At 64.7% G+C, this 57,671-nt stretch carries 45 protein-coding genes and 1 tRNA gene (2 of these 46 running past the window's edge); 4 read left to right on the top strand and 42 right to left on the bottom strand.

Annotated elements, in window-relative coordinates:
- The 3 genes in view from AC07X6_RS07230 to gspG are tightly spaced (at most 35 nt apart) and all read right to left on the bottom strand, a layout consistent with a single transcriptional unit that may run on beyond the window.
- Positions 1-154: the beginning of a GspE/PulE family protein gene (locus AC07X6_RS07230; RefSeq protein ID WP_494790512.1), read on the bottom strand. 1,544 nt of this gene lie to the left of the window's left edge; the window shows 154 of its 1,698 coding nt (coding positions 1-154); the start codon lies at positions 152-154; its stop codon lies beyond the left edge, outside the window.
- A complete protein-coding gene (locus AC07X6_RS07225) occupies positions 151-1,356 on the bottom strand; it encodes a type II secretion system F family protein (RefSeq protein ID WP_494790511.1) in 1,206 nt (401 codons plus the stop codon). Before AC07X6_RS07225 ends, AC07X6_RS07230 begins: the two co-directional genes overlap by 4 nt.
- Before the next feature lie 35 nt (positions 1,357-1,391).
- Positions 1,392-1,835: a type II secretion system major pseudopilin GspG gene (gspG, locus tag AC07X6_RS07220; RefSeq protein ID WP_034782166.1), complete on the bottom strand. Its 444-nt coding sequence runs from the start codon at positions 1,833-1,835 to the stop codon at positions 1,392-1,394.
- A 315-nt stretch (positions 1,836-2,150) separates the two neighbouring features.
- Here gspG and AC07X6_RS07215 point away from each other — a divergent pair, with 315 nt between their 5' ends.
- Positions 2,151-2,504 carry a protease inhibitor I9 family protein gene (locus AC07X6_RS07215; protein WP_474295437.1) on the top strand — a complete coding sequence of 118 codons (354 nt, stop codon included), beginning with the start codon at positions 2,151-2,153 and terminating at the stop codon, positions 2,502-2,504.
- Between the two features lie 40 nt (positions 2,505-2,544).
- Here the strand turns inward: AC07X6_RS07215 and AC07X6_RS07210 are convergent, their stop codons facing one another.
- Complete coding sequence (locus AC07X6_RS07210; RefSeq protein WP_494790510.1) at positions 2,545-3,174, bottom strand: NF038129 family PEP-CTERM protein; 630 nt, start codon at positions 3,172-3,174, stop codon at positions 2,545-2,547.
- 10 nt (positions 3,175-3,184) lie between these two features.
- On the bottom strand, positions 3,185-6,199 hold the full coding sequence (locus AC07X6_RS07205; RefSeq protein ID WP_494790509.1) for an ExeM/NucH family extracellular endonuclease: 3,015 nt from the start codon (positions 6,197-6,199) through the stop codon (positions 3,185-3,187).
- A gap of 417 nt (positions 6,200-6,616) precedes the next feature.
- Here AC07X6_RS07205 and AC07X6_RS07200 point away from each other — a divergent pair, with 417 nt between their 5' ends.
- Positions 6,617-7,342, top strand: a complete 726-nt coding sequence (locus AC07X6_RS07200; protein ID WP_230538405.1) for a PEP-CTERM sorting domain-containing protein — start codon at positions 6,617-6,619, stop codon at positions 7,340-7,342.
- A gap of 59 nt (positions 7,343-7,401) precedes the next feature.
- Here AC07X6_RS07200 and AC07X6_RS07195 read toward each other — a convergent pair whose 3' ends face one another.
- The 23 genes from AC07X6_RS07195 to AC07X6_RS07085 form a co-directional block, all read right to left on the bottom strand.
- Complete coding sequence (locus AC07X6_RS07195) at positions 7,402-8,430, bottom strand: TIGR03790 family protein (protein ID WP_230538406.1); 1,029 nt, start codon at positions 8,428-8,430, stop codon at positions 7,402-7,404.
- Between the two features lie 74 nt (positions 8,431-8,504).
- The gene (locus AC07X6_RS07190; protein WP_494790508.1) at positions 8,505-9,959 is read right to left on the bottom strand and encodes a mannose-1-phosphate guanylyltransferase/mannose-6-phosphate isomerase; all 1,455 of its coding nucleotides are present in this window, start codon (positions 9,957-9,959) and stop codon (positions 8,505-8,507) included.
- 20 nt (positions 9,960-9,979) lie between these two features.
- Positions 9,980-11,134 carry a nucleotidyltransferase family protein gene (locus tag AC07X6_RS07185; RefSeq protein WP_494790507.1) on the bottom strand — a complete coding sequence of 385 codons (1,155 nt, stop codon included), beginning with the start codon at positions 11,132-11,134 and terminating at the stop codon, positions 9,980-9,982.
- 33 nt (positions 11,135-11,167) lie between these two features.
- Entirely contained in the window at positions 11,168-12,430 is a 1,263-nt protein-coding gene (locus tag AC07X6_RS07180; protein WP_230538409.1) for a glycosyltransferase family 4 protein, read from the bottom strand.
- A complete protein-coding gene (locus tag AC07X6_RS07175; protein ID WP_494790506.1) occupies positions 12,411-13,721 on the bottom strand; it encodes a nucleotide sugar dehydrogenase in 1,311 nt (436 codons plus the stop codon). Before AC07X6_RS07175 ends, AC07X6_RS07180 begins: the two co-directional genes overlap by 20 nt.
- Positions 13,718-15,733, bottom strand: coding sequence for a heparinase II/III family protein (locus AC07X6_RS07170; protein WP_494790505.1), 2,016 nt, complete (start codon positions 15,731-15,733; stop codon positions 13,718-13,720). The genes AC07X6_RS07175 and AC07X6_RS07170 overlap by 4 nt, the downstream gene beginning before the upstream one ends.
- 7 nt (positions 15,734-15,740) lie before the next feature.
- Positions 15,741-17,609 carry an asparagine synthase (glutamine-hydrolyzing) gene (gene asnB, locus AC07X6_RS07165; RefSeq protein WP_494790504.1) on the bottom strand — a complete coding sequence of 623 codons (1,869 nt, stop codon included), beginning with the start codon at positions 17,607-17,609 and terminating at the stop codon, positions 15,741-15,743.
- A 26-nt stretch (positions 17,610-17,635) separates the two neighbouring features.
- The gene (locus tag AC07X6_RS07160; RefSeq protein ID WP_474295418.1) at positions 17,636-18,715 is read right to left on the bottom strand and encodes a glycosyltransferase family 4 protein; all 1,080 of its coding nucleotides are present in this window, start codon (positions 18,713-18,715) and stop codon (positions 17,636-17,638) included.
- Between the two features lie 172 nt (positions 18,716-18,887).
- Entirely contained in the window at positions 18,888-20,156 is a 1,269-nt protein-coding gene (locus tag AC07X6_RS07155; RefSeq protein ID WP_230538414.1) for a glycosyltransferase, read from the bottom strand.
- Between the two features lie 135 nt (positions 20,157-20,291).
- Positions 20,292-22,547: a DUF4962 domain-containing protein gene (locus AC07X6_RS07150; RefSeq protein ID WP_230538415.1), complete on the bottom strand. Its 2,256-nt coding sequence runs from the start codon at positions 22,545-22,547 to the stop codon at positions 20,292-20,294.
- Between the two features lie 193 nt (positions 22,548-22,740).
- On the bottom strand, positions 22,741-23,685 hold the full coding sequence (locus AC07X6_RS07145) for a glycosyltransferase family 2 protein (RefSeq protein WP_230538416.1): 945 nt from the start codon (positions 23,683-23,685) through the stop codon (positions 22,741-22,743).
- Positions 23,685-25,100 (bottom strand): O-antigen ligase family protein, encoded by a 1,416-nt coding sequence (locus AC07X6_RS07140; protein ID WP_494790503.1) that lies wholly within the window; start codon positions 25,098-25,100, stop codon positions 23,685-23,687. The genes AC07X6_RS07145 and AC07X6_RS07140 overlap by 1 nt, the downstream gene beginning before the upstream one ends.
- 81 nt (positions 25,101-25,181) lie before the next feature.
- A complete protein-coding gene (locus AC07X6_RS07135; RefSeq protein ID WP_474295408.1) occupies positions 25,182-26,684 on the bottom strand; it encodes a lipopolysaccharide biosynthesis protein in 1,503 nt (500 codons plus the stop codon).
- Between the two features lie 65 nt (positions 26,685-26,749).
- Positions 26,750-27,436, bottom strand: a complete 687-nt coding sequence (epsI, locus tag AC07X6_RS07130) for an exosortase-associated protein EpsI, B-type (RefSeq protein WP_230538419.1) — start codon at positions 27,434-27,436, stop codon at positions 26,750-26,752.
- Positions 27,433-28,341, bottom strand: coding sequence for an exosortase B (gene xrtB / locus AC07X6_RS07125; protein ID WP_494790502.1), 909 nt, complete (start codon positions 28,339-28,341; stop codon positions 27,433-27,435). Before xrtB ends, epsI begins: the two co-directional genes overlap by 4 nt.
- Entirely contained in the window at positions 28,341-29,219 is an 879-nt protein-coding gene (gene epsG, locus AC07X6_RS07120; RefSeq protein WP_230538421.1) for a chain length determinant protein tyrosine kinase EpsG, read from the bottom strand. Before epsG ends, xrtB begins: the two co-directional genes overlap by 1 nt.
- 13 nt (positions 29,220-29,232) lie before the next feature.
- Complete coding sequence (epsF, locus tag AC07X6_RS07115) at positions 29,233-30,630, bottom strand: chain length determinant protein EpsF (protein ID WP_230538422.1); 1,398 nt, start codon at positions 30,628-30,630, stop codon at positions 29,233-29,235.
- A 41-nt stretch (positions 30,631-30,671) separates the two neighbouring features.
- Positions 30,672-31,460, bottom strand: coding sequence for a polysaccharide export protein EpsE (gene epsE, locus AC07X6_RS07110; RefSeq protein ID WP_230538423.1), 789 nt, complete (start codon positions 31,458-31,460; stop codon positions 30,672-30,674).
- Between the two features lie 56 nt (positions 31,461-31,516).
- On the bottom strand, positions 31,517-32,479 hold the full coding sequence (locus AC07X6_RS07105) for an EpsD family peptidyl-prolyl cis-trans isomerase (protein ID WP_494790501.1): 963 nt from the start codon (positions 32,477-32,479) through the stop codon (positions 31,517-31,519).
- Positions 32,480-33,010: 531 nt separating this feature from the next.
- Positions 33,011-34,393: an undecaprenyl-phosphate glucose phosphotransferase gene (locus AC07X6_RS07100; protein WP_230538425.1), complete on the bottom strand. Its 1,383-nt coding sequence runs from the start codon at positions 34,391-34,393 to the stop codon at positions 33,011-33,013.
- Positions 34,394-34,401: 8 nt separating this feature from the next.
- Positions 34,402-35,640, bottom strand: a complete 1,239-nt coding sequence (gene epsL / locus AC07X6_RS07095; protein WP_230538426.1) for an XrtB/PEP-CTERM-associated polysaccharide biosynthesis outer membrane protein EpsL — start codon at positions 35,638-35,640, stop codon at positions 34,402-34,404.
- Between the two features lie 40 nt (positions 35,641-35,680).
- The gene (locus AC07X6_RS07090) at positions 35,681-36,370 is read right to left on the bottom strand and encodes a CAAX prenyl protease-related protein (RefSeq protein WP_494790500.1); all 690 of its coding nucleotides are present in this window, start codon (positions 36,368-36,370) and stop codon (positions 35,681-35,683) included.
- Between the two features lie 149 nt (positions 36,371-36,519).
- Positions 36,520-38,412 carry an ATP-binding cassette domain-containing protein gene (locus AC07X6_RS07085; RefSeq protein WP_230538427.1) on the bottom strand — a complete coding sequence of 631 codons (1,893 nt, stop codon included), beginning with the start codon at positions 38,410-38,412 and terminating at the stop codon, positions 36,520-36,522.
- A gap of 220 nt (positions 38,413-38,632) precedes the next feature.
- Between AC07X6_RS07085 and AC07X6_RS07080 the strand changes: the two genes are divergently transcribed.
- Positions 38,633-38,707: transfer RNA gene (locus tag AC07X6_RS07080), tRNA-Arg, on the top strand.
- 72 nt (positions 38,708-38,779) lie between these two features.
- On the opposite strand, the gene AC07X6_RS07075 is transcribed toward AC07X6_RS07080, so the two are convergent.
- The 14 genes from AC07X6_RS07075 to AC07X6_RS07010 all read right to left on the bottom strand — a co-directional run bounded on the left by AC07X6_RS07075 (position 38,780) and on the right by AC07X6_RS07010 (position 57,031).
- Positions 38,780-39,520, bottom strand: coding sequence for a PEP_CTERM-anchored TLD domain-containing protein (locus AC07X6_RS07075; RefSeq protein ID WP_494790499.1), 741 nt, complete (start codon positions 39,518-39,520; stop codon positions 38,780-38,782).
- 118 nt (positions 39,521-39,638) lie between these two features.
- On the bottom strand, positions 39,639-40,031 hold the full coding sequence (locus tag AC07X6_RS07070) for a RidA family protein (RefSeq protein ID WP_494790516.1): 393 nt from the start codon (positions 40,029-40,031) through the stop codon (positions 39,639-39,641).
- A 26-nt stretch (positions 40,032-40,057) separates the two neighbouring features.
- A complete protein-coding gene (locus tag AC07X6_RS07065; RefSeq protein ID WP_494790498.1) occupies positions 40,058-41,218 on the bottom strand; it encodes an acyl-CoA dehydrogenase family protein in 1,161 nt (386 codons plus the stop codon).
- A gap of 1 nt (position 41,219) precedes the next feature.
- Positions 41,220-42,074 (bottom strand): enoyl-CoA hydratase family protein, encoded by an 855-nt coding sequence (locus tag AC07X6_RS07060; protein WP_494790497.1) that lies wholly within the window; start codon positions 42,072-42,074, stop codon positions 41,220-41,222.
- A 2-nt stretch (positions 42,075-42,076) separates the two neighbouring features.
- Positions 42,077-42,589: a MarR family winged helix-turn-helix transcriptional regulator gene (locus tag AC07X6_RS07055; RefSeq protein ID WP_474295397.1), complete on the bottom strand. Its 513-nt coding sequence runs from the start codon at positions 42,587-42,589 to the stop codon at positions 42,077-42,079.
- A gap of 13 nt (positions 42,590-42,602) precedes the next feature.
- Positions 42,603-43,403: an SDR family NAD(P)-dependent oxidoreductase gene (locus AC07X6_RS07050; RefSeq protein WP_230538432.1), complete on the bottom strand. Its 801-nt coding sequence runs from the start codon at positions 43,401-43,403 to the stop codon at positions 42,603-42,605.
- 1 nt (position 43,404) lies between these two features.
- Entirely contained in the window at positions 43,405-45,795 is a 2,391-nt protein-coding gene (locus AC07X6_RS07045; protein WP_494790496.1) for a bifunctional salicylyl-CoA 5-hydroxylase/oxidoreductase, read from the bottom strand.
- Positions 45,792-47,411, bottom strand: a complete 1,620-nt coding sequence (locus AC07X6_RS07040; protein ID WP_494790495.1) for an AMP-binding protein — start codon at positions 47,409-47,411, stop codon at positions 45,792-45,794. The genes AC07X6_RS07045 and AC07X6_RS07040 overlap by 4 nt, the downstream gene beginning before the upstream one ends.
- A gap of 93 nt (positions 47,412-47,504) precedes the next feature.
- Positions 47,505-48,215: a response regulator gene (locus AC07X6_RS07035; RefSeq protein WP_494790494.1), complete on the bottom strand. Its 711-nt coding sequence runs from the start codon at positions 48,213-48,215 to the stop codon at positions 47,505-47,507.
- An 85-nt stretch (positions 48,216-48,300) separates the two neighbouring features.
- Positions 48,301-52,530 (bottom strand): hybrid sensor histidine kinase/response regulator, encoded by a 4,230-nt coding sequence (locus AC07X6_RS07030; RefSeq protein WP_494790493.1) that lies wholly within the window; start codon positions 52,528-52,530, stop codon positions 48,301-48,303.
- Between the two features lie 54 nt (positions 52,531-52,584).
- Complete coding sequence (locus AC07X6_RS07025) at positions 52,585-53,754, bottom strand: patatin-like phospholipase family protein (protein ID WP_092715093.1); 1,170 nt, start codon at positions 53,752-53,754, stop codon at positions 52,585-52,587.
- A 40-nt stretch (positions 53,755-53,794) separates the two neighbouring features.
- Positions 53,795-55,570: a gamma-glutamyltransferase gene (gene ggt / locus AC07X6_RS07020; protein WP_494790492.1), complete on the bottom strand. Its 1,776-nt coding sequence runs from the start codon at positions 55,568-55,570 to the stop codon at positions 53,795-53,797.
- 84 nt (positions 55,571-55,654) lie between these two features.
- The gene (locus tag AC07X6_RS07015; RefSeq protein WP_035825778.1) at positions 55,655-56,413 is read right to left on the bottom strand and encodes a 3-hydroxyacyl-CoA dehydrogenase; all 759 of its coding nucleotides are present in this window, start codon (positions 56,411-56,413) and stop codon (positions 55,655-55,657) included.
- Positions 56,414-56,590: 177 nt separating this feature from the next.
- Positions 56,591-57,031 (bottom strand): hypothetical protein, encoded by a 441-nt coding sequence (locus AC07X6_RS07010; RefSeq protein WP_494790491.1) that lies wholly within the window; start codon positions 57,029-57,031, stop codon positions 56,591-56,593.
- A 242-nt stretch (positions 57,032-57,273) separates the two neighbouring features.
- Here AC07X6_RS07010 and AC07X6_RS07005 point away from each other — a divergent pair, with 242 nt between their 5' ends.
- Positions 57,274-57,671 carry the 5' portion of a TonB-dependent receptor domain-containing protein gene (locus AC07X6_RS07005; protein ID WP_494790490.1) on the top strand. Its footprint extends 1,663 nt past the window's final position, so the window shows 398 of its 2,061 coding nt (coding positions 1-398); its start codon is at positions 57,274-57,276; its stop codon lies off the right edge, out of view.

Raw genomic sequence — 57,671 nt, 5'->3', positions numbered from 1 at the left:
GCGCCAGTGCGCGCACCACGGCGCGCGCGTCGATGCCGCTCAATTGCTGTAATTGCTCGACCAGGCTGCGCTTCGATTGCCGGCTCAGGAGCCGCGCGCGCTGCAGCAGCGCAGGGTCGATGGCCACGGTGGATTCGGCTGCGCTCTGCATCATGAAATGTCGCCGGCCAGGTCGAAGATGGGCATGTACAGCAGGATCACGATGGCGCCCACGACCAGGCCGATGGCGGCCATCAGCAAGGGTTCGAAGGTGCGCGTAAAACGGTCGATCCAGCGGCTGATTTCGCCATCATAAAAGGCTGCCGACTGCGTCAGCATGGGGCCCATGTCACCCGTGCGCTCGCCCACGCGCAGCATGCGCAGCGAGATCGGCGTGGTCAGCTGATATTGCTCAAACGCGGATGACAGGGGCTGGCCCGCCTCGATGGCGCCGCGCGCGCCCTGCAGGGAAGCCTGCATGCCCGGCGAGACCATCGCCTGCACCGTGGAAATGGCTTGCACGATGGTGATGCCCCCTTCGGCCAGCATGCCCAGGGTCAGGTACAAACGCGACAGTTCATAGATGCGCACGCGCTCGCCGATGCCGGGCAACTTCGCCAGCAGGTGCGCCACGCCGCCATGGCGCAGCACGCGCCGCACGGCAGTGAACACGACGCTGCCGGTGATCAGCAGCCCCAGCAACAGCAGCACGCCATGCTGCGTAACGAACTGGCCCCAGCTGAGCATCACTTGCGACATCCACGGCAGATCGCGCCCGGCGCCCTGGTAGACCTCGGCAAAACGGGGCACCACATAGCTGATCAGGAAGGCGCTGACGCCGCCGCCCACGGCCAGCAAAATAGTGGGATAGATGGCGGCGCTGACGATTTTACTGCGCACCGTATCGATGCGCTGCTGGTAGTCGATATAGCGCGACAAGGCACGCGGCAAGTCGCTCGTGCCTTCGGCCGCCTTGACGATGCCGATGTACAAGGGCGGGAACAGTTCGGCTTGCTCTGCCAGCACGGCGGAAAAGCGCTTGCCTTCGCGCAAGCCTTCCAGCAGGCGCGTGAGCACGCTGCGCGTGGCTGGCGACGCTTCCTTTTCCAGCAAGGCTTCCAGCGCCTCGACGATGCTCAGGCCCGCTTGCAGCAGCGCCAGCAATTCCTGGCTGAACAGCAGCAGGGGCAGGGCCCGCGCGCGCTGGCGCCCGGCCGCGCTGAACGGCGTGGCCCGCAAGGGACGGATGGCGCTGACGAACAAGCCGCGCGCCTCGGCCTGGCGGCGCGCGTCGGCCTCGTCGCGGCCGTCGATCACGCACGTGTGCAAGGTAGCGATGGCCTGGTCCGTGGAAAGCGCGCGCACTTCAAACTGCATGATGGCGTGTCCGTGAGGGAGGCGTGGCGCTGGCCCTATTGCGAGCTGATGTCGGCATTCTCGCCGCTGCCGCCCGGCTGGCCATCCTTGCCCATCGAGACGATGTCATACTCGCCCTTGCTGCCCGGGGCGCGGTATTGATAGGCATGGCCCCACGGGTCGAGAGGCACGGCTTTTTTCAGGTAGGGGCCATTCCAGCGCGTGCCGGCGGCGGGCGGCGCGGCCAGCAGCGCGGCCAGGCCTTCTTCCGTGGTCGGATAGCGGCCCACGTCGAGGCGGTAGGTGTCGAGCGATTTTTCAAACGCCTCGATCTGCGCCTTGGCCACCGTCACTTCCGATTTGCCCAGCTGGGCGAAGTATTTGGGACCGACATAGGCCGCCAGCAAGCCGATGATCACGATGACGACCAGCAATTCGAGCAAGGTAAAGCCGCGCGCATGGCGCGTTGCCGCAAGGTTCTGCCTGTGTGCTGCATGCATCCGGTAACTCCTTCTTGCCTACCTTCAATACATTGCCGCCATGTGCGCCGCTGGTGGCTGCGCACAGGCGGCGCGCGCCTGCCTGATGCCTAAGTAAGCCCCAATAAATTATTGTGATTTCCTGAGGATTGCTTAGCAGGCTACCATGCCGCTTATGCTTAATACAATCTTTTATTTGTACTGAAAACAACAAAATACCAAGGGAAACCATCACGTTTGCACTAGCGCAAATTGCGCACCGCCTGCCCCGCCCCGTGGCGCGGGTACAATCGGCGCGTGGGCGGCCGTGCCGCCACCACGCACCGAGGAGCCTCCATGCCAGCCTTCCGCCTGAGCGTTGCCATCCTGGCCAGCGCCTGTATCCTGCCGGCCGCACCGGCCGCGCCCCCGCGCCAGGCCTACATTGTGCAATTGACAGCCGCACCGCAGGCGGATGGCGATGCGGCCCGGCGCGCAGAGCGGCGGCGCGCCGTACTGGCGCTGGTGCCTGACGCCACAGTGCAATACCGCTACACGAACGCGCTGGACGGCTTTGCCGCCCTGCTCACCCCGGCCGAGGTCAAGCGCCTGCGCGCCAGCCCCCTCGTCGCGCGCGTCTCGCCCGATAGCGAAGAGCATGTCAACGACGGCGGCACGCACCGCGGCACCGGAACCGCCCCGCAATCTTAAGCCCGCGCAACACGCACCGGCGCGCGCCGCGCCGAAAGGCTCACACGCTCTGGCGGCGGCGCAGGGCCAGACCGATCAGCGCCAGGCCGCCCGTCAGCATCATCCATTCCGACGCTTCCGGCACTGCCGAGATCGTCGCGATGCTGGCGTAGCTGCTGCCGGTAATGCTGCCGGGCAAGCTGCCATTGAACGGCGTCAATTCAAATTGCAGCAGGTTGCCATTCGCATTGCCCAGGTAAGCCATGCCGGTATAGTCGAGCAAGCCCACGCCAAACGTCGTGCCCGCGTTGCCGGGCGTGGTCAGGAAGTCGCCGCCGAAGACGACGTTGAAACCGAACTTGCCGCCCAGGGTCACGTTGTGAAACCAGTCGTTGTAGGCACCGCTATTGCCGAAGGTCAAGGTGCCGGGCACGCTGCCGCTGACATTACCTTCCTGCGACGCCAGCGCGCCGAACGCGCCCGAGAAATTGCTGAGCACGGCGCTGGCGCCCGGCGCGGGGCTGTTGCCGGCGATAAAGGCGAAGTCGAGGAAACCGGCGCCCGAGAACTGGCTCGTGTCGATTTCCACGCGGTAGGCTAGCGGGTCCGCCAGCGCCACGCTGGAACTGGCGGCCAGCACGGCGGCCAGCACGGCGCGGCGCAGGGTGAGATTGAATTTTGCTGTCAGCATGATGGTGTCCTCAGAAGTTGCCGGCGTAGATGCTGGCGGAATAATGGATCGTCGCTTTCGACGGATTGGTGAAGCTGACGGCGAACGAGGCCGTCGCACCGGGCGCCAGGCTGGCCCCGTTGACGGTGACATAGGCGGCGCCCGCATGGCTGCCCGTGGCGTTGCTCAGGCTGACGCCGGCCGGCAAGCCGCCAAACACCACCTGGAACGGGCCGCTCAATGCGCTGCTGCCCGTGTTGGTGAACGAGAACGTGCCCGTGTATTGTTGCGTCGCGCGGTTGAACGTCAGGCCCGAACTGGCTTGCGCCACGCCGGCCGTGATGTCGCGGTAGGCGGGCTGCAAGTCCAGGCTGATGACGACGGGGTCGTGGTCCGAGGCGCGGTAGGGCAAGGCGTTGTACAGGTCTTGCGGCTTGGCCGCATCGATGTTGTAGTCGATCACTTCCGGCTCGTCCGCATTCACATGCCATTCGGCAACACCGGCCACTTGCGGGCTCAACGAGGCGCTGGCCAGGGCATGGTCGAGGTAGCCGCTCTGGCCGCCGAATACGTAGGAGTACGGCATGCCGGACGGCCGCACGAAGCGCTCGAGCTCATTGACGAAGCCGGCGCCCGTGATGAGCTGGATCGGGTCTTCCGCGCCATACGAATTGAGGTCGCCGATGACCAGCACGTCCGCGTCGCCGGCGGCGGCCGCCACTTGCGGCACGAAGCTGCCCACCAGGCGCTGGGCTTGCTGCACGCGGGTGGCGTTCCAGCAGCTCTGGCTATCGTTGTTGTCCGCATCCGGCCCGCTTGCGGGGCAGCTGCCCTTCGATTTCAGGTGGTTGACGATCAGCGAGAATTTCTCGCCATTGCCTGCAAGAAAAGTTTGCGCCATGGGCGGACGGTTGTTGATGGCGTTGGCATCCGACAAGGCGCCGCCCACCAGGCCCAGTTTGCCTGGCTTGTAGATCATGGCCACGCGGATGGCGTCCGTGCCCGTGGCGGCCGGCTTCGGCACGACGGCATAGGTGACGCCGCCGATGGCCGCGTTCAGCTGCTCGACCAGATAGGTGACGGCCGTTTCGCCATTGTTCTGGATTTCCATCAAACCCACCACGTCCGCATCGATGGCTTTCAGTTCGGCCACGATCTTGTCGCGCTGGCGCTCGAACTCGGCCAGGTTGTCGGCGCCGCGGCAATTGCTCTTGCTGGTCGATGACCCCACGGTGCAGCCCTGCCCCGTCTGGCCAAACACGTTATTGCCATTGGTAAAGGTCGTAAAGAAATTCAGCACGTTGGCGCTGGCCACCTTGACGTTGCCTGATGGCAGTTCCGGGCTGCCCGTGCGCGGGTTGTCGCGCGAGAATTGCGGCGTCTGCGTCGGCTGCAATTTGTAGGCGGCGCAGCCACCGCCGATGGCACCGAAGTCCACCACGCCCGTCAGGTCGGCCACCGTGTCGCCGCTGCGCACGGTGTTGTCCTGGCCGATATACGGTATCGTCGGCGGTGTGACGAATATGCCATCATCGAGCACGATCAGGTTGTTCGCATTGGCCGCGATCAAACTTTGTGCCTCGTTCGATCCCGCCGGATAGCGGTTGGTCGGCACCTCGCGCCGGCCCGCCGACAGGGTCAGTTCGCCGCGCGCGCCCAGGTAGGCGTTTTGCGACACGGTCAACGGTTGCGTGAAGCGCACCAGCATGCCTTCCACGGCGGCCAGCTTGTCGTTCGGCAACATCACATTCGCCGGCACGATGCCGTGGCCCGCGCTTTGCGTGAGGATGGCCGTCACATCCTTCAATTCCGTATAGGAATTCTTCGCGCCCGTGGGCGTGTATTCGAACACCGTGCCCGTCACGCGCACCAGCTCGCCCGGCTGCGCGGTGGTGGCCGTGCTGCCCGTGTAGACAAAAATGCCGTCCGACGTCGACGGGTCGCCATCGCCGGCCGCGTCCTGCATGAAGAAGCCCGTGCCCACTTTCAACGTCACCACGCCCTCGGTCGTCTGCACGGCATTGGCGTAGGGGCTGGCCGCGCCGCTGCCCTGGATTTGCGGGATCGTGTGGCTGACGGCGGCCAGGCCTTGCACGGCGACGTCGACCTTGCAGCTGGCGCTTTGCTGCTGGTCGTTGCTGAAATTCACGATGACGGGATAATTGCCCACAGGCACGCCAGCGGCCACCAGCAGGCTCACCGTGGCGCTGTCGCCCGCCACGCCGGCCGCGCTGAAATGGGCCAGGCTGATGCCGGCCACGGCCGGCGACGCCAGGCTGGCCGCATTCACGACGCCATCCACGTCGGACGCGCGCAGCACGGCGCTGCCGCCATTGCCCACGGCCAAGGCCAGGCTGGCGGGACAGCTGGCAATGATCTGGTGCACGACGGGGCCGCCGCACGCATGCAGCGGCGAAGCCGTATTGCGCGGCGTCACGCTTCCGGTGGCAAAATCCGCGCTGTTGTCATCCGTGTCGCCGCAGCCGCCATTCGCGCGCGCAATCGACAGGGTATTCGATGGCGCGGGCGCCGCGGCGCCTTCAAAGCCGTTGGCCGTGCCGAAGCCGACGAGGTCGATGACGGCCGCGCCCGTGGGGCTGGTGCCCGTTTGCGCCGTCTTGCTATTACTCAACAGCACCTTGCCCGCCGTGCCCGACATGGCCAGGCTGCCCGTGGCGTCCGGTGCGGGCAAGTCCTGCGTGCCGCCCGCGCCCCTGGCTTGCTGGACCAGCAAATACTGGCCAGCTTGCAAATCGATAGCCGGCAAGGCCGTCACGGCCCAGCTCGTACCGGCGGCGGACGCGTATTGCACGCTCCAGTTGCCCAGGTTGACGGGACTGGCGCCACGGTTGAACAGCTCGATGAAATCGTTGCGGTACACGGCCCCCGTGTTGCCGCCGCCTCCATACACCTGGCTGATGACGACGTCGGAGGCGGCCAGGGCGGGCAGGGACAGGCTGGCCAGCACGGCGGCCATGACCGTCAGGCGCAACGGTTTACGCAGGGACAAGGGCGAGAAGGACACGGCGGCAAGGTGGGAAGTCATGGTTTTCCTGGTCAGTAAAATGACAACGAACTTATGATTTGCATACGAATTTGCATACTAAACCGGGCGCATGACGATTTGATGACATTTCATTAAGTTGAACGGAGTCATGCCTGACAGCGATCCAGGCTGGCGACCGCATGCCGGCAGTATCCTTTCAGCAACGCCATGCTTTACAAAGCAAGCTTGATGCGTACTCGGCTGCACAATATGATATAATTCAAACAAATAAGTTTAATTCCTGATAAGAAATTGAACGGCAACACCAGACCCAGTAGTGCAGGCCCCATCCATGCCTGACCTTGAAACGCACTCCCCACCTTGCTCGCAACGGTAGCCTGGACGGGAGCGGCAACATTCGCATGTGGATACACGCGTCGAACGGCGCACCCTTCCATGCTTTTTGAGAGATCGATCATGCCAACACCAATCTTCACGCCAGCCTCTTCCCGTCCCTTGCTGCTGGCCGCAGCACTGATGCTGTTCGGTGCCAGCGTACAGGCGCAAACGGCCGCGCCTGCGCAAAAAAATGAAAAGAATTGCCAGGCCAGCACGCAGTCGGCGAACGGCAATACGAAAGATGCCAACCTGGACGGCACCTACAGCGCCTGCAGCCTGTCCAACGGCTTCATCGGCGCCGGCACACGCACCAACGACGGCACGAACAAGACGCCGGAATTTGACGGCGGCGTGTCCGATCAGGAATTCCGCAACGCGTCATCGGCCGAGAATAATCACCGCCTGGCCACGCGCCAGTTGCCTGCCGATGCCAGCACCGGCGAACCGCGCAAGGCGCTCGTCAGCAACGACCGCGACTTCCGTTTTGCCACGCGCGACTTCGTCGCCTCCGAAGCAAACCGTCCCTTCGACGACGCAGCCGGATACCGCGGCCCGGGCCGTTCGTATAATCAGGGCCGCAGCGGCGACACCCAGGCGCCACTGATCGTTTCGTCGTCGCTGGGCGAAGGCTTGCCTACAGGCAGTAACGGTGTCGGCGGCGGCGGCTCGGGTGGCGGCTTCACGGGCGGCAGCATCATCCCCGTGACGCCGGACATTCCCGCCGTGCCGGAACCGGAAACCTATGCCATGCTGCTGGCCGGACTGGGCCTCGTCGCCCTGGCGCGCCGCCGCAAGAGCAAATAACGCCGCAGCATGAGAAAAGGCCCGCAAGGGCCTTTTTTATTGCCTGAAAGAATCAGGCCTCAACGCCGCAAGCCCGCATAAGGGGCCGCCAGCGGGTCGCCGAGGAACAGGCCCTGGGCCGGCCACAATACGCTGCCCCAGTACGCTTCGAGCGCCGTGCTGCCGGACAGGTAGCGGCGCAGCAGCACGGTCGGATTGGGAAACTTCTGCCAATAACTGCACGGTTCGCTGACGGTGCCATAGCTGGCCGTCGCGCCCGCCTCCAGCCAGCGCTGGCTGCTCATCTGGCTACTGCCCTGCAAGTCGCCGCCAAACGAGGTCAGGTGGTCGGCCAGGGCGCCGGGCAGGAAGTGCAGGGTCTCCAGCTTGGCCACCTTGGCCAGCCCCGTCTGGTACACCATGATGTCTTGCGCCCCTTCCAGGCTGTCCGCCTTGAGGTGCCTGATGGTCAGCTTGCGCTGGCGCACCACGCCGGCGGGCGGAAAGAAAGCGGCGCGGCTGTTGCGCGCCGCGTCGCTGGTGCTCAGGTAATACGCGCTGGCGGCCGGCACGGAAAAGCCGCTGACGGCACCGCGGTCCACCACGGCCTTGGCCTCTTCCACGAAATCGATGGGCAGCAGCATCGACAAGCGCAAGCCCAGCTGCGTGTAGGGCTGCGCCACCTCGCTGTTGAAATATGCGCTGGGCTTGCCCGGATCGCACGTCTTCGCGCATTGATCCCCGTCATAGCCGAGTGTAAATGCGGCAGTGATGGCGTTGCATTCGACGGCATACGGCGCGCTCCACACCATCAGCACGGCCTGGATGTCGGGTTTCAGCTGCGCATTGATGCGCTCTTTCAGCTGCGCGAACTGGTCGATGCTGAGCTTGCGGGGGCGGTTGGGAATATTGACGTGCGCCACGTTCGCGGCCGGAATGCCGTGCGCCTTGCGGTAGTACTCGCCCACCTCGATACTGTTGGGCTCGGCGTCGTTGACGACGATGGCCAGCTGCGAGGCCTGCAATCCGGGCGGGGCCACGGCTGCGGCAGGGTCGGCATGGGCGGCGCCGGCGGCCAGCGCCAGCGAAAGACAAAGGAAGTTGCGCAAGGGTCGGTGCACCGGTAAGGGGGAAATCGGAGGCAGGCGGCCAGGGGCGCGGCTGCCTGCCGAGTATGGCGCCATCAGGCGCGCTGGTAGACATCCTCCAGGCGCACGATATCGTCTTCGCCCAGGTAGCTGCCCGACTGCACTTCGATCAGGTGCAAGGGCAGCTTGCCCGGGTTTTCCAGCCGGTGCGTCATGCCGATGGGAATGTACGTCGATTCATTTTCCGTCAGCAAGGTCACCTTTTCGCCGCACGTGACTTGCGCCGTGCCGCTGACCACCACCCAGTGCTCGGCGCGGTGATGGTGCATCTGCAGCGACAGCTTGCCGCCCGGATTGACGGTGATGCGCTTGACCTGGAAGCGCTCGCCGATATCGATGCCTTCATAACTGCCCCACGGGCGGTACACCTTGCGGTGCTGCACGTGTTCGCTGCGCCCCGCCTGCTTCAGGTGGTCGACCACCTGTTTCACGCGCTGCACCTGGTCCTTGTGCGCGATCAATACGGCATCGTCCGTTTCCACCACGACCAGGTCCTGCACGCCCAGCACGGCCACCATGCGGTGCTCGGCACGCACCAGGCAATTGCTCACGCCATCGAGATACACGTCGCCGCGCACCACGTTGCCGTTGGCATCGCCCGGCTGCACTTCCCACAGGGCCGACCAGGAACCGACATCGCTCCAGCCGATGGCGGCCGGCAGCACCACCGCATGCGCCGTATGCTCCATGACGGCATAGTCGATCGAATCGGACGGGCAGGCGGAGAAGGCCTTTTCTTCCAGGCGGCAGAAATCGAGGTCGCGGTAACCGTCGCGCACGGCCGCTTCGCAGGCGGCCAGCATGGCGGGCTGGAATTGCCCCAGCTCGCCCAGATAGCGTTCGGCGCGGAACAGGAACATGCCGCTGTTCCAGAAATAATTACCGGCGGCAAGGAACGACTGTGCCGTGGCCAGGTCCGGCTTTTCCACGAAACGCTCGACCTTGCAGCCCACGGCGCCCGGATGCACGGGCACGCCGCTACGGATGTAGCCATAGCCCGTTTCCGGCGCCGTCGGCACGATGCCGAAGGTGGCCAGCGCGCCGTCGGCTGCCAGCGATGCCGCTTCGGCGATAGCCTGGTGAAACGCGGCCACGTCGGTGATGACGTGGTCGGCCGGCAAGACCAGCATCAGCGCCTGCGGGTCGATGGCCAGCAGGTATTGCGCGGCCACGGCCACGGCCGGCGCCGTGTTGCGCCCGACGGGTTCGAGCAGGATGCCCAGCGGCGGCAAGCCGATCTCGCGCAATTGCTCGGCTACCATGAAGCGGTGCTCATTGCCGCACACCACCAGCGGCGGCATGACGTCGAAGGCGGCCAGGCCGCTATCGCCGGCACGGCGGTTCGGCAAGCTCGTCACGCGCAGCGCCGTTTCCTGCAGCATGGTCTTGTCCGTTACCAGCGGCAACAGTTGCTTGGGCAACACGGCGCGCGACAGCGGCCATAAGCGGGTGCCCGAACCGCCGGACAGGATGACTGGGTAAATTTTCATGGTTTCATTTCAAAAACAGTTTATTGGGCAGCATACAGGGCCGGCGGCGTTTCCGCGCGGCGCAGGCTGCGCCGGTCGCGCGCATTGCCCCACGCATCGTTCTCATACTCGGAAACGTGGCGCATCTGGCCGGCACGGTCGACACTATAATCCTTGAAGACGATCATTTCATCAAGCAACACGCCAGGCAGCACGCGCGTGTACTCGAACAGCACGCTGCGCACCACTTCGGCGCCGCCGCAGACATGGCTGCCGTGGCCGATCCAGGCCGGCCCGATGATGGTCGTGCCCGCTTCGATGCGGCAGCCCGAGCCGATGTAGACGGGCCCCTCGATGCGCGTGCCGCCGCTCCAGTCGATGCTGGTGTTCAGGCCGGCCCACACGCCATCGGCGATGCGGGTGCCAGGAACATGCAAATTGGCAACTTTTCCCATCAACACACTTTGCAGCACTTCCCAGTAATCCTTGATGCTGCCGATATCGATCCAGTTGTACTGGCACTTTTGCGCATGGAAGGGCAAGCCCCGCTCTACCAGCAGGGGAAACAGTTCCGAGCCGATATCGAAGGGCTGGCCGGCGGGAATCAGGTCCAGCACGGCCGGCTCGAAAATATAGATGCCGGTGCTGACGCAATTGGACAGCGCATCGGCCTGCGCCGGCTTTTCCTGAAAGGCGCGGATGCGCCCGTCTGCATCGCTGACCACCACGCCATAGCTCGACACCTTGTCCCACGGCACTTCCAGGGTGATGACGGTCGCCAGCGCGCCCTTGCTGCGATGCTCGCGCACGGCCGCTTCCAGGTCCAGGTCGATCAAGGCGTCGCCGCACAGCACGATCGTCGTGTCGTCGAAAAAGCCGCCGAACTCCTGGATCTTCTTCATGCCGCCGGCCGAGCCCAGCGGCTGCGGCACGACCTCGCCCGCGTCGTTCGTATAGCCTTCGAAGGAATAGCCGATGCGCACGCCGAACTGGTGGCCTTCGCCGAAATACTCCTCGATCTTTTCATGCAGGTAGCTGACATTGACCATGATATCGGTCACGCCATGCTGCGCCAGGTGTTCCACCAGGTAAGCCATCACGGGTTTGCCCAGGATGGGAATCATCGGCTTGGGCAAATCGTAGGTCAGGGGCTGCACGCGCGTGCCCTTGCCTGCGGCCAATATCATTGCTTTCATCGTCGGACATGCTCCATCAGGATTGAGTGCACTTCAGCGGCCATCCTTGCTCAAGGTCACGGGAGCGGCGGGCGCGGCGGCGGGAAACAGGCGCGCATACGCGGCCAGCAGCTTGGGCGCTTCATATTCCCACTCCAGCTCGTTGATCACGCGGTGGCGGCCGAAAGCCCCCATCTGTTCGCGGCGGGCGGGGTCGTCCAGCAATTCGACGATCTTGCGCGCCATGTCGACAGGGTCGTTCTTCAATGCATACAAGGATGCCTGCTGCGCGGAAACCTTGCCCTCGACCAGATCAAACTGCACGATCGGTTTGCCCAGCGCCATGTATTCCATGATCTTGTTCATGGTCGACTTGTCGTTCATGTCGTTGGCCACGTCCGGATTCACGCACACATCGGACGTGTTGAGCATTTCCAGCAGCTGCTGGTCCGGCACGCGCCCCGTAAACGTCACGTAGTCGGCGATGCCCAGGTCCTGCGCCATCTGCTTCATCTGTTCCAGCGACGTGCCGCCGCCCACCAGGCCGAACTGCACATCCTCGCGCTTCAGGGTCTGCACGATGTATTGCGCCGCCTGCAGCAGCAGGTCAATGCCTTCCTGCGCACCCATCACACCCACATAGCCGACCAGGTAGGCGCGGCCCTTCTTGAGTTCCGCCACGGGCGGCAGCACGCGCAGGCGATCCAGCTTGGGTCCGCTGCGCACCACGTAGACGTCGTTCGGGTCCATGCCGCCCCGCTCGATGGCAATCTTCTTGTACGACTCATTGGTGGCGATCGACACGTCGGCGCTCTGGAACGACCAGCGCTCGAACAGCACCATCAGCTTGTAAAAGAAATCGCGGCGGCCGAACTTGGCTTCGTACAGCTCCGGATTGATGTCGTGGTGGTCGAACAGGAAACGCTTGCCCATCGTCAACTTGAAGAAGCCGCCGATGAGGAACAGCAAATCGGGCGGATTGCAGGCGTGAATCACGTCGAAGCCGCGCGCAAAATGCACTTTCCATGCAAGACGGAAAGTATGGAACAGCGCCAGCGAGTATTCCACCAGGTAGCCCTTGGCCCCTTCCGCTTCCAGCGGCAGGTTGTAGCGGTAGATATGGATGCCGTCGATGGCTTCGTAGCGCGACTCGTAGCCCTTGCCCGTCGGGCAGATGATCGACACTTCGTAGCCATTCGCATGCAGGGTGGTCGCTTCCTGCCACACGCGCCGGTCGAACGGCGACGGCAGGTTTTCCACCAGGATCAGCACGCGCCTTGGCTGGCCAGCCACGGTATTACCAGCAGATGCCGTCATATTGCTCTCCACTTTGTTCCTTGCTGATGCGCACCAGGTCGACGATCTGCTGGTGCGGCCGCAGGCTGGCGGGCACGGTCTTGAATTCGGCCGCGCCGTTGCCGATGACGATGGTGTCGGCAAAATCGAGCACGTCCTGCATGTTGTCCACCATCAACTTGGAAATGTGCGGGATCATGTTCAGGATGTAATCCTGGTTGGCGCCCGTCAGGGCGGCCAGGTTGACGTTCTTGTCGTACAGCTTCAGCTCGTAGCCCTTGCCCAGCAAATACTCGATCACATCGACCAGCGGCGACTCGCGCAAGTCGTCCGTGCCGGCCTTGAACGAGAAGCCCAGGATGCCCACCTTGCGCGCGCCCTTGTCGACGATCATATTGATGCCCTTTTCCACTTGCTTCTGGTTCGATGGCAGGATAGAGTTAAGCAAGGGCAAATCGAGGTCCAGGCTGCGCGCCTTGTAGGTCAGCGCGCGCACATCCTTCGGCAGACACGAGCCGCCGAAGGCAAAGCCCGGCTTCATGTAGTACGGCGACAAATTCAGCTTGGTGTCCTGGCAGAAGATCTCCATCACCGTGTGGCCATCGATGCCGACGGCCTTGCAGATATTGCCGATTTCATTGGCGAACGCCACCTTGACGGCGTGCCAGGTGTTGTCCGTGTATTTCACCATTTCGGCCGTTTCCACATCCGTGCGCACCAGCGGCGCATCCATTTTTTCGTACAGCTGCACCAGCAAGGCGCCCGCCTTTTCGTCGGATTCGCCGATCACCGTCTTCGGCGGATTGTAGTAATCGTAGACGGCTGTGCCTTCGCGCAGGAATTCCGGGTTGTTGCAGACGCCAAAGTCGACGCCGGCGACCTTGCCCGACGCCGCTTCCAGGGTCGGGATCACCAGCGCGCGCATGGAGCCGGGCAGCATGGTCGAGCGCGCCACGACGACGTGGAAGCTGTCTTTTTCGCGGATGGCGGCGCCGATTTCCTGGCACACCTTGCGCACGTGGCTCAGGTCCAGGTTGCCATTGAGCTGCGACGGCGTGCCCACGCAGATGAGCGACATGTCCGAGCCGAAGACGGCGTCGCGCACGTCGAAGGTGGCGCGCAAGTGGCCGCTTTTGACGGTGGCGGCAATCATTTCGCCGATGTCTTTTTCGATGATGGGCGTGGTGCCCTGGTTGATCAGCTCCACCTTGGTCCTGTTCGGATCGACGCCGATGACTTCGTGTCCATCCGTTGCCAGGCAACCAGCCGAGACGGCACCCACATAACCCAAACCAAATATGCTAATTTTCATGTTTTCCTCGTATTTTCTGACAGATCAGGGGTAGCCAAACTCAGGTGAAACTCCGTGCGCAAGGTGGCCGCGCCTTGCACTTGCGCGCGCCAGACCAGGGTCGGCGCAGCCTGTTTTTCATCGAAGCGGCGCGAAATCCAGCCCAGCGGCGGCTCATCGCTGCCGCATACCAGTTGCACTGTGGCATCCGGCAAGGACGGCAGATGCATTTCCAGCGAGAAATCATCGCCCGCCACGCGCAGCACCCGGCCATCGAGCCGCACGCGGCAGCGGGGGTCAAAGTGCCAGAACAGCTCCACTGCATGCGCGCCCTGGCATGCAAGCACGTCGTCGACCACGATCAGCGCGGCGCCGGGCGCCACGCGCACGTCGCGCCGGTGCAGCACGGCATCTTTCAAGCCCATATAGCCGTCATGGCTGGCGCTCCAGAATTGCCCATCGGCATCGTCACGCCACGCCAGACACTGCGCGCCGGCCTTGCGCAGCCACAGGAAGTTGCCGCCCGACTCGGACTGGTCGCGCCCATCGATGCGCACGGTATTGTGCGCGCTGGTGCCGCGGAAGTAATCGCGCCACTGCTTGTGCGTGTGGTAGGCATAGGTGCCCGGGTCGACCAGCACCGCCTGGCCCGCCACGGACAAGGTCAGCGCCAGCGCATCGGCGTGGCCATGCGCGGCGATGCCCAGGTAGCCCAGCGGGCCGGCGTCGGCAATCAGGCGCACTTCGGATGCCGTATCGAAACGCGCGCCCATCACGTAATAGCCGCCATCGGGGAAGGCGCGCGGCAAGGTTGCCGGCGCGGCGTCCGGCAAGGCATCGAAAGCCTGCGCGCCCGCCTCGCCCAGCAGCCAGGCGCTTTTCTCATCGAAAGTGCGCGCCTTGGCCTTGAAGTCGGCGCGGCTGAACAGGGCCGCGCCGCTGGCCAGCAGCGAGGCATAGGGATTGGCGCCCGGTGTCTTGTCCCAGTGCGCCAGCAGCGCGTCGTCGGCGTCGCCGATCATCGGCACGTCGCCCGCCACGTTCGTCATGGCGGCGAGAAAGTCCAGCATGGCTTCCAGGCGCCGCAAAAAGGCGGCCGAGCGGGGACGGCCATTCGCGCGGCCCGCCAGCACGCACAGCAGCATTTCATCGGCCACCGTGTGCTGGTAATAAATAGCTTGCTCGCGGTTCACGCCGTCCGGGCCGTTCTGCTGCAGCGCCTGCGCTTCCAGCTCGCGTTCCGTCTGCGCCAGCCAGCCGGCACTTTCCGGCCAGCAAGGCCACGTGAGCGCGGCGATATGCAACCCCGTCAATTCGCCAAACAGGTGGTTGTTGGCCGACGAGTGACGCGACAAGTGGCCCGCGATGAAGTGGCAATGCTGGTAGATGCTGTCAAGCCAGCGCTGCAAAAAGGCTTGCCCTTGCGCTCCCGCAAACAAGGGGCTGTTGATGCCACCCAGCAAGTGCCACGCATGCGACCAGCTGACCAGGCGCAGGGCCAGTTCCAGCGCGCTGCTCCAGTTCGGTCCCAGCGGATACGGACACTGCTGCCACCACGATTCGAGCAACGCTTGCGCCCCGCGCGCATGGCGCAGGTCGCCGCCCAGGCGGTAGGCCATCGCCAGGTCGGCCACGGCCAGGTGGCGGTTCGGTTCCCACAGGCATTTGATGTCGCCCACCACCGCTTCATCGCGGTAATTGAGCGTCTTGCCAAAGCCCAGCGGCACCACGGTGCCCGTCTTCGGATCGCGGTTCCATTGCGGCGGGAAACCCAGGTCCGCATCGCGCAGGGCGAACACGTCGAAGCGGCCCGCCAGCAGGCGTTCGGCGGCCGCCAGGTGCGGCGCCGCATCGATGGGCAGACCCAGCCAAGGCGCGCCGAAACGCTGGCGCGCGGCGGGCGGCGGCACATGCGCCAGGCCGTAGCCGCGCGCCTGCAGCCGTTGCTGCACGGCATCACGCACGCGGTGCGCCACCTCGGGCGCCCCCATGGCGCGCAAGCGGTTCAGTTTCCAGGACAAATTGCTCAGCATGGGCATCTCACAGATACTGGCGCTGCCAGATTTCCAGGGTGAGCAAGCTCCACAGCAGCTTCTCGTGGTTTTGCCGCCCTGCAACGTGTTCAGCCAGCACCTGCTGCAGCGCCGCCGCATGGTAGTAGTGGCGCGTGCGCGACTCGGCGCCCGTCAGGTGTTCGTACAGGTAATCCTTCATGGGGCCGCGGAACCATTCGTTGACGGGCACGCGGAAACCCACTTTCGGGCGCGCCAGAATATTTTCCGGCAACAACTGTTTCATGGCTTCGCGCAAGATCCACTTGGTGGTGCGGCCGCGCACGCGGTACTCATCCGGCAGGCTCGACACATACGCGGCCAGTTCGTGGTCCATGAAGGGCATGCGCGCTTCCAGCGACGCGGCCATGGTCATGCGGTCGCCCCGCTCCAGCAGATTGTCGGGCAGCCAGCTCAGCTGGTCGAAGCACAGGATGCGGCGCAAGGCGCTGTTGTCCGCGCTGCCGCAGCCCAGCGAGGGGTCGCGCTGGCGCACCGGCGGCGGCATGGCCACCAGGCGCGCCCGCTCCTGGTCGGACATCATGCCGAACCAGCGCGGCATGCGCTCGTCGAACGCCTCCAGGCCCAGGTTCACGATAGCCGTCTTGGCGCGGCGGAAACGATATGGCAAGGCGCCGATGGCCGGCTCGATCAGGCCGTGGCGCAGCAGGCCCGGCAGCATCTGGTAGTTGCCCGCATAGCGCTCGTACACGTGTTTCGGGTAGCCGCCGAGGATTTCATCGGAGCCTTCGCCCGTCAGCACCATCTTGACCGTCTTGCGCGACTCTTTCGCCAGCAGGTAGATGGGAATGTCGGACGGCTCGGCCACGGGGGCGTCGCGGAAGCGCACGAGGTCGGGCAGCAAGGCGATGACCTGGTCGACGGACACTTCCAGCTCATGGTGTTCCGTAGAAAATTGCCGGGCGATATCGGCCGCATACGCGAGCTCGCTGAAGCCGCCCTCCTTGAAACCGACGGAAAAGGTTTTCACGGGCACGCCCGCATGGCGCGACATCAGCGCCACCACGGCCGACGAATCGATGCCGCCGGACAGGAAGGCGCCGAAGGGCACGTCGGAAATCATGCGGATGCGCACCGATTCATCGAGCTTGGCGAGGAAAGTGGCGACGGGGTCGGCCGGCAGCGGGGCCGCCGCACGGGGCCGGCTGTCGGGCGGCGTGTAGTACACGCGCTCGCGCAGCACGCCGTTTTCCCACGTGGCCGTGGAACCGGGCGCCAGCTTGCGGATGCCCTGGAACAAGGTAGCGGGGCCCGGCACGTAGCGATAGGCGAAATAATCCCAGATGGCGGCCTCGTCCGCTTGCGGCGCCACGTCGGGCAAGGCCAGCAGGGCCTTGATTTCCGAGCCGAAGGCCAGTTTTCCCTCGTGTTGCCACAGGAACAGCGGTTTCTTGCCGAACGGGTCGCGCGCCATGAACAGGCGGTCGTTGCGCGCATCCCAGATGGCAAACGCAAACATGCCGCGGAAATGCCGCACGCACTCCTCGCCCCATTGCACGTAGGCATGCACGATGGTTTCCGTGTCCGATGCCGTGCGGAAATGGTGGCCCAGCGCGATCAGTTCGTCGCGCAGGGGCTGGAAATTGTAGATTTCGCCATTGAAGATGATCTGCACGTCGCCATCCGCATTGCCCAGCGGCTGGTGGCCCGTGGCGATATCGATGATGGACAGGCGGCGGTGCAGCAAGCCCACCTGCCAGGCGCCGTCGGCCGTCGCCGCCTGCAGCACGCCCGTGTCATCGGGGCCGCGGTGGGCGATGGCGCGCCCCATGGCGTCGAGCGCGGCGGGCAAGCCGGCGACGGACGAAGGGAAGATCAAACCGGCAATACCGCACATATAGGCTCGCTTAAAAAAGAGTTCGGCTAGACTGCCGGCGGCGCCAGCATGGCGCGGTAAACGCGGCGGAAATCCTGCGCCAGGCGCTCGACCGTATAGGCGCTTTCGATGCGCTCGCGGCACGCTTGCCCCATGCGCTGCAACAAGCCGCGGTCGGCGTCGAGGCGCACGATGGCGTCCGCCAGCGCCTGCGCATTGCGCGGCGGCACGAAAACGCCATGCACGCCGTCTTGCATCACATCGGGAATCGCGCCCACGGGGCACACGAGCGCCGGCGTGCGCGCGGCCATGCTTTCCAGCAAGGCGTACGGCAAACCCTCATGGTGCGTGGGAAAGCCGAACAGGTCGGCATCGCGCCAGGCCGCCTCTTTTTCCACGCCAAATTTTTGCCCCAGGAACGTCACCGTGTCCTGCAAGCCCAGCGCCGCCACCCGCTCGCGCAAGGCCGCGTCGGCCGGGCCGCTGCCCACCAGGGCCAGGGTGGCTGCCACGCCGGCGCCGCGCACCAGGCGCATCGCCTCGACCAGCTCGAACAAGCCCTTGCTGTCGGCCAGGCGGCCCACGTACACGAGCGACAGCGGACGCTGCGGAGCAAGCGTCTTGGCGCCCGCATCCGTACCGGCATCGATGGCGTTCGGGATGACTTCCGGCGCCAGCGCCGCATCGAAGCGGCGATAGCCGAGCAATTCGCACTGCGCCAGCAGCACCAGCGCGTCGGGCAGGCGCAGCACGCGCCGCAGCACGCCCGTCAACAGGCCCTTGCCGCCGAAAAACACCTGCGGCAAGGCGCCGCCATGCACCTGGTACAGCACGCGCTTGCCCATGGCCTTGGCCAGCAGCAAGTACACGAGGTCGCGCCAATAGCTTTTCACTTCCATCGACGTGTTGATGTGCACGATCTGCGGCTGGTGCACGCGCAAGGCGCGCACGAACTGAACGGGACTCCAGGCAAAACGCAGCAGCTTGCGCAAGCGCGACTCTTGCCGGCCTTCACTTCCCACCTGGAAATGCACCAGTTGAAAGTCGCGCGACAGGGAACAGGAAAACAGTTGGTTCAAATGGGTAGTCACCCCGCTGACCGCATTGAGCGCGGGTCCAAGCAACATTACAGTAGTCATATTGACATTATATGTTATAAATTTGTAATTTAGCTATGGACGCACCTATTTTTACACCGATCAGGCCACACCCCAGTTGCTTCCACGCAGCATGGCCAGCTTCATTCTGCGCGCCACGGCTTGAATCGGCAACAAATACTTGCTGGCTGTACACATACCGTCAGGCGCCAGCCAGGGCCCGGTAGCGCTGCGCCAGTTCGGCCGACAGCACGCGGTAGCTGCGTTGCGTTTCGATATACGCGGCGCCGGCCTGGGCACGCGCGCGCGCCGCCGGCACATCGCGCAGGATCGCCGTCATCGCCACGGCCAGCGCCGCCGGATTGCTGGCCGTCAGCCAGCCCGCCTGGCTGTCCGACAGCACGCGCACCTGGTCGGGATTGTCATTGCCCACGGCCGGCAGGCACAGGGCCAGGTATTCCAGCAGCTTGGTGGGCGAACAGACATCGCCGATGATGCCGCGGGGAAAGTACGACAGTGCCGCATCGGTGCCCGCCAGCAAGGGCCAGGCCTGGCTCGACGGCAGCCAGCCCGTCACGCGCACGGCGTCGGCCAGTCCCGCGCGCTGCGCGTAGGCCAGCAAGGCATCCACGTCGGACGGCGTGTCCGAAGCGCCGATCAGCAGCAGACAGGCGTCGGGCAACTGCTGGCGCACGATCAGCAAGGCGTCGAGCAGGCGTTCGAGCTGGCGCGACTGGTCCAACGTGCCCAGGTAGCCCAGCAGCGGCACGCTTTCCCAGCCGGCGGGCCGGCACGCCACGATCGATTGCTGGCCCAGCACTTCCGTATCCACGCCCATCGGCACGGCGCTCATGCGCTGCGCGGCGATGCCGTGCGTGCGCATCAGTTCGAGCATCGCCTCGCTTTGCACGAAGACATGGTCGGCGCGCGGCAGCAGCACCCGGTACAGCAGCCAGCGCTCGACCAGGCCCTTGCACAGCACCAGGCGCGCGCGCAAGGTGCGGCGCTGCGCCAGGCTGCTGCGCGCCCGCTCGATGCGGCCTTCGCTGATCAGGAACGAGACCCAGTAATAAAAGGGGATGCCTTTCAGGCGCGCCGCCAGCAGGGCCAGCAGCCCCGTCGGCACCATGTCGCGCACCTGGATCGCATCGCAGCTGGCGCGCCTGGCGGCCAGCAAGGCGCGCACGCAGGTCCATTGGAACGCCAGTTCGCGCGCGATGCGGTTGTGCCGGAAGCGCCCGCTGCGCACGGAGCGAAAGCCCTGCCCCGGTTGTGCCTGCGCCGCGGGCGCATCGGGCGAAGGCATGCCGACGATGTCGCATTCGATGCCGTGGCGCGGCAGGTATTTGCCGAACAGCACGGCGACGTCGGCGCGGAAGGTGGGCAAGCTTTCCGGTACAAATTGCAAAATCTTCAGGGGCATGGGGAAACCGTCTACCTGGCGCGTCAGAGGGGAAGATGGCTCGGGCATAGTCTGCACGAGCCGATACTCATATGAATTTATTATCTATGTTACATGAAAAACAGCATGGCCGTGACTGGCTGCGGCGCAAAAAAAAAGCAATGCCTGGGCTGGCATTGCTTTTCTTGTGCGGTGCGCGTGGCTTTACTTGGGCAGCGGCAACGTCAGCGTTTGCGTGCCGACGATCACCTTGCGCAAGCCGCCGCTGGTGTCGAGCTTGACGGCGGTGTTCTTGCAGCCCACGTCGAGCACGGTGAGGAATTCGCCGCTGGTGGCCGCGGCCGCCTTGACGAACACGCCATGGTCTTCATAGGTGCCGGCTTGCGGCGGCGGCCCCACGCGGCGCTCGAAGCGCTGCGCCGTGGTGGTCAAGGGCACGATGCACACGCTGCGGCTCTGGTTGGTGACCGAGATCTTGCCGGCAGCGTCGACGACGATCGGCGCGTAGCCATGGAAATTCCATTCGAACACGCGCGGCGTGGCCGACGAGAACTGGTCGAGGATGACGGCCGTGTTGCTGCCGCGCACATACCAGATCTTGCGCACGGCCGACTTGAGCTGCCCCGCATACGCCAGCGTGGCGTCGCCCTCCACGTAATCGACGGCCGGCGTGGTGGAAAACGCCATGATGCGGCCATTGCGCGCCAGCGGCTCTTCATAGCCATCCACGTTTTGCCCGATGCCGCCGTCAAAGGTCAGCGCATTGTGCGACTTCGACGGACGGTACCAGGAATTCCACAGCGGCGAATCGTACCAGTCATACCAGCCCGTCTCCGTCAGCAGCGGCACGCCGCCGCTGAACAGCACGAAGCCGTTCTGGTCGCCATGGCTGTGGTTGAACGAGCCATACGCGCTGGACTTGAAGTACAGCGAAGTGCGGCCACTGTCGGCCAGGTTGCTGTGCATGGCCGTCCAGCCGATGCTCGGATAGTAGGCGGCGTTGGCCGGCGGCGTGGGGGTCGCCGTCACCGTATTGACGGGCATCGGGTAAGGCGACTGCAGGGTGGCCAGCACGTCGTCGGGACGCGTCAGGTTCTTCACATACCAGGCCGACTGCGGCGTGGCGTAGCGCGAGGCGAAGCCTTTCATGAAGCGGAACTCGGGCGCCGTCTCGTGGCCATCGCCAAAGACGTGGGTTTGCTGGCCCGGCGGCACGAAATGCATGAGGAATTGCGCAAAGCCGCGCGACCAGGGCTTGTCGAACATGTTTACGCCCGTGGCCTGCGCCAGCGCCGGCCAGATCTGCAGCGCGAAGTCGGCCTCGTATTCCGCATACGCCGTGCCGTTGGCGAAACCGCCCTCCGGACCGCTCCAGATGCTGAACGAGCTGGCAAACGCGCGGAAGGCGAAGTCGAACCAGGTCTGCGCCTCGGGAATGTCGCCCAGCGCCAGCGTCGACGTCAGGGTCAGGTAGGCCATGCTGGTGGCCGCATGCGAATCATACGGATACTGGTCGAGGCGCCCGCCATTGGCCGACAAATCCTTGTACAGCGCATTCGTGCGCGCCGCCACCACGGACAGCCACTTGGTGCGCCGCGTCGTATCGCCATTGACGACCAGCGCCGTACCCAGGTTGTCGATGGCCTTCATCAGGCTTTGCGCCATGACGCGGCTGGCCATGTCCTGGTTGACGAAGCTGGTGGGACCGGTGATGTTCAGCGCGGCGAACTGGTCGCCGCGGCGGATCGCTTCATCGAGGTAGATCTTTTCGCCCGTCAAGCGGTACAGCAGGGCCGCGCCTTCCAGCTGGCGCGCATTCGGATTGACGCGCGTCATGATGTTGGCCGCCTGCGCCACCACGGCGGCCGTGCGGATGGCGCCCGGCACCAGCGGCCATTCGGCGTCGGACACCGTCTTGAGCGCCGTCATGTAGTACTTCACTTCGTTCGTCAGGCCATTTAACGCCGGCGTGCGGTCCGTGCGCATGGCCGAGGTCCACGTGGAAAACAGCTTGGTCCCGCTGGGCAGTGCGCGCGGCCGGGGCTTGCTCAGGATAGTGTTACGCAAAGTCACATTTTCCGGCACTTCGAACAGCTGCGAGTTACTACCGATCACAAAGTTGCGGGGGCTGGACCACTCTTGCGAAGTGGATGGCCGCACGCGCCATGTATAGTTACCTACAGGAAATGATTTTGGCGGCAAATACCAATTGCGCGAAGTATTGAAGGTTTTATACAGCACACCGCCCTGCATCACCTGGACGACGTAGGCTGGCGGCAAGGTGGCATGCCGTGACCAGGTGAAGGTGGGAGGATTTTGCGGCTGCGACTGCATATTGTCGGGCAGAGGACGAACGGCAAGGGCTTCGCTCGACTGGACCCAGTCGGCCTGGGCCATTCCGCACAGCGGCAATAACAATAGCCAGGCGGCGCGCAGCAGGGGACGTTTGCTAGATTTCATGGCGGGGGCTTCCTTTGCCGGGGGGCGGATTGAAGTTCGGGAAAACATTACTTTTGGTTACTATTTAACTTGTACAATGTTACCGCAACGCAAACAGTACGGCTTTTTCGCACACAAGTATGGAGGTTTGGGCGCCCAAAGAACTCGGGCGTATGCCGCAATTATACCGAAATGCCTCCCGGCAACGCCGGAATTAAGCGGGGGTGCGTGATTTACGCCACAAGGACCAGCGCCGCGTCATGCCCGGTGTAAATAACACGCACATGGCGGCCGTCGTCCACCAGTGGCGCGTCACGCCATGGCGGGCAGCGCGCGCCAGTTCGGCCAGGGCCGCGCCGCGCCGCCCCCCTTCGAGCATTTCGCGCACCACGGCCACGCGCGCATTCGAGGCCAGCAGCAAGGCCGGCCGGCGTGCCCGGTTGCCGGCCGGCCAGGCGCGCGCGCGCGCCTCGAGCCGCAGAAACACGGGCAAGACCACGTCGCGCCCCAGGATGGCCGTCAGGCTGCCGCCCACTTCGCGCCGGTACGCCACCAGCGGCGCCGCCGCCAGCACCAGGCGATGCTGCTCGGCCAGGCGAAACCACAAGTCCAGGTCTTCGCCGAATTGCTCGCCTTCCGGGAAACACGGTTGCAGCGCGGCCAGCGCCGCGCGCCGCACGGCGACGGAATTGGTGCAGAAGAAGGGCCAGTGCTGGTTGAAATGCGTGAAGAATTCACCGATGCGCTGCGCCTGGGCGGGCGCGACGGGCGCGCCCGCCATGTCCGGCGTGCTGCCGGGCGCGAAACTGGTGTAGCCGGTGGCAAAAAAGCAGTCGTCGGGAAATGCCTGCGCCAGCCCGACCTGCGTGCGCAGGTAGTCGGGCGCGTACAGGTCGTCCGCATCGAGAAAACAGACGAGTTCGCCCCGCGCCTCGGCGATGCCGCGGTTGCGCGCGCGCGACACGCCGCCATTCGCCTGGCGGATCAGGCGCACGCGCGCATCCGCGCAGGCCAGCACGCGCTGCGCGCCGTCGTCGCCGGAACCGTCGTCGACCACCAGTACTTCCCAGTCGGCATGCGTCTGCGCCAGCACCGACGCCAGGGTCGCCTCGACATACGGGCCCTTGTTATACAGCGGGATGATGACCGAGCACAGCATTACGCCATTCCCGGCACGCGTACCTTGCGCGCCCTGACCGCCTGCCGGTCGGCCGTCGGATAGTAGGCGGCCACGATGATGAGCAGCAGCAAGTGCGTCAGCGCCTCGGCGGCGAAACCGGCCAGCGACAGGGGCACTTCGCTGAAGGAGCGGCTGATGATCAGCACGAACAGCGCCATCGACAGGCCCTGGCTGGCCCGCGCCGTGCGCGCCGCGCCGTACAGCAGCACGATCACGTACAGCACCAGGCCGACGGCACCGACGGTGCCCGCGCTCGACAGGCTCTGGTAGAACTGGCTGTGCGCATGCGTGGCGTACGGCATGCCGATGCTCAGGCGGAATGCCTCATCCCAGATCTGCAAGCCATAGCCGAACACGGGGTTCTTGTGCCATTCCTGCACCGCCACCTGCCAGATCACGTCGCGCCCCGTAAAACTGAGCAATTCGAAGCCTTCATTGCTTGAGGCAAAGCGCGCCAGCTTGGCGTCGAGGTTGCCGAACATCACCAGCAGCATGCCCAGCACGCACAGCAAAATGAAACAGAAGATGCCGATGATCGACAATTGCGGGCGGCGGTAGTCGAACAGGCGCTCCTTGATCTGCTCGCGGAAACCGAAATACGCGATACAGGCAAAGCACAGGATGCAGGCGATCCAGTTGGTTTTCGATTGCGCCAACATCAGGCTGGCCAGGCCCAGCGTCCAGGCGAACAGGTTCAGTGCGCGCCAGGCATACGGCTTGCGCCACAGGCACAGCAGGAAGGCCACTGCCATCGGTCCCAGTCCGTTCGCATGGCTGGCCAGGCCCGCATAGCGCACGCTGAGGAAGGGAATCAGCCCATGGTAGTTCTTGTTGAAGACCATGTTCGGGTTCCCGGCCGCGACGGCCGCGCTGAGCACGAGGAACAGCAAGGTCGCATTGCGCATCGACACGATGCTCATGTCCACCTCTTTCGGCGTCATCAGCAAGGCGGCGTAACCGGCCAGGAACATGTACAGGTATTCATGCGAGACATCGGTATGGCTGCCCAGGAAGGCGGGGCTGAGAATATTCGTCAGAAAATAGATGAACAGCGCCCAGAACAGCAGCATCGGCATGGGCTTGAGCGTTTCGCGCTCCATCAAACGGTGCAGGATGCGCTCGCCGCAGGCGAAGATCACGAACAGCGAGGTCATGCGTCCAAACCAGACGCCGACCGGGTGGCGCACCGTTTGCGCCGTCAGCAGGATCTCGTTGCCGGAGATGTCGCGGTTCGACAGGATGGCCGTCAACGCGATCGACAGCATGACGGGATAGAACACGTAGGGCACCAGCCCCGTCTCGCGCTTATTCCCCCAATGAATGCTCAAGGCGATGACGAACACCAGCAGCAGCGCGCTGATCAGAGCAAACAGGCCAAACAGTATTTCACTCATGTGATTCTCGCGTATCCAGTAAGTTGTCGCAGGCGCAACGCGCCGCTTGATCGGTATTTCCCTGCCCTGCTCCGCCCCGCCTCAGGCGCTGCAGCGGGCGCGCAGATAACTGCCCACGCGCGCCGGCAGCGGCGGACTGAAACGGGCCAGCATGCCCACCACGCGCGCGCCCAGCAAGCCCGGCCAGGCCAGCACGGCCAGCAGCAAGGTCAGGCCGCCGAGCAGCGCGCCGCCCAGGAATGCCGGCAGCGGATGGCTGCCGCCCAGGCCGCCCAGCACGGCGCCGCCCCAGCTGCCCGCGCCAGCCAGCAAGCCCATGGCCAGGCCGCGCGCGGCCAGCGGCGCCAGCTCGCCCGGCCCCACCTGCAGGCGCAAGCACGCCACCGTGCCCACCACCAGCGCGCGCGCCAGCAAGGTGCCGGCGGCGATCATGGCGACCACGGCCACGCCCTGCCCCGCCCACAGCAACAGCGCCGCGCCGGCCAGCACGATCAGCGGCAGCTGCAGCAGGCTTTCCAGGTGCTTGCCGCCCGTATTCCATAAAATCGGCGTCGACATGCCCCACGTGATGTAGGCGGGCATGGCCAGCGCGAGGATGCTCAGCACGATGCCCGACTCTTGCCACACCTTGCCGTACAACACGCCGATCAGGTCCGGCGCCGTCATCGCCAGCAGCACGAACAGCGGCAGGATGACGATCCAGATGGTCGCCAGCACCGACAGATACGTGTCGCGCAGGCGCGGCAGATCGTCCTGCAGCTTGGCGCCCGTGGCCAGGAATGCCGGCTGCAAGGCGCTCAGGAACAGCGAGTTGGGCGTGTTGGCCAGGTTGTAGCCGACCGCATACACGCCCACCGCGTGGGCATTGAGCAAGCGGCCGAGGAATACGCGGTCCATATTGTTCAGGCACCAGTTGCACAGATTCGTCATGAATACCGTCACGCCCACATTCGTCGAGCGCCGCGCGCCCTCGTACCACAGCAGCGGCTTGAGCGAAAAGCGCGTGCGCGCATACGTCAGCACCAGCGCCGTGGCCGCCTGTCCCAGCCAGGCGCACACGAGGGTCCACACGCCGGCGCCCGCATACGCGAGCGGCAAGCCCACCAGCAGGTAGCCGACGATGTAGCTGCTCACCTGGATGATGTTGAGCCAGCGGAAATCGAGGGCGCGCCGCAACAGGCTGCTGCCCGGCGCCGTCAGCGCATTCAGCAGGCAGGTCAGGCTCATCCAGGCGATCACGGGCGCGATGCGCGGTTCCTTGAAGTACGCGGCGATCCAGGGCGCCATGAAAAACAGCAAGGTCATCGCCGCCAGGCCCGTCAGCGCCTGCCACGTCACCGTGAAGCGCACGTCTTCCTCGCTGAGCGTGCGGTTTTGCACCAGCCCCCAGGAAAAACCGAAATCGGCCAGAAAGTTGCTAAATGTCAGCACAATCAGTCCCATGGCAAACAAGCCGTAGTTTTCCGGCCCCAGCAGGCGCGCCAGCACCACTTGCGTGACCAGCTGCAGGCCAAACATGAGGACCGTGCCCATCGCCGCCCATTTGACGGCGCTGACGCTTTTCTTATTGATGTCGCTGCTCATGATTCTCGCTATCTGCCACCGTGCGCCACGCCCGCTGGCGGTATTTCATACTTCAAAGCCACGCCTCAGCCGCGCGGCGCGCCGATCAGGCGGCTCCGGTCCGCCGCCGGCATGCTGGCCAGCAAGCCGTTGACGAAATCGTCCTGCAAGCGGTACGCGCGCGGCAAGTCCGTATCGATGCTCGACACGCGGAACAGCATGGCGTCGGCGACGGTGCCCGTCAAGCCGTAGCGCAATTGCTCCAGGCGCTGCTGCATGCCCACCTTGCTGATCTTGTCGCCGACGGTGATCCAGTACGTGATGGGCTCGCTGCGGTTGCCACTCACGGCCAGCAGGCGCTTCACGGGCAGGCTGCCGTAGGCCGAGGCCAGCTCGCCGTACTCGTCGCGCTCGACCTGGAAACCCTGCGCCGCGTAGCACACTTCCGGCTTGTGCACGCCCATGTTGTCGCTCTGGTCGCCGCCGTAGGCGATCGACAGCATCACCCGTTCGCCGTGCGCATTGATGTAGGTGCGCGACAGGGTCTGGTTGTAGATCTTGTTCAGGCGCGCCTGGGTCTCCGGGTCGACCTGCAGCGGCACGATGGAGCTGTCGACGCGCCACTCGCCAAAGGCTTGCGGTATCGCCGCCTCAAGCGAAAAACTGGGGCGCTGGTCGGCCAGCTTCACGCCCGGCGCCACGCCATGGCTGACGACGGCCGCGCCCAGCAGCAAGGCGCCCAGCAGTACATTCATGCGCAATGCCCCGTTCATGTCGACGCTCCCACGGTGGGCGCGCGGCGCGCCTGGCGCTTGCGCACGACCCACTGCAGCAAGCTGTCGACACTGAGGATCAGCAGCAGCGCGGAAATGAACAGCACCATGCCGGCAAAGCCATGCAGGAAGCCCTGCCCGGCCGCATCACCGAAGTAATACGTAATCAGGGTCAGCACCACCACGCGGATGACATTGGCCGTAAAGGAAATCGGCACGATCAGCAGGGCCAGCACGATGTTGCGGAACGGCGAAGTGTGCCGCACCAGATTCAGGTAGAACAGGCCCAGCGCTTCAAGCGTCAGCAAGGTCTGCAAGCCGGCGCAGGCGTCGGCCACCAGCAGCTGGTACTGGCCGATCTGCAGGATCACGCCGTTACGGCCGATCGGATAGCCGGCCAGGAACAGCAGGTGTTCGGTCACATACGACACGGCCATTTTCATCGGCATGGTCAGGGTCGTCACCAGCGGCAGCGGCAGCGGCACCATGAACAGCATGAAGAAGAAGGGAAACCACAGCACGCGCGCGGCCACCCAGCCGCGCTTGAGCAGCAGCAGCGCCAGGCCGGTGCCGATCAGGGCGAGGATTTCCAGCGACAGGATCTGCTGCGAACGGCCCAGCACATACAGCAGCAGCGCGGCGGCCAGCAGCGGCCAGCCGGCGCGGGCCGGACGGGCGCCGGCGCTCTGCGCCAGCATCTCGGGCCATTTGCGGTAGATCAGCCACAGCGACAGGGCCAGGATGATGGGGCCGTGCGCCTGCTCTTCGGTCGACCAGATGCCACGCAACAGCCCGACCAGGCTGGGCACGAGCATGGCCAGGAAGCCCAGCGCCAGCGGCAGCCAGTCCGGCACGGCGGAGCGGCCGGCCCGTGCCGGCGGCATGGCATGGCCAGGCGCAGCCATCAAAAGTCGACCATTACCGAACCGACCACCTGGGCACCGCTATGCGTCATCTGCTCGCTCATGGCCGCCACTTCCGCCATCGGTGTCTTGTTCTTGCGCGCCACCAGCAGCACGCCGCCGGCACGCGCCGCCACGGCCAGCGCATCGGAACCGGTGGCATACGCCGGCACGTCGTACAGCACCACGTCGTAGCGGCTTTCCAGCTGCTTGTTGAGCGTGACGAAGGAGGTACGGCTGAGCAATTCCTGCGGATTCGGCGGCAAGGTGCCGGCCGCCAGCACCGACAGCGCGACAAACGATTCCACCTTGGCGATGATATCGAGTTCGGCGCGGCCGGCCAGCACGTCGGACAGGCCCTGGCGCGTTTTGAGGTCGAAGATTTCATGCTGGCGCGGCGCGCGCAGGTTGGCGTCGACCAGCAAGGTATGCTCGCCCAGCTGGGAAAACACCACGGCCAGGTTGGCCGCGAACAGGCTGGCGCCGTCGCCCGGCTCCATGCCCAGCACCACCAGCGACTTGCTGCCGCGGGCAAACCAGCGCAGCATCAGCTGGCTGCGCACGGCGCGCAGGGTTTCCACCTGGTGGCTGAAAGGCTGGTAGGCGGCCACCAGTTCCTGCGGATACTTGCCGGCGCCCGGCTGCAGATACGGGTAGTCGAACTGGCGCGCCAGCACTTGCTCGATATCGGCTTCCGTGATCAGGCCCAGGCGCAGGGCCGCTTCGCCGAAGCGGATGCCCAGTTCCTTTTGCATGCGCAGCACGCGTTCGGCGTTTTCCGGCGTGATCTTGCCCGATTCGAGCAACAGGCCGCCAATGCTGGAATCGGCGCCGCGCACCAGCGGTGCGGTGTTATTCAGGAGGTGTGGACTTGAAGTCATGATAGGTTCCATCTCAGTTCAGGCGCAAGCGGCGCGGCAGCATGCCGCGCATGCGACGCTGTTTAGGTTTCCAGTCGACCACGCCGAACACGGGAATCTGCAGCACTTCGCTCAGGTCCTGGTCGGAACGGATACGGCGGTCCAGCAATTCGGCCAGCAGCGCGATGCCGCAGCCCAGCATGAGGCCGAGGAAGATCGACAGCAGCACGTTGCGGGGAATCTTCGGGCTGTCCGGCTCGATCGGCGCCGTGGCCGGGTTGAGCATGGCGATATCGGACTGCTCCGCCTGGCCTTCGATGCGCGTCTGCGACAGGCGCTGCGAAGTCACGTCGAAAGCGCGCTGGGCGCTTTCCACATCCTTGCTCAGCACGCCCATTTCATCGCGCGTCCGGTTCAGTTCCAGCACCTTGGCTTTTTGCGCCGCCAGGGCGGCACGGATCGCGCCTTCGCGCTGCTGCAGGATCTGCGCATTGTTGCCCACGCTTTGCGAGGTGGCGCGCGTCTGCTCGGCCAGGTCGCGGCGCAGCTTGTCCACTTCCGCCTTGGCGCTCTGGTATTGCGGGTGATTGCGGTCCAGGCGCTGGCCCAGCTCGGCCAGCTTGCCCTCGGCGTTGCCCAGGCCCAGCTTCAGGCTCTGGATCAGCGGATTCGAGGCCACGTCCGGCGATTCGGACAGGTTGCCGCCCTGCGCCATGCGCTGGCGCGAATTGGCTTCCATGGCCTGGCCTTGCGCCAGCACCAGTTGCGCCGACAGGTCGTTCAGGCGGTTCGATTCCACGTCGAGGCGGTTGTCGACGCTGACGATGCCGTTATCCTGCTGGTATTTCGACAGGCGGCTTTGCGCGCGCTCAACGTTATCGCGCAGCAATTTGGTCTGGTCATCGAAATAGGTGGTCGCCTTGCGCATCGGGTCGACCTTCAGCTGGATGCTGACCTTTTGATACTGTTCCGCAAAGGCATTCGACACGGCCGCCACGAATTGCGGGTCGGCGCCCTTGAAGCTGACATCGACCACGCTGCTTTCGCGCGACGGCATCACTTCGAGTTTCTTCAGCAGCAAGTCGGCCAGCCAGTCGCGCACCGTGCCCTTGCCTTGTGCCGCTTCGTTGAACTGGGCGATCACGGCGGGGCTGCGCGCCAGTTCCAGCTGGTCGACGACGCGCAAGGCGACGTTCTTGCTGCCGATAATATCGACCTGGGTCGCCATATATCCGGGTAGCAACTGCCCCGGCATGGTCATGCCCGTCAGGGGATCGACGCCCTTGTAGTTCATCAGCAAGGTGCTGGTGGCCTTGTAGGTCTTCGGCAGCACCAGGCTGACGCCGAGCGCCAGCGCCACGGTGATCAGCAAGGTCAGCAGCACAATCTTCTTGCGTGCCCGAAGGATCAGCAATAGTTGGGTGAGGTTCATTTGGAAACTTTCAATACAAAAAGATAGGGAGCCAGTTGCTCTTAGAACAGGCTTTCCTGGACATACACGATATCGTCGACGCGCAGCAGGTCGTCATGCTTGACCGGCAGCACTTCCATCTGGCCTTCCGCATTGCGGCGCTTGACGCGCACGCCGCGCTCGGTGCCGCGCACCGTCAGGCCGCCGCCCACGGACAAGGCTTGCAGGACGGTCATGTTGCGTTCCAGGCGGAAGGCGCCCGGACGCTGCACTTCGCCGTAGATATAGAAGCGCGGCGCGCGTTCGACATAGATGATGTCGTTGCCGCCCACTTCCGTGTCGCCCTTCAGGTCGCCGTTGCGCACGATGTCGAGGATATCGGCCACCTCGCGCGTGGCCGTGCCGCCGCGCTTGCGGATCACGGTGATCTGGTCGGCGCCGTCAGGACTGACGCCGCCGGCCATGGCCAGCATGTCCATCACGCTGCGCTTGCCTTCCACCGGATAGCGGCCCGGGCGGTTGACCTGGCCCAGCACGGACGCCTGCTGGCTTTGCAGGCTGGTCACGATGATGTTCACCTGCGCCTTGCGCAGGAAGCCGCCGCTCTCGAGCAGGCCGCCCAGTTTCTTTTCCGCTGCCGACGTGGACAAGCCGCCGAGCGCGACCGTCCCCACCAGCGGGAAGGTGATTTCCCCCGCTTCGCTGACGCGCGTCTCCAGGCCCAGGTCCGGGTTGCCGTAGACGGAAATTTTCAGCACATCACCGGCCCCGAGGGGGACATCGGCTGCACCGGCCATGCCTGCGGCGAGGGCCAGAAAGGCCGCCATCATCCAGTTTGCGAGTCGTTTCATGATTACAGATTCCCGTTGGTAGATTGCTGATGTTTAACTACTTGTTGATACGTCACTTATTTCAATCCCGCCACGCCGCGCACATTGGCTTCATGCGCGCTGTCCGCCGGCGCCGCTGCCGCTGGGGCCGGAGCCGCAGCAGCAGCCGGTGTGCTGGCTGGCGCGCTGGCCGGTGCCGCCGCATCCTTGTTGAAATACTCGATCTTGGCGCTGGCGCGCAGCCGCTTCAGTTCCGCCTCGGCCGCATCCTTGTTCTTCTTGTTGGCCAGGAACTGTTCGATCTGCGGCGCCGCCGCGTCCAGGCCCACCGGGCTGTCCTTGATATCGGCCAGCGCGATGAGCAGGCTGCGCTCGCCTTCGCGCACGATGAACAGCTGGCCCTTGGGCATCGATTGCAGTTTGCTGCTCAGTTCCGGCGCCAGGTCGGCGCTGGTGCGCGACACCTGCGTGCGGCCGTACGCGATCTTGTGCTCGTCGAGCCATTGCGCCACGTCTTCGAGCGACTTGGCGCGGTCCATGACGGCCTTGAGCTCGTCGTTCAGCGCCGCCGTCGGAATGACCAGCTCGCGCAAATCGAATTGCTTGCGCTGGCTGAAAAACAGGGGATTTTTTGCGAAATACTCGTCCACTTCCGCCTTGCTGGGGCGGGTCGCCGCGCCGATGCGCTTTTGCATGTAGGCCTGGGCCACGATCAGCGCCTTGGCACGCTCGATGGCTTGCATGACTTTCGGATCGCGGTCGACCTTTTCCTTGGCCGCCTCATTTTGCAGCAACTGGCGGTCGATCAGCGATTCGAGCAATTGCTTGCTGGCCGCTGCCTGCTGCGGCGCCTGCACGCCGGCGCGCTGCAACTCTTCATTCAACTGCAGGATGGTGATTTCTTCGCCGTTCACGCTGGCCAGCGCCTGGCCAGCCTTTTTTTCCTTGTTGCCGCAGGCGGACAGCCCGGCAGCGGCCAGCAGGACCAGGGCGGCGCACAGCAGACGCGGCGCGGGACGGGAGTGAAAAGAATGATTCAAGCGTGCTCCTTCGAAAAACAGGTATGACGGGTGGAAAAATCCGGCGCGGTGGACTGGCATGGCCAGGCTGCACGACATGAAATAATTTCCCCTGAAAATAGTTATTCGTCAAATAATTAATAATATTGTAAACATAATACACATAATGCAAGGCAACAAGGAAAATATTTTGCTTAAAAATCTACTAATGAGATATAAAAACAACTATTTCCGCAGTCCACTTCATTGCAAAATATTATGTATTGCACGGTTCAGAGCGACTTTAAAAATGATAGTTGGCGCGTGCCGTCCCTGACGGCTACCCGTCAGGGTGACGCAACGACCGGCAGGGGCAGGGCCGGATACTGCACACATCGTGAACCCTTCCCAAGAGGAAAGTAATGGCGCATGGCCGGCACGACTCGTGGCAAGGTGAGCGCGAGTGGTCGCGTAATGCGCTGGTGCTCTATAAGATGCTCCATTTTAACGCGTATTGACACCGTGCAAAGTATAATCAAACGCTATTTTTTCCTGCCGGCAGCAGACTGGCGCTCAATGGGCGTTCTCGCGCGCCAGCACCACTTTCACCGTGCGCGCGATAATCCACAGATCCAGCCACAGCGACCAGTTGCGCAGGTAATCGAGGTCGAAATGGATGCGCGCCTCCATCTTGTCGAGCGTTTCCGTCTCGCCCCGTAAACCGTTGACCTGGGCCCAGCCCGTAATGCCGGGCTTGACCTTGTGGCGCAGCATATAGCCCTTGATCAGCTTGCGGTATTGCTCGTTGTGCACGACGGCATGGGGGCGCGGCCCCACGATGCTCATGCGGCCCTGCAAGACATTGAGGAATTGCGGCAGCTCATCGAGCGAACTGCGGCGCAGGAAGGCGCCGACCCGCGTCACGCGCTGGTCGTTCTTGGTTGCCTGCACCACATTGTCGCCGTCTTCGCCCACCGTCATGGAGCGGAACTTGTAGACGACGATCTCTTCGCCATACAGGCCATAGCGGCGCTGGCGGAAAATCACCGGGCCTTTCGAGGTGCTCTTGACGGCGATGGCGATGACCAGCATCACCGGCAGCAGCAGCACCTGGATCACCAGCCCCAGCACGATATCGCTGCCCCGCTTGACCATGCTGTTAAAGCCCGTGAAGGGCGATTCGCGGATGGCGATGACGGGCATGCCGCCCACGTTGTCGAAACGCGCCTGCATCAGGTCAAAGATATAAATATCCGGCAGGAAATACACGGAAGCCGTCGTATCTTCGAGCTCGTCGAGCATCTTGCGGATGCGCGGCTGGGCCGAGATCGGCTGGCTGATGAAGATCATCTTGATATTGTGTTCGCGCACGTAGGTGGCGATATCATCCATGCGTCCCAGCATGGGTTCGCGCATCTTTTCCGGCCAGCGGTCGTCCGTGCGGTCGTCGAAGAAGCCATGCACGTGCATGAACAGGTTGGCATTGCGCTCGACGGTGGCGGCAAACTTCAGGCTGGCGTCATTGGCGCCGATGATGACCACCGAGCGCACTTCGCTGTCGCCGTCCGGGTGCAGGCTGAACTTGCGCCCGGCCAGGTGCCCGGCCAGCAGCACGAAGGGCGTGAGGACAAACCAGGCCAGCACCACCTCGGTATCGAAATGATAGGCCAGGCCCGTGGCCGAGCCCAGGAAGATGAGGATCAGCGCGACGATCGCCCAGCCCACGAGGATATCGCGCGCGTACGCGAGCATGCGGCCGCTGCGCCAGGTACGGTAGGGGTCGACATGCTGGTACACCGTCGACGAAATGAAGACGGCCAAGATCATCAGCACCAGCGTATAGCCGGTAAATGTCGCCCCCGACAAAACCGTCATCAGGTACAGCAAGCCCATGATGATGATCGGATCGAGGACGCGCTGGAAAAACGAAATCAGGGGTATATCATTGACAGTCATGTTGATCTTTAAAACTGGACGCTGCCATTGAAGGAAATGCCCTTGGCCCGATAGCTGCCGCTATCGATGATGGCGACGCCTTCGCGCCGCTCGTGGAACAGGCGCACGCCAAGCTGGATTTTCTGGTGCGGCGCATACGTGGCGCCCAGCGATGCCGTGCGGGTGGTGTCGCGCCCGTCGCCAGGCAGCACCAGGCCGCTGATGGCGGCGAAATCGCGCCGCTCCTGGCGCAGCAGCGCATCGACGCGCACCTTCGACGTGGCCGCCCACGTGGCGCCCACGCTGGCGCCCGTGTTCAGGCTGCTTGTCACCAGCGAATTGTCGACGGAACCGAATTCACGCCAGACGATGCCCGTGAAATTGACCTTGCCCAAAGGCTTCCAGTACACGCTCAGCCGGCCATTCGTGCCGCTGTCATCGCGCCCGGCCAGCAAATTGTTGCGGTGGCGCACCCAGCCGCCGAGGAATTCCACCTGCGTGATGCCGCTCAACTCCCAGAAGACATTCGCCTTGATCTCGTCCTGGCGATAGCCATTGCCGTACACGCTGGCTTCGAGCGCACTGCGGTTCGGATACTTGCCGTTCAGGTGGCGCAGCTGCAGGCCGATGCGGCTATTGCTGCGCGCCAGGTAATCGACGCCGAACTCCGTCGCGTCTTCCGTCCAGTTGGAAAACGCCTGCGATGGCAAGTCATACAAATAGCGGTCGCGCGACAGGCCGCCGCGCACGCGCCAGCTGGGGTGGAAGCGCCAGGCGCCATTCAGGTACTCGCGCCGCTGCGTGCGCAAATTGCGCACCGTGCTCTGGAAGTCGCTGAACGGCGTCAGGGTCTGGGCATAACTGGCGCCCACATGGCCTTCGAGGTGGTTGGCGATGTGCCACTCCAGGTCGGCCAGGTAATCCTTGCCATCGTAGTCGAACTGGCTGAAGCGGTTGAAGCTCACCTTCGACCACTTGGCCTGGCCCGTCAGCACCTGGCGTCCGATGGGACGGTTGAACAGGAAGCCCGCCTGCAGCATCCTCGACGTATCCGAACGGGGGCCGGAAAAACCGGGCACGTCGTCCGGCAAGCGCATCAGGTTGTCGTCGTACGAATAGGAAGTGGCAACGAAAGGCTTGATGGTGTCGCTGATATCGGCCAGCGCGGCGCCACTGGCCAGGGTGCCGGCCAGGACCAGCGCAACAGACAGGCGGGGGCGGGCCGTGAAGGCGGCGGCAACAGCTTTTTTACGCAAGGAGTTCAACATGGATTTTGTCTTTGAAAGATCACACAGTTGATAGGCAATACTACCAGTAATTCCAGTGCCCACCAGAAATAATCCAGAGCCCCAGCACGCCGTTCGTCACGCCATGCGCGAGGATAGGCGACCACAGGGACTGGCTACGCATGTACAACACACTATATGCCGCACCGGCCACCATGCCGGCCAGCCATAAATTATGCTCGAAGCCAAACAGCAGCACGCTGATGGCGAAGGCCTTGGCGCTGGCCTGGCGCGGCGCGGCCCGCAAAAAATCCGGCTTGTCGAGCCAGCGCAGCAGGAAGGAGCGCCAGAACAGCTCCTCCATCACGGGCACCACCAGCGCCGCGCCGGCGATGCGCAGCAGCACCAGGCTCCACTCGATGCGTCCGTCGGTGCGGGGGTCGTAGCCATCGGCGTTGCCGATGCGCATCCAGCCGGCGTCGAGATTGATCCACAGCAGAAAAACAACAACACCGCTTGCCAGCGCCCCGAGAATGGCACGCGCGCCCAACGGCGTCCACAGCAATTCCGTGTAACTGCGGCGCCAGTACAACAGCAGGCCCAGCACGACGCCGATCTTGACGGCGTACAGCCAGCGCAATTCCTGCGCGGCAACGCCCAGACGGCCGAGCATGTCGGCAATGAAAATAAAGGAGAGATAGGCCAGGAATGGCGCTACCCGGGGCCAGGCGGCGCGGTCAACCATGCTGCTGCGCAGCGGAGGTGGTGCCACGCGCCGGACGCCGTGGTCCGGAGCGCGTGTTTTTCATGACAAACATGCATCCCCCGATGTAATAAATATAATTATATAATTATATCAAGCAGGACCGTTGCCGTGGCAAATAATCCTGACTTAATTACAACAGGGTATGCAAAAAAGCATCAACCGTTGGCGCGCGCCTCGATCTGCTCCCACTTTTCCAGCGCTTCCAGCAGTTCGCCTTCGATCTCGGCCACGCGCGCGTTCAGGCGCTTGCCTTCGGCCGGCGTCTTCTTGTAGAAGTCCGGATGCGACAGCTCGGCAGCCAGCACCGATTGCTCGTCTTCCAGCTTGGCGATCAGTTTCGGCAGTTCTTCCAGCTCGCGCTGCTCCTTGTAGCTGAGCTTTTTCTGCTTCGCGGCCGGTGCGGCGGCCTCGACCTTCACGGCCGGCTTGCTGGCGGGCGCCGTGGCGATCGGCAAGGTGCGCACGCGCTCCCAGTCCGTGTAGCCGCCGACGAATTCGCGCCACTTGCCCTCGCCTTCGGCAACGATCACCTGCGTGACGACGTTGTCGAGGAAGGTGCGGTCATGGCTGACGAGGAAAACCGTGCCGGTATATTCTTCCAGCAACTCTTCCAGCAATTCCAGGGTATCGATGTCGAGGTCATTGGTCGGCTCATCGAGCACCAGCACGTTGGCCGGCTTGGCGAACAGGCGCGCCAGCAGCAGACGGTTGCGCTCGCCACCGGACAGCGACTTGACGGGCGAACGGGCGCGTTCCGGCGCGAACAGGAAGTCGTTCAGGTACGTCATCACGTGGCGGCGCTGGCCATTGATCTCGACCCAGTCGCTGCCCGGGGCGATGGTTTCCATCAGGTTCGCCTCTTCGTTCAGCTGCGTGCGCATCTGGTCGAAATACGCCACTTGCAGCTTGGTACCCAGGCGGATGGTGCCCGTGTCCGACTGCTCTTCGCCGAGGATCATCTTCAGCAAGGTGGTCTTGCCGGCGCCGTTGGCGCCGATCAGGCCAACCTTGTCGCCGCGCAAGATGGTCGCGCTGAAATCCTTGACAATGACCTTGTCGCCATAGATCTTCGAGACGTTTTCCAGGTCCGCCACGATCTTGCCCGAGCGTTCGCCGGCCGACACGTCCAGCTTGACTTGTCCCTGCTGTTCGCGGCGCGCATTGCGCGTCAGGCGCAGCGCTTCCAGGCGGCGCACGCGGCCTTCGTCGCGCACGCGGCGGGCCTTGACACCCTTGCGTATCCACACTTCTTCCTGCGCCAGGAACTTGTCGAACTTGGCGTTTTCCACTTCCTCGATTTCCAGCTGCTCCGCCTTGCGCACTTGATACGCCGTGAAGTTGCCTGGATACGACAGCAAACGGCCGCGGTCGAGCTCGATGATGCGCGTGGCGACGTTGTCGAGGAAGGAGCGGTCATGGGTAATGAACAGCACGCTGCCTTTGAAGTCGCGCAACAAACCTTCCAGCCACAGGATGGAGCTGAAATCCAGATGGTTGGTCGGTTCATCGAGCAGCAGCACGTCGGGGGCCGATACCAGCGCGCGCGCCAGCGCCACGCGCTTTTGCATCCCGCCGGACAGGGTTTTCATGGCCATGTCGCCCGTCAGGTTCAGACGGTCGAGCACGGTTTCCACCTTGTTCGGCAAGCTCCACGCATCGGCCGCATCGAGTTTGACCTGGATGTCGTGCATGCGTTCCATCAGTTCGTCGTCATTGCCCTGGCCAAACTGGCCCGTCAGCGCATCGTATTCCTTCAGCCACGCCTGCGATTCGCCCATGCCGGAGGCGACGGCGTCGAACACGGACATGTCCGGGTCGAATTGCGGTTCCTGCTCCACATAGGCGATCTTGATGCCTTGCTGCATCACCAACAAGCCGTCATCGAGCTTGAACTTGCCCGAAATAACCTTCAACAGCGACGATTTACCCGTGCCGTTGCGGCCGATCAAGCCGACCCGCTCCGAGGTTTCCAGTGAAAATTCCGCGTGATCGAGCAGCGCGACGTGACCGAACGCAAGTTGCGCCGATGAAAGAGAAATGACAGCCATAATGAGTAAGAGTGCTCGGGCGCCGTCTCGCGCACACCGCGTGGTGTGCAAAACAGCCGCCGATTAGATGAATGAAGCACGCATTGTACCGATACTCGCGCAAGCATAGGCATATCTTGCGAACTGTCGGCTATAATTGCGCTCGATCCGCGACACATGGGACGTCTTGCACGCCCCTTGCCGCCGGATCCGGCATGGCAGCTTGCCACGCCTGAGCGTCCTCCCCGTAGCACAATGGATAGTGCACATGCCTCCTAAGCGTGGGATACTGGTTCGATTCCAGTCGGGGGGACCACGCATACGCCCGCGCCCTGCCGCGCCGCGTGCAATCGATTCATCCTGGAAACAAATCAACGCAGATCAATCCTCAAGCACGGGCTGCCCTGCGGCGCCAGCCTGCCAGCGAAACCAGGCCCAGCAGCAACAGCGCATAGCTTGCCGGTTCCGGCACGGCGCTGACGCTAAAAACTTGCATGGCGCCAAAGGTGACATTCGGATAGGAGCCATACGGCGCGCCGTCGAGCAAGCTGGCGCCAAAGATGCCATTGACCGGATCGATGTACGAGTAGCGCGAAGAAATCCCATTGCTGGTCAGGTCAGCCGACATGCCCAGGTCGGCGCCGATGCCGAACGTGGGACCGGCGTTGATGTCGTTAAAAGTTTGATATGCCCCCACCGAGTCGAGCGCATAGGTTTTCGGCGTCTGCCGGAAATGCTGGCCCGACGTCAGGTTGAAGATGAAGGCCGTGCGGTCGCGGTCTTCCGGCGTCATGTTGTAGTTGCCCGACGAATTCCAGCTTTGCGGGTTGTAGCCGCCCACCAGCCAGGTCTGGCCGGCGGCGTTGCTCGCCTGCATCACGGAAAACGTGCGTCCCTTGCCGTCGGCGGCCAGGTGAAAGTCACGCGAGGTGTCGCCCGCCGACTTCGTGTAGATGGCCGTCAGCGCCAGCGGCCCTTCGCCCAGCCAGGCGGACAGCTGCGCCTCCTGCGCGCCGTTGAGCAAGGACTGCGCCGAGGCGGCCGGAACGATGCTGCCGCACAGCAAGGCAGCAGCGAGCAAGGTGACGGGCTGCAGCGCCTTGATTTTCAGCATGATTTGTTGTTGCATCGCTCCCCCTGTGTGTTTGCCGTGAATTTTCGGCATATCAATATAGCACAGGGTGATATATTAATTGCATTAATTTATTTCAATTGAAATGCAGTTAATGCAATAGTTTATACAGGCATCATGGTGGCAGCACTGCCGTCACCTCGATCTCCACCCTGGCGCGATCCTCGATCAGGCCGGCAACCTGCACCGCCGTCATGGACGGGTAGTGCTTGCCGATCAGCTCGCGGTACGCCACGCCGATTTGCGGATACGCCGCCACATACTCTTTCTTGTCGAGCACATACCAGTTCATGCGCACGATGTGCTCGGGCAAGGCGCCCGCCTCGGCCAGCACGGCGACGATATTCTGCAGGGCCTGGCGCACCTGTCCCGCGAAATCGTCCGTATGGAACTGGCCTTGCGCATCCCAGCCGATCATGCCGCTGACGTACACCGTGCGTCCGCTGGCGGCGATGCCGTTCGCGTAGCCGCGCGGCCTGGCCCATCCTGGTGGTTGCAGCACTTGCATTGTGTTCTCCTCGTCGTTCATGCGGTTCATGCGTCCGCCGCCTCGCGCAGCAATTCGCGCGCGATGATCAATTGCTGTACTTCGCTGGCACCCTCGTAGATGCGCAAGGCGCGGATTTCACGGTACAGGCGCTCGACCGGATGGTCGCTGACCACGCCCATGCCGCCGAACAGCTGCACGGCCGCATCGATCACCTGCTGCGCCGTTTCCGTGGCCGTCAGCTTGGCCATGGCCGCTTCCTTTGTCACCTTGCGGCCCTGGTCGCGCTGCCAGGCGGCGCGGTAGGTGAGCAGCGCGGCCGCGTCGATGCCGGTGGCCATCTGCGCTAATTTTGCCTGCGTCAGCTGGAAGTCCGCCAGGGTCTGGCCGAACATCTGGCGCTTTGTCGCGTGGCGCAGCGCTTCATCAAACGCGCGCCGCGCAAAGCCCAGCGCGGCGGCAGCCACCGAGGTGCGGAAGACATCGAGCGTGGCCATCGCCACCTTGAAACCCTGCCCCGCCTCGCCCAGGCGCTGCGAGACAGGCACGCGGCAGTGATTGAAACGCAGGCGCGCCAGCGGATGCGGCGCGATGACGGCGATGCGCTCGGCGATTTCCAGCCCGGGATTGTCGGCGTCGACGATGAAGGCGCTGATGCCGCGCGCACCCGGCGCCTCGCCCGTGCGGGCGAACACCACGTAAAAGTCGGCGATGCCGCCGTTCGAGATCCACGTCTTTTCGCCATCGAGCACATAGTCGTCGCCATCGCGGCGCGCCGCGCACGCCATGGCCGCCACGTCGGAGCCGGCCTGCGGCTCGGACAGGGCAAACGCGGCGATGCGCTTGCCGCTGGCCACATCGGGCAAATAGCGCGCCTTGTTCTGCGCGCTGCCGAACAGGCCGATGGCGCCCGAACCGAGTCCCTGCATGGCAAAAGCGAAATCGGCCAGGCCGTCGTGGCGCGCCAGGGTTTCGCGCATCAGGCAAATGGCGCGCGTGTCGATCTTGCCATCGGTGCCGGTGGCGTAGGCCAGCCAGCCGCCCTGCCCCAATTGCGCCACCAGCGCGCGGCAGGCCGCATCGACGTCGCCGCCATGGGCGCCATCGAGGTGCTGCGTCGCCCAGGCATCGAGCTCAGACTCAAGCTCGGCATGCCGCGCTTCGAAAAACGGCCAGTCCAGGTAAGTCGTATCGCGTGTATGTTGCATCTTAATCGCCCTCGAATTGCGGTTTTTCCTTCGCCACGAAGGCGTGATAGGCCCGGTGAAAATCGTTGGTGGCCATGCAAATGGCTTGCGCCTGCGCTTCCGCCTCGATGGCTTCGTCGACGCCCATGTTCCACTCCTGCTGCAGCATTTTTTTCGTCATGCCGTGCGCGAACGTGGGGCCGCTGGCCAGGCCGGCGGCGAACAGCTGCGCCGCCTCGGCCAGTTCTTCCGGCTCGACCAGGCGGTTGAGCCAGCCCCAGCGCTCGCCCTCGGCTCCGGCCAGCGAGCGCCCCGTGTACAGCAGTTCGGCGGCGCGGCCCTGGCCGATCACGCGCGGCAGCAAGGCGCAGGCACCCATGTCGCAGCCGGCCAGGCCCACGCGGGTAAACAAAAAGGCCGTCTTGCTGCGCGCCGTGCCGATGCGGATATCGGAAGCCAGCGCCAGCATGGCGCCGGCGCCCGCGCAAATGCCGTCGATGGCGGCGATGATGGGTTGCGGGCAGGCGCGCATGGCTTTCACCACGTCGCCCGTCATGCGGGTAAACGCCAGCAGGCCGGGCATGTCGAGTTGCGTCAGCGGGCCGATGATGTCGTGCACGTCGCCGCCCGAGCAGAAATTGCCGCCGCTGCCAGTGATCACCACGGCCTTGACGTCGTCCGCATGCGCCAGCGCGCGAAACAGCTCGCGCAATTCCGCATACGAGTCAAAAGTGAGCGGATTCTTGCGCTCGGGCCTGTGCAAAGTCAAGGTGGCGACGCCTTCCTCGACGGAGAATAAAAAATGCCGCGCGGCGTAATGGCCCAGGCTGGCGCGGTTGCCTGGCAGGTCTTGCGGCTGGCCGGGTAGATGGCGCATGCTCAGTCCTTTAGAGGGGTGTTATTCAACTGCTGCTTCATGTGCGACAGCAGGTCGATCAATTGGTTTTTGTCGTCCGGCGTCACGCCGTGCAGCAGTTCGGCGATCCAGCCTTCATGCACGCGCGCCATCTCGTCGAAGGCGCGCCGGCCCGCTGGCGTCAGCTTGACGCTGTACGAGCGGCGGTCTTTCGGGTCGACCACGCGCGCCACCAGCTTTTCCTGCTCCAGCTGGTCGGTGATGCCCGTGATATTGCCGCCCGTGACCATCATGCGCTTGGACAGCTCGCCCATGCGCAAACCTTCGGGAAAGCGCTCCAGCTGCGCCATCAGGTCGAAGCGGGGCAAGGTGATGCCGAAGGTGGCGCGCAGTCGCGTGCGCACCTCGTTTTCGATTTTCACCGTGCACGAGAGCATGCGCAGCCACAGCTTGAGCGACTGGTGGTGGTCCTGAGTCAGGCGGCTGGACAGGTCCAGTACCGGTTGTTCTTGCGCGTCAGCGCTTTCTTTATCCATGGTCTTCATTCCGTTACATGACTTCGCCGCCGGCGACGGCGATCGATTGTCCATTCATGGCGGACGACGCGGGCAGGCAAAGCCACGCCACCGCATCGGCCACTTCCTGCGGCTGCACCAGCCGCTGCTGCGGATTGGCTGCCGCCAGTTCCGCGCGCGCCGCCTCTTCGCCGCGCCCCGTCTTGCGCACGATGTTCTGCACGGCCTGCGCCACCATCTCCGTTTCCGTATAACCGGGGCAGACGGCGTTGACGGTGACGCCGCGCGGCGCCACTTCCAGCGCCAGCGCGCGCGTCAGGCCGATCACGCCATGCTTGGCGGCGACATAGGCGCTGACGTAACGATAGCCTTTCAGGCCCGCCGTCGACGCCACGTTGACGATGCGTCCCCAACCCGCTTCCAGCATGGCCGGCAGGACGGCCTGGCAGCAGTGGAACACGCCCGTCAGGTTCACGGCCAGCATCTGCTGCCAGATGGCGGCGTCCGTCTTGCCGAACGGCGCCGCATGCGCCTGACCCGCGTTATTGATCAATACATCGATACGGCCGAAATGCGCGGCGGCCTGCGCGAAACCCGCCTGCACGGACGCTTCCACGCTCACGTCAAGCACGCAGATGGCCACCCTCCCCGCATGGCCTGCCTCTTCCAGCTGCATGCGCGCGCGCGCCAGCCGCGCGCCGTCGCGCCCGGCCAGGGTGACCCGGGCGCCCGCGTCCAGCAAGGCGCCCGCGCAGGCCAGGCCGATGCCGCTGCCGGCGCCCGTCACCAGCGCATGTTTTTCTGACAGCGTGTCCATCAATGCTTGCTTGCTCATGTCATCCTTCCAGCAGCCGCGCGGCCACCTGTTGCGGGGTCAAGCCCGTATTGGCGGCAGCCAGTTGCCGCTCGCGCTGCAGATTGCGCTCCAGCTGCTGCTGGCCCGGACGGTACTGTTTCGGCCACGCGGCTGCCCCGCCGCTGTAGCCGATGCGCGCCATTTCCGTCAGGGTCCAGGCCGGGTTGGCCAGGTGCGGGCGGCCCACGGCGCACAGGTCGGCGCGCCCGGCGGCGATGATGCTGTTGGCGTGGTCGGCTTCGAAGATCGAACCGACGGCCATGCTGGCGATGCCCGCCTCGTTGCGCACGCGGTCGGCGAACGGCGCCTGGAACATGCGCCCGTACACGGGCCGTTCGAGCTTGCTGACCTGGCCCGAGGAGCAGTCGATCAGGTCGGCGCCGGCCTGCTTGAACAGGCGCGCGATGACGACGGCGTCATCGGGCGTGATGCCGCCGTCGACCCAGTCGTGGGCCGAAATGCGCACGCTCATCGGTTTATCCTGCGGCCAGGCGGCGCGCATGGCGCGGAACACGCGCAGCGGATAACGGCAGCGGTTTTCCAGGCTGCCGCCATACTCGTCCGTGCGGCGGTTGGTCAGCGGCGAGATAAAACTCGACAGCAGATAGCCGTGCGCGCAATGCAGTTCCAGCCAGTCGAAACCGGCGACGGCCGCGGCCAGGGTGGCGCGCACGAAGTCCTGCTCGATGCGCGCCAGGTCGCTTTCCGTGGCCGCGCGCGCCGTTTGCGACACGCCGGCCAGGTATTGCTGCTCCGAGGCCGAGGTCAAAGGCCAGTTGCCCTCCCTGAGCGGCTGGTCGATGCCGTCCCACATGGGCCGCGTCGAGCCTTTCGCGCCCGCATGGCCCAATTGCAGGGCGATCTTCGCATCGCTGTTGGCATGCACGAAGTCGACGATGCGGCGCCAGGCCTGCGTGTGCGCTTCGCTGTACATGCCGGGGCAGGCGGGCGTGATGCGCGCGTCGGCCGACACGCACGTCATCTCGGCAAACACGAGGCCGGCGCCGCCCATGGCGCGCGCGCCCAGGTGCATCAGGTGGTAGTCGCCCGCCACGCCATCGACGGCGCTGTACTGCGCCATCGGCGAGACGGCGATGCGGTTTTTCAGCAGCACGCCGCGCAGCTTGAACGGCGTGAGCATGGGTGGCACGGCCTGATCCGGCAAAGGTACTTGCGGAAATACAACGCCGGCCTGCTCGCCGGCGCGCCGCGCCAGCCACAGTTCATAGCCGGCCACGTAGGCGGGATCGCGCAGGCGCAGGTTTTCGTGCGAGATGCGCTGGCTGCGCGTGAGCATGGAATAGGCGAACTGCGGCGCGTCCATGGCGCTGTAGCGCTCGACGTTTTCAAACCACTCCATGGAATTGCGCGCCGCGCTCTGGATTTTCAGCACCTCGATGGCGCGCAACTGCTGGTAGGCGGCCAGCGCAGCATCCGTATCCCCATGCTGGCCGAAGCAGCGCGCCAGCTCGATGGCGTCTTCCAGCGCCAGCTTGGTGCCGGAACCGATCGAATAATGCGCCGTGTGGGCCGCGTCGCCCATCAGCACGACGGGCACGCCGTCCTGCCGGTGCACCCATTGCCGGCAGACGATGCGCGGGAAGGTGATCCACTGCGCCGAGCCGCGCAAGTGCGGCGAATTGCTCAGCAAACCATGGCCATCGAGTTCCCCGGCGAACAGCGCTTCGCAAAAGGCGATGCCCTCTTCCTGGCTCATGGCGTCCAGTCCCGCCGCGCGCCACACGTGTTCGGGCGTCTCGACGATGAAGGTCGAGGTCTCGCCGTCGTATTGATAGATATGCGCCTGGAACCAGCCGAATTCCGTCTGGCGGAAGGCAAACGTGAAGGCCTCGAATTTCTTGCGCGTGCCCAGCCAGACGAAGCGGCAATGGCGCTGCTCGATCTCGGGCTGGTAGCTGGCCGCGTAGCGCGTGCGGATGCGGCTGTTCAAGCCGTCGCTGGCGATCACCAGCTCGGCGCCGTACTGCTTCGCGATGGCCTGGTCGTCCCGCACTTCCGTCTCGAACACCAGCTGCACGCCGAGTTCCTCGCAGCGCGCCTGCAGGATATTGAGCAGGCGCTTGCGGCCGATGCCGCAAAAGCCATGGCCCCCGGAGCGCACGGTCTGGCCCTTGAAGTGGATTTCGATATCATCCCAGTGGTTGAACGCCTGCAGGATGGCGCGCGCCGTCGGCTCGTCCGCGTTGGCCAGGTTGCCCAGGGTCTGGTCGGAAAACACCACGCCCCAGCCAAACGTGTCGTACGGGCGGTTGCGCTCGATGACGGTGATGCGGTGATCCGGGTTCTGCTTTTTCATGAGCAGGCTGAAATACAGGCCGGCGGGGCCGCCGCCGATGCAGACGATATTCATGGGGTGTCCGTGCGAAGTTTGAAGCGCTGCAGCTTGCCCGTTTCCGTGCGCGGCAACGCAGGCAGGAAGCGGATGGCGCGCGGGTATTTATACGGGGCGATCTGCTGGCGCACGAAGTCCTGCAATTCGGTTGCCAGGGCATCGCCGGGCTGGAAACCATCTTTCAGCACCACGTGCGCCTCGACGATCTGGCCGCGCTCGGCATCGGCGCGCCCGACCACGCCGCATTCGGCAACGGCCGGGTGGCGCAGCAGCGCCTCTTCCACCTCCGGGCCGGCGATGTTGTAGCCGGCCGAGACGATCATGTCGTCGCTGCGCGAGCGGTAATAGAAATAGCCGTCGGCATCCATCTCGAAGGTGTCGCCCGTCAGGTTCCAGCCGTTCTGCACGTATTCGCGCTGGCGCGGGTCGGACAGGTAGCGGCAGCCGGTGGGGCCTTTCACGGCCAGGCGGCCCGTCACGCCGGGCGGCTGCGGCACGCCGGCGTCGTCGACGATGCATGCCTGGTAGCCGGGGATGGCCTTGCCGATGGCCCCGCGGCGGATGCCCTCGCCCGTGGCGGAAATGAAGATGTGCAGCATCTCGGTGGCGCCGATGCCATCCGTCATGGCCAGTCCCGTCGCCGCCTGCCAGGCGTCGCGCGTGGCCAGCGGCAGCGCTTCGCCGGCCGACACGCACAAGCGCAGGCTGCGCACGTCGTGCTGCGCCGCCAGGGGCGCCATCTGGCGGTAAAAGGTGGGCGCCGTGAAGCAGATGGTGGCCTGATAGGCACCGATGGCGCGCAGCAGCGCGTCGGGCGTGAGTTTTTCCAGCAGCACGGCGCAAGCGCCAAAGCGCAGGGGAAACAGCAGCAGGCCGCCCAGGCCAAAAGTAAAAGCCAATGGCGGCGTGCCGATGAAGATATCGTCGGCGCGCACCTGCAGCATGGAGCGGGGAAAGCAGTCGCAGATGGCCAGCAGGTCGCGCTGCATGTGCATGGTGCCCTTGGGGACGCCCGTCGTGCCCGAGGTAAAGCTGATCAGGCAAACGTCGTCGGCCGCCGTGTCGCATGCGGCAAAGGGGGCGGCGTGGGCCGCCATGCGCCGTTCCAGTTCCGCGTCGTCGGCGCCAAAGCACAGCATGGCCGGCAGGCCGGGCAAGCCGTCGAGTTCCCCGCGCAAGCCCTGCGCGCACAGCACGGCGTTCACTTCCGCCTTGGCCAGGATGGTGGACAGTTCGCGCGCGCGCAGCAGCGGCATGGTCGGCACGGCGATGCAGCCAGCCTTCAGCACGGCCAGCAGGCAGGCGGCCATCATCGGCGTATTCGCGCCGCGCAGCAGCACGCGGTTGCCGGGAATCAGGCGCAGGTCGCCGCGCAATACGTGGGCGATGCGGTCGACCTGCCGCGCCAGCTGCGCGTACGTCCAGCGCTGGCCGTCGGCAAGGATGGCGGTGCGCTCGCCGCCGCCGTTGGCGACGGCCGCATCGAGCAGCGCGGCGACGCAATTGAGACGCGCCGGATACAGCAGCTCGGGCAGCTCAAGGCACAGCTGCGGCCAGAGTGCGCGCGGCGGCAGATGCGCGCGCGCAAAGTCGTCCTGGGGAGTGGCGGTGGTAGGCGAAGGGTCGCTGCTCATGCTCATCCTGGCTGGTAGCGGGCGCGTGCACATGGCCCGGAAGCAAATACTTTAAACCTAAAGTATTTTCCCGGCAAGCGGAAAACAGCAGATTCAGTCGAACCCGTCCTGCTGCCGCAGCAAACGCGCCTGCTGCGCCACGCTGCGCGCCAGCGCGGCCAGGGCCGCCTGTATCTGCTCGCCATCGAGCACCGAGGCCTGCAGCAGGGCCATCATCCCCGCCTCCGCGCCATGCAAGCCGAGGGTGCGGCAACCGAGGTGCAGCCGTTCGAGCTGCTGGCGCGCCTGCGCCGGTTCGCCGCGCGCCAGCAAGGCGTCGACCTGCTCGCTGGCGGCGCCGATCTGCCCCTGGAAGCCCGTCAAGTAGGCCAGCAGGCGTTCGCCATCGATGCCCAGCCGCTGCAGGGTGTCGCGCGGCGCCTCGGCCGGCAAGGCGGAGACGTCGAAGCAGGCGTCGATATGCTGGCGCACCTGCTCCGGCTGGAAGGGCTTGACGATATAGCCGGCGGCGCCGGCCTGCACGGCGTCGCGCACCGTGTCGTGGTCATTCGCCGACGACACGAGCACCAGCGGCATGGCGTCGAGCGCGCTGTCGGAGCGGATTTTCTGCAGCAGCTCCATGCCGGACAGGCGCGGCATGCGCAAGTCGCAGAAGCACAGCGCGGGGCGCAAGCCGCCTTCGAGCTGCTCCCACGCCGCCGCGCCATCTTCGGCTTCCACGATATCGTGCACGCCGCAGCTGTCGATCAGATGCATCAATACCATGCGCGACACGACATCATCGTCAACCACCAGTACTTTCATTGCTTTCTCCATTGCCGGCGGCATCAGGGGCCTGGCCGTATTCTACCCAGTTTCGCCGCGCGCCCGATGGCCGGCATTGCCTATTTTACATTTCCTTGCCCGAAACGGCTATTTGCGCCAACAGTGCGCGCAATTGCGGCAAATGCAGGGCCACCTGGGTCCAGCGCCCGCCATCGGCCGCCTCCTCCATTTCCGTGCACAGCATGTGCAGCTGCGTTTCATCGAGATAGGCGGCACTGCCCTTCAAGCCGTGCAGCAGGCGCCCGGCGTTGTCGCGGTCCTGCGCCGCCAGGGCGGCGTCGAGTTCGCGCAGGCGTCCCTCCAGGTCGGCGACGAAGGCGACGCGGATGCGCCGCTGCAGTTCGCCGCTGCGGATGGACTGGGAGGGTGCCGCGACGGGGGCCGCCGGCGCGATGCCGAACAAGGCATCGAGTTCGGCCTGCCCCCGCGCGCTGGCGCGCGGCGCGTTCGACGGCATGCGCGGCAACATGAAACCGCGCTGCAGCTGGCGCTCGATGGTGCGCGCCAGCAAGCCATGCAGCGCCGCCTCGTCCACGGGCTTGCTGAGGAAATCATCCATGCCGACGCCCAGATAGCGGCCGCGATCCTCTTCGCTGGCATTCGCCGTCAGGGCCACGATCATCAGCTCCTGGTCGCGCACGGGCTGGTCCGGCCAGCCGCCCACGCGGATCAAGCGCGTGGCCGTGGCGCCGTCCATCTCCGGCATGCGGCCGTCCATCAGGATCAGGTCATAGCGCGTATGCACGCAGGCCGCCACCGCCAGCGCGCCGTTGGCGACCACATCGACCCGGTGCCCCAGCTCTTCAAGCATGACGCGGATGATAATCTGGTTGGTGGGGAAGTCTTCCGCGCACAGCACGCGCAACTGGTGGCTGTGCGGCGCCAGCGCCACCTGCGGCACCAGCGGCGGCGCCACGCCATCGGCCAGCGGCAAGGTGAAGGCAAACGTGCTGCCCTGCCCCGGCGTGCTGGCCACCTCGATCTCGCCCTCCATCAGTTCGACCAGCTGGCGGCAGATCGCCAGGCCCAGCCCCGTGCCGCCGTAGCGCCGCGTGGTGCTGGCGTCGGCCTGCTCGAATTTCTGGAACAGGCGCGCCATCGCATCGGCATCGATGCCGATGCCGCTGTCGCTGACCGTAAAGCGGATCAGGTTGACACGGCGTCCGCCGCTGCCGCTGGCCACGCCGGCCCGCTCGACGCACACGCTGACGCCGCCGCGCTGGGTAAACTTGAAGGCATTGCCGACCAGGTTGACCAGCACCTGCCGCAAGCGGGTCGGGTCGCCCACCACGAAGGGCGGCAGGTCGGGTGCGAAATCGATGGAAAAACCGATGCTGCGCGCGGCCGCCTGCTCCTCGAACAGGCTGACGACCGCCTCGATCGCCGCGCCGAGCGCGAAATCGATATTTTCGATACTCAGCTTGCCCGCCTCGATCTTGGAAAAATCCAGCAAGTCATTGATGATCACCAGCAGCGACTGGGCATTGGCCTGGCCGCGCAGGATCTGCTCGCGCGTGGCGTCGTGCAGCTGCTCGTCGCGCAGGGCAAAGCCCAGCATGCCGATCACGCCGGCCAGCGGCGTGCGCATCTCGTGGCTCATATTGGCCAAAAATTCCGACTTCTGGCGCGTCGCATCCTCGGCCTTGCGCTTGGCCTGGCGCAAACTTTCCTCGTTTTTCGTCAGGCTGTTGTTGACCTGTGCCAGCTTTTCCGACTGGGCCAGCACTTCGATTTCCTTGCTCTGCAACTCGGCCGTGCGTTCGCTGACCTGCTTTTCCAGTTCATTCTGTTGATGCCGCAGCGCGCGCACGCGCTGGCGGTACGCGCCATAGATGGCGCCCAGCAGCAGCGCCGCCATCAGGGTGCGGAACCACCAGGTTTTCCAGAACGGCGGCAGGATCGTGATGGCCAGCGTGGCGCCGCTCTCGTTCCACACGCCGTCCTTGTTGGCCGCCTTGACGCGAAACACGTAGTTGCCGGCATCGAGGTTGGTGTAGGTGGCAAAGCGCCGCCCAGCGTCCGTCATGACCCAGTCCTGGTCGAAGCCTTCGAGCCGGTAGGCGAACATGTTGCGCTGCGGCGCGGCGAAATGCAGGGCCGCGAACTCCAGCGAAAAGACGCTTTCGCGGCTGGTCAGCACCAGCTGGCGCGTGTGGTCGATGGCCCTGCTGAGCACGTGCGCGAACTCGCCGCGGCCGATGGCCACCGGCTTGTTGAATATCTGCAGCTCCGTGATGGCCACCAGCGGCGGCACGCGGTTGTCGTGGATATCCTGCGGCACGAACGCTGTCATGCCGTTGAAGCCGCCGAAATACATGGTCCCGTCCGCCGCGCGCAGGGCTGCGCCATCGAAGTACGAGCCTTCCACCGTGCCATCGGCGCTGTCGTAGTTGCGAAACAGGCCGCTGCGCATGTCGAGGCGCGTGATGCCGCTGTTCGTGCTCAGCCACAGCTGCTCGTTGTCGTCGCCGAGGATGCTGGCGACGGCGTCGTCGGCCATGCCATCCTTGCGCACGAAGCGCCGGAAGCCGATTTCGCCCTTGGCGTCGACGTCCATGCGGTTCAGGCCATTGGCCGTGCCCACCCACAGCACGCCGCGCTTGTCCTCGTGCAGGAAATGCACTTCGTCGTGGCTCAGGCTATGCGGGTTTTGCGGATCGTGGCGGAAATGGCGGAAGCGGCCGCTGGCGCGGTCCAGCAAGTCCAGGCCGTGGAAAGAGCCTATCCACAGCCGCCCCTTGCCGTCTTCCAGCACGGGCCGCACCATGTTGTCGGACAGGCTGTTCGGGTTGGCTGGGTCGTGGCGGTAGGTGGTAAAGCGGCGGCTGACGGGGTCGAAGCGGTGCACGCCGCCCCGCGTCGAGACCCACAGCATGCCGCTGCGGTCGCTCACCACATTGCGGATGGTGTCGCTATTCGGGTCGCCGGCGGCAAAGCGCATGGTGAAGAAGCGCTCCAGTGCCGGATCGAAGCGGTGCAAGCCCGTCGAGCCGCCCACCCACAGGGTGCCGTCCGGCGCCTTGTACAGGGTGGTGACCTGCTCGTCGCGCGACATGCCGGGCGAACTGCGCAGGTCGAACAGGCGCGAACTGCCGTCGCGCGTGTCGTACAGTTTCAGGCCGCCCTTGGTGGCCAGCCACAGCTTGCCATTGCCCGCGTCGGCCACGGCGCGCACTTTCTTGTCCGCCAGCGCGCCCACGTCGCCGGGGGCGCGCGCCATGCGCGAAAAGCCGCCGCTGCCCAGGTCCACCCGGCTCACGCCGTTGTACCAGGAGCCGACCCAGAAGGTGCCGGCGCGGTCGCGGTACAGCGACGACAGCTGGTTGTCGGCGACGCTGAACTTGTCGCCCGTCTGGTGGCGGTACTGCAGGAAGCTGTCGCTGCCGGGCAGCCAGCGGAACAGGCCATCGGCATTGCTGCCCAGCCAGACGGTGGCGTCGACGTCCTGGTACAGGCTGGCGACGCGGATGGCGGAAAAGCCATGTTTCTCGCCGAAGCGCACGCGCGCCTGGGGCGCCTCGCCGGCGCCGCCCAGGCGCCAGCGCTCGGCGCCGGCCATGGTGCCGATCCACAGGTTCTGCTGGCGGTCGATCAGCAGCGACTGGATCACGTTGTACTTCGAACCGGGCTCCGTATCGACGGCGAAATGCTCGAAGCGCTCGCTGCCCGGCGCCAGCATGTCCAGGCCTGTCACCGTGCCGATCCACAGGCGCTGTTGCGCGTCCAGCGCCAGCGCCTTGATTTCATTGTCGCCCAGGCTGTGCGGGTTGCCTTCTTCATGGTGCCAGGTGCGGAAGTGGCCCGTGGCCGGGTCGAAATGCTGCAAACCGTCCGAGGTGGCGATCCAGAAGCCGCGCGCGCCATCGTCGAGAATGGCATGGATATGCCGGTTGCCGTTGCCGCGCTTGCTCTTTTCGGCCGGGACGTAATGGATGAAGGTCTGGCTGGCGGCGTCGAAGCGGTCCAGGCCATTGTCGGTGCCGACCCACAGCTGGCCCTGGCTATCGACATGCAGCTCGCCGACCCAGTTGTCGGCCAGGCTGGTCTTGTCGCCCTCGATATTCTTGTAGACGACCATGCGGTAGCCATCGTAGCGGCTCAGGCCAGACTGGCTGCCGAACCACATATAGCCTTGCCGGTCCTGCGCGATGGCCAGCACCGATTCCTGCGCCAGGCCCTGGTCGACGCTGAGCTGGTCGAAGCGCAAGGTGGGCGCAGGCGCCGCCGCGGCCCAGCCGCCCAGCAGAAGAATTAACAGTAAGGCAACATCGAAAACACGTCGAAATACCAGCACAATCGTCCTGTCAAAAAAAACGCGAAAAACCCGCACGCCGCTCCAAGGGCCGTCTCAAGAACCAAAAAACGCCAGTACATCGTCCTTGCGGGCCTGCGTATCGCGCTGTCCAAGACGGATCAGCTCGTTAGTATACGTCGATTCGAACAACAAATACGATGCCAGCGCCGCACCGCGCGCTTCGGCCGCGCCGATACCCGACAACATGGTGCGGATGGGACGCGGCAAACTGCCGATATGCCGGCTGGCGATGGCGTCGAGCCGTTCGGACGGCGCGATGACCAGCAATTCCACCGGTTTCAAGGCCGTCTTGCCCAGCAACTCGGGCGGCAGCATCGACAGGGTCAGGTTGATGCGGTTCAGGCGCTCGATATCGACGGCCAGGCCATCGAGGAAGATCGACGACAGCGCGTGGCCGGCGATCTGCGCCAGGCTGGGGTAGCGCGCCGCTTCGGACGCGGCGGGCGCCGGTTCCGTCATGCGCCCCGCGCCCACCACCAGCACCTTGTTCGCGCCCAGGTGGATGGCCGGAGAAATAGGCGCCAGCTGGCGCATGGAACCGTCGCCGCAGTATTCGCGCTGGCCGCCCACGTACAGGGGCACGGCGGGAAAAATAAAAGGGATGGCTGCCGAAGCGAGCAAGTGCTCCACGCCGATCTGGTCGGGCAAGGCCAGGCGCTGCGTGCGCACCCACGGCGCGATATCCTCGGCCGTCTGGTAAAACGTCATGTGGCGGCTGCCCGAGTACGACGATGCCGTCACGGCCAGCGCATGCAGCAGGCCGTCGGCCAGGGCCGCATCCAGGCGCGGCAGGTCGAGCATGCGGTGCAGCAGGCTGACCAGCGGGGTATTGTCGAGCAGGGAACTGGGCGGCGAGGCATGCCACTGGCGCAGCAGCCAGCCGAACGACAGCAAGGACAGCCAGCGCGCGCCCGAGCGGATCACGCCCAGCGAATCGGCCCGGTACACTTGCTCGACCTCGATGTGCTGCCACACGTCGAGCAGCTTTTGCACGCCTTCGCCGAAGTTATCCGCGCGACAGGCCAGCGCCGTGGCATTGATGGCGCCGGCCGAGGTGCCGCAGATGATGTCGAACGGGTTGCGCGCCGGCGCCCAGCCCGCTTCCCACAGAATCGCCGAAATCGCCTGCAGCACGCCCACCTGGTAGGCGGCACGGGCGCCCCCTCCCGTGAGTATCAAGCCTGTTTTATTTTGCATTCCCATGCCGGCAGATTAGCAGGGTCTGGATGCTTTGTGGAAAAGATTAGTCTCCCCGTACCATGCCTTCGCGCCGTGGATCAGCCCCGCCAAACCAGAAATCCTTGCCGTGCGCGGACAGGCGCATGATGCCCTGCAAGCCGGAATTCTGTTCGATCACGCGCACTTCGTGGCCCATCGCCTGCAGTGCCTCGACTTGCGCGGCCGGCGCGCGGCCCTTTTCCAGCTCCGTCGGGCCATTGCGGCTGCCGAAGTTCGGCAGACTGATCGCCTGCTGCACGTTCAAGCCCCAGTCCATGGTGCCGACCAGCACCTTGGCAACGTAATTGATGATGGACGAGCCGCCAGGCGAGCCCGTGGCCAGCACCAGCTTGTGCGTGCCCTTCTCGAATACCAGCGTAGGCGACATGGCGCTGCGCGGACGCTTGCCCGCTTCGACCCGGTTGGCGATGGGGCCGTCGGCATCGCGCGAATCGAACGAGAAATCCGTCAGCTGGTTATTCAGCAGGAAGCCGTCGACCATCTGGCGCGAGCCGAACGCGTCTTCCACGCTGGTGGTCATCGACAGGCCGCCCCCAAAAGCATCGACGGCCACCAGGTGCGACGTCGACGGGCGCTGCAAGGCGTTGTCCATGCCCCATGCCACCTGCATGCCGGGCGGCGTGCCGGGCAAGGCCTTGCCCATGGATTTGTCGCCGATCAAGGCGGCGCGCTGCGCCAGGTAGGTTTTATCGAGCATCGAGGCGATGCCGTTACCGGGCAGCGGCACGAAATCCGTGTCGGCCACGTAGCGGTTGCGGTCCGCGTAGGCCAGGCGCCCCGCTTCCGAGAACAGATGGATCGCCTGTGCATCGGGCACGCCGTCGACGGGCGCATACGGGCCGATATCCTTCACTTCCAGGATGCCCAGCATCTGCGCGATGGCGATGCCGCCCGACGATGGCGGCGGCATGCCGCACACGGTCCACGCCTTGTAATCGCTGCAGACGGGTTCGCGCACCTTGGCGCGGTAGCCGGCGATATCCTGCGCCGTCAGCTTGCCCGGATTGGTGGGGTGCGACGCCACCTTGGCGGCGATGTCGCGCGCGATGCGGCCCTGGTAAAAGGCGTCGGCGCCGCCGCGGGCGATCTCGCGCAGGGTGCGCGCCAGTTGCGGGTTCTTCAGCACGTGGCCGACGGGCCAGGCCTTGCCCTCGCCGTCATAGAAATACGCTGCGGCGACAGGGTCGCGCTTGAGGGCCTGATCCCAGCTTAACAGGCCGTTGAGGCGCTGGCTGACGGGAAAGCCGCCGTGCGCCAGGCGGATGGCGGGGCCGAACAGGGTCGCCCACGGCAGCTTGCCGTGTTCCTTGTGCGCCAATTCCAGCATGCGCAGCACGCCCGGCGCGCCCACGGAACGCCCGCCCACGACGCCCGTGGCGCGCGAGACGGGGCTGCCGTCCGCGTTCTGGAACAGGTGTTCGTCGGCGGCGGCCGGCGCCGTTTCGCGCCCGTCGAACGCCTGCACGCCCTTGGCCGTGGAGTACAGCAAAAAGGCGCCGCCGCCGATGCCCGACGATTGCGGCTCGACCAGGGTGAGCACCAGCTGCGTGGCGATGGCCGCGTCGATGGCGCTGCCGCCCTTTTTCAGCATCTGGTAGCCGGCATCGGCGGCCAGCGGGTTGGCGGCGGCGACCATGAATTTCTGCGCCGCCCAGCCCGATTTCTCCGCATATGCGGTGGCGATTTCCGGCGCCTTTTGCGGCACTTCGGCAAATACGGGACTGGCAGCCAGGGCTCCCAGCAAGGTCAGGCTCAGCGCCAGCGGCTTCAATGCGATCATGGATTCTCCGATAAAAAAAGGGCGCACAGCCAGGCAAGGCTGTACGCCCCATACGGGGGTATCCTACATCAAATCACGCCAGGCTTATTTGGGCTGCATGCGGATCGCGCCGTCCAGGCGGATTGTTTCGCCATTAAGCATGACGTTTTCCACGATGGCTTTCACCAGCTGCGCGTATTCGCCGGGCTTGCCCAGGCGCGAAGGGAACGGCACCATCTTGCCCAGCGCATCCTGCACTTCGGCCGGCATGCCGAGCAGCATCGGCGTTTCGAAAATGCCTGGCGCCACCGTCATCACGCGGATGCCGTTGCGCGACAGGTCGCGCGCCATCGGCAGGGTCAGTCCCACCACGGCCGCCTTCGACGAGGCATACGCCGCCTGGCCGATCTGGCCATCGTAGGCCGCCACGGACGCCGTGTTGATGATGATGCCGCGCTCGCCTTCCGCCGTCGCATCCTGTTTCGCCATGGCGTCGGCCGCCAGGCGGCACATATTGAAGGTGCCCACCAGGTTGATGTTGACGACTTTCTGGAACAGGGCCAGCGGGTGCGGGCCATCCTTGCCCACGGTTTTCACGGCGGGCGCCACGCCGGCGCAGTTGACCAGGCCGCGCAAGGTGCCCAGCTTGGTGGCCGCCGCCACCACGGCCATGCCGTCTTCTTCCGACGTCACGTCGCACTGCACGAACACGCCGTTCAGTTCAGCGGCCAGCGCCTGGCCCGCTTCCGTCTGCACGTCGGCCAGCACGACCTTGCCGCCGGCCGCCGTCAGCATGCGCGCCGTGGCCGCGCCCAAACCCGATGCGCCGCCCGTGATGATGAATACATTGTCCTGAATCTGCATGAAATCTCCTGAGTGATAAGGGCCGTGTTCCCGGCGCCTGATGGTTGATGCACGATGCACGATGCCATTATTACGCCATTACGCGCTATTACGTTTACGTAAACGTAATGTCGGCGACAATTGTAGCCATTTTTGCCGTCACCGAGCGAAAACTTGCGGCGCCAGCGCGTGGCAGGCTTAAAAACACTGGATAAAAGCGCCGTTGCGGTGGCAGATGCGCCCGTTGGCATCGAGCGTGGCGTTGCCCGCGCCGTCGTAGCGCGCGCCGGACGCGTCGCGGCAACCGCCCGCGTCGCAGGAACCGATGGGCTGCGGCGCGCGCGGCATGGGCACGACCGGGCCGGGCGGCAAAGGCGCCATGGGCACAATGGGAGGCGCTGGCTGCGCCGGCATGCGGCCGATCACCTGCGCCACGGAACGGCGCGGCTGCACGGGCGGCGCCGGGCGGCACGGTTCCACGGCCAGCTTGCCGCTGTCGCGCGGGTCGAGCCGGCACACAGGCAAAGGCTCAGACAAAGACTCGGCAGGCGCCGCCGGTTCCTGCGCCCGGGCATGGCCGCCAGCCGCTACCAGCAGGGCGCCGGCCAGCGCCAGCATGCTTTTTACCATCGTCTTCATGCCACCTCCCCAAGCATCGATCTTACCGCTTTCATTATTGGCACACACTGCGCCAGATGCCATGCACATACTGCAACGGTGTTTTATTTCCTTTCAGCACTTTCCTTCTTGCCAGGATGGCACTACAATAAGAACGATTCTTATTCTCATTATCAGAATTCGAGCGCAGTTGATTCTCTTTTCATTCATACCCGAGCCACCCGGAAGGCAGCCAGGAAATAACAACATCCGGAAAGTTCACCATGACCAAGCGTAGTCCCGCCTTCGTAATCCCCGCTTCCACTCCCGCCCGTGCCATGCATTCCGCCGCCCTGCTCCTGCCCTGCCTGCTCTCGCTGGCCGTCAGCAACGCCTGGGCCGAAGGCAATGTGGCCGCCGATCCCACCATGAACACGGTGGTCGTCACCGCGTCGGGCACGGCCATCGACATCAAGGATGCGCCGGCCAGCATCAGTGTCATCACGCGCGAGGAAATCGAGCGCCAGCCCGTGTATGACCTGAACACCTTGCTGCGCCGCATCCCCGGCGTGACGGGCGGCACCGGCCCCGAACGCGAAGCGTCGAAGATCAAGCTGCGCGGCCTGCCCGACAAATACACGCTGATCCTGGTCGATGGCAAGCGCGTGGGCAGCTCGGCCGA

The organism is Janthinobacterium sp. GW460-12-1-14-LB5 (genome assembly GCF_059423585.1).
This window is presented reverse-complemented; position numbering and strand designations above follow the sequence as displayed.

Bases quoted from the DNA above. Each gene is read 5' to 3' on its own strand.
- epsL (WP_230538426.1), bottom strand. From the start codon at position 35,640: ATGTTGAACTCCTTGCGTAAAAAAGCTGTTGCCGCCGCCTTCACGGCC.
- AC07X6_RS07225 (WP_494790511.1), bottom strand. From the start codon at position 1,356: ATGCAGTTTGAAGTGCGCGCGCTTTCCACGGACCAGGCCATCGCTACC.
- epsI (WP_230538419.1), bottom strand. From the start codon at position 27,436: ATGAACGGGGCATTGCGCATGAATGTACTGCTGGGCGCCTTGCTGCTG.
- AC07X6_RS07035 (WP_494790494.1), bottom strand. From the start codon at position 48,215: ATGAAAGTACTGGTGGTTGACGATGATGTCGTGTCGCGCATGGTATTG.
- AC07X6_RS07210 (WP_494790510.1), bottom strand. From the start codon at position 3,174: ATGCTGACAGCAAAATTCAATCTCACCCTGCGCCGCGCCGTGCTGGCC.
- AC07X6_RS07050 (WP_230538432.1), bottom strand. From the start codon at position 43,403: ATGAGCAAGCAAGCATTGATGGACACGCTGTCAGAAAAACATGCGCTG.
- AC07X6_RS07145 (WP_230538416.1), bottom strand. From the start codon at position 23,685: ATGCTGTGCTCGGTCATCATCCCGCTGTATAACAAGGGCCCGTATGTC.
- AC07X6_RS07215 (WP_474295437.1), top strand. From the start codon at position 2,151: ATGCCAGCCTTCCGCCTGAGCGTTGCCATCCTGGCCAGCGCCTGTATC.
- AC07X6_RS07175 (WP_494790506.1), bottom strand. From the start codon at position 13,721: ATGAAAATTAGCATATTTGGTTTGGGTTATGTGGGTGCCGTCTCGGCT.
- AC07X6_RS07180 (WP_230538409.1), bottom strand. From the start codon at position 12,430: ATGACGGCATCTGCTGGTAATACCGTGGCTGGCCAGCCAAGGCGCGTG.
- AC07X6_RS07150 (WP_230538415.1), bottom strand. From the start codon at position 22,547: ATGAAATCTAGCAAACGTCCCCTGCTGCGCGCCGCCTGGCTATTGTTA.
- AC07X6_RS07160 (WP_474295418.1), bottom strand. From the start codon at position 18,715: ATGTTGCTTGGACCCGCGCTCAATGCGGTCAGCGGGGTGACTACCCAT.
- AC07X6_RS07190 (WP_494790508.1), bottom strand. From the start codon at position 9,959: ATGAAAATTTACCCAGTCATCCTGTCCGGCGGTTCGGGCACCCGCTTA.
- AC07X6_RS07040 (WP_494790495.1), bottom strand. From the start codon at position 47,411: ATGAGCAGCGACCCTTCGCCTACCACCGCCACTCCCCAGGACGACTTT.
- AC07X6_RS07085 (WP_230538427.1), bottom strand. From the start codon at position 38,412: ATGGCTGTCATTTCTCTTTCATCGGCGCAACTTGCGTTCGGTCACGTC.
- epsG (WP_230538421.1), bottom strand. From the start codon at position 29,219: ATGACTTCAAGTCCACACCTCCTGAATAACACCGCACCGCTGGTGCGC.
- AC07X6_RS07060 (WP_494790497.1), bottom strand. From the start codon at position 42,074: ATGCGCCATCTACCCGGCCAGCCGCAAGACCTGCCAGGCAACCGCGCC.
- AC07X6_RS07065 (WP_494790498.1), bottom strand. From the start codon at position 41,218: ATGCAACATACACGCGATACGACTTACCTGGACTGGCCGTTTTTCGAA.
- gspG (WP_034782166.1), bottom strand. From the start codon at position 1,835: ATGCATGCAGCACACAGGCAGAACCTTGCGGCAACGCGCCATGCGCGC.
- AC07X6_RS07025 (WP_092715093.1), bottom strand. From the start codon at position 53,754: ATGGGAATGCAAAATAAAACAGGCTTGATACTCACGGGAGGGGGCGCC.
- AC07X6_RS07100 (WP_230538425.1), bottom strand. From the start codon at position 34,393: ATGACTGTCAATGATATACCCCTGATTTCGTTTTTCCAGCGCGTCCTC.
- xrtB (WP_494790502.1), bottom strand. From the start codon at position 28,341: ATGGCTGCGCCTGGCCATGCCATGCCGCCGGCACGGGCCGGCCGCTCC.
- AC07X6_RS07135 (WP_474295408.1), bottom strand. From the start codon at position 26,684: ATGAGCAGCGACATCAATAAGAAAAGCGTCAGCGCCGTCAAATGGGCG.
- AC07X6_RS07140 (WP_494790503.1), bottom strand. From the start codon at position 25,100: ATGAGTGAAATACTGTTTGGCCTGTTTGCTCTGATCAGCGCGCTGCTG.
- AC07X6_RS07055 (WP_474295397.1), bottom strand. From the start codon at position 42,589: ATGGATAAAGAAAGCGCTGACGCGCAAGAACAACCGGTACTGGACCTG.
- ggt (WP_494790492.1), bottom strand. From the start codon at position 55,570: ATGATCGCATTGAAGCCGCTGGCGCTGAGCCTGACCTTGCTGGGAGCC.
- epsF (WP_230538422.1), bottom strand. From the start codon at position 30,630: ATGAACCTCACCCAACTATTGCTGATCCTTCGGGCACGCAAGAAGATT.
- AC07X6_RS07010 (WP_494790491.1), bottom strand. From the start codon at position 57,031: ATGAAGACGATGGTAAAAAGCATGCTGGCGCTGGCCGGCGCCCTGCTG.
- AC07X6_RS07075 (WP_494790499.1), bottom strand. From the start codon at position 39,520: ATGCAACAACAAATCATGCTGAAAATCAAGGCGCTGCAGCCCGTCACC.
- epsE (WP_230538423.1), bottom strand. From the start codon at position 31,460: ATGAAACGACTCGCAAACTGGATGATGGCGGCCTTTCTGGCCCTCGCC.
- AC07X6_RS07155 (WP_230538414.1), bottom strand. From the start codon at position 20,156: ATGCCCGAGCCATCTTCCCCTCTGACGCGCCAGGTAGACGGTTTCCCC.
- AC07X6_RS07045 (WP_494790496.1), bottom strand. From the start codon at position 45,795: ATGAATATCGTCTGCATCGGCGGCGGCCCCGCCGGCCTGTATTTCAGC.
- AC07X6_RS07205 (WP_494790509.1), bottom strand. From the start codon at position 6,199: ATGACTTCCCACCTTGCCGCCGTGTCCTTCTCGCCCTTGTCCCTGCGT.
- AC07X6_RS07015 (WP_035825778.1), bottom strand. From the start codon at position 56,413: ATGCAGATTCAGGACAATGTATTCATCATCACGGGCGGCGCATCGGGT.
- AC07X6_RS07200 (WP_230538405.1), top strand. From the start codon at position 6,617: ATGCCAACACCAATCTTCACGCCAGCCTCTTCCCGTCCCTTGCTGCTG.
- AC07X6_RS07170 (WP_494790505.1), bottom strand. From the start codon at position 15,733: ATGCTGAGCAATTTGTCCTGGAAACTGAACCGCTTGCGCGCCATGGGG.
- AC07X6_RS07070 (WP_494790516.1), bottom strand. From the start codon at position 40,031: ATGCAAGTGCTGCAACCACCAGGATGGGCCAGGCCGCGCGGCTACGCG.
- asnB (WP_494790504.1), bottom strand. From the start codon at position 17,609: ATGTGCGGTATTGCCGGTTTGATCTTCCCTTCGTCCGTCGCCGGCTTG.
- AC07X6_RS07185 (WP_494790507.1), bottom strand. From the start codon at position 11,134: ATGAAAGCAATGATATTGGCCGCAGGCAAGGGCACGCGCGTGCAGCCC.